This is a genomic window from Gemmiger formicilis, assembly GCF_024462815.1.
Lineage (GTDB): Bacteria > Bacillota > Clostridia > Oscillospirales > Ruminococcaceae > Gemmiger.
The window spans coordinates 1-56,098 of sequence record NZ_JANGCG010000014.1; the positions used below are offsets into that span (position 1 = coordinate 1).

Annotated in this window: 59 protein-coding genes, 1 tRNA gene and 1 pseudogene; 31 read left to right on the forward strand and 30 right to left on the reverse strand. The window is 54.6% G+C overall.

Annotation, left to right across the window (positions count from 1 at the left end; translation table 11 throughout):
• Both NE623_RS11135 and NE623_RS11140 read left to right on the forward strand, forming a co-directional pair.
• Positions 1 to 238: pseudogene (locus NE623_RS11135) on the forward strand (class B sortase); the annotation flags it as partial.
• Positions 239 to 242: 4 nt separating this feature from the next.
• Entirely contained in the window at positions 243 to 1,931 is a 1,689-nt protein-coding gene (locus NE623_RS11140) for a M23 family metallopeptidase (RefSeq protein WP_256272597.1), read from the forward strand.
• Positions 1,932 to 1,937: 6 nt separating this feature from the next.
• Here NE623_RS11140 and NE623_RS11145 read toward each other — a convergent pair whose 3' ends face one another.
• The 14 genes from NE623_RS11145 to NE623_RS11210 all read right to left on the reverse strand — a co-directional run bounded on the left by NE623_RS11145 (position 1,938) and on the right by NE623_RS11210 (position 13,739).
• Positions 1,938 to 2,255 carry a winged helix-turn-helix domain-containing protein gene (locus NE623_RS11145; protein WP_256272598.1) on the reverse strand — a complete coding sequence of 106 codons (318 nt, stop codon included), beginning with the start codon at positions 2,253 to 2,255 and terminating at the stop codon, positions 1,938 to 1,940.
• Positions 2,242 to 4,644, reverse strand: a complete 2,403-nt coding sequence (locus tag NE623_RS11150) for a hypothetical protein (protein WP_256272599.1) — start codon at positions 4,642 to 4,644, stop codon at positions 2,242 to 2,244. Before NE623_RS11150 ends, NE623_RS11145 begins: the two co-directional genes overlap by 14 nt.
• On the reverse strand, positions 4,641 to 5,414 hold the full coding sequence (locus NE623_RS11155) for an ATP-binding cassette domain-containing protein (RefSeq protein WP_256272600.1): 774 nt from the start codon (positions 5,412 to 5,414) through the stop codon (positions 4,641 to 4,643). Before NE623_RS11155 ends, NE623_RS11150 begins: the two co-directional genes overlap by 4 nt.
• 66 nt (positions 5,415 to 5,480) lie before the next feature.
• A complete protein-coding gene (locus tag NE623_RS11160; protein ID WP_256272601.1) occupies positions 5,481 to 6,866 on the reverse strand; it encodes a hypothetical protein in 1,386 nt (461 codons plus the stop codon).
• 132 nt (positions 6,867 to 6,998) lie between these two features.
• Complete coding sequence (locus tag NE623_RS11165; RefSeq protein WP_256272602.1) at positions 6,999 to 7,604, reverse strand: RICIN domain-containing protein; 606 nt, start codon at positions 7,602 to 7,604, stop codon at positions 6,999 to 7,001.
• A 204-nt stretch (positions 7,605 to 7,808) separates the two neighbouring features.
• A complete protein-coding gene (locus NE623_RS11170) occupies positions 7,809 to 7,940 on the reverse strand; it encodes a hypothetical protein (protein WP_256272603.1) in 132 nt (43 codons plus the stop codon).
• Positions 7,941 to 8,067: 127 nt separating this feature from the next.
• The gene (locus NE623_RS11175; RefSeq protein ID WP_256272605.1) at positions 8,068 to 8,631 is read right to left on the reverse strand and encodes an accessory gene regulator B family protein; all 564 of its coding nucleotides are present in this window, start codon (positions 8,629 to 8,631) and stop codon (positions 8,068 to 8,070) included.
• Positions 8,628 to 9,971: a sensor histidine kinase gene (locus tag NE623_RS11180; protein WP_256272607.1), complete on the reverse strand. Its 1,344-nt coding sequence runs from the start codon at positions 9,969 to 9,971 to the stop codon at positions 8,628 to 8,630. Before NE623_RS11180 ends, NE623_RS11175 begins: the two co-directional genes overlap by 4 nt.
• Entirely contained in the window at positions 9,971 to 10,681 is a 711-nt protein-coding gene (locus tag NE623_RS11185) for a LytR/AlgR family response regulator transcription factor (RefSeq protein ID WP_256272609.1), read from the reverse strand. Before NE623_RS11185 ends, NE623_RS11180 begins: the two co-directional genes overlap by 1 nt.
• Before the next feature lie 292 nt (positions 10,682 to 10,973).
• Positions 10,974 to 11,513, reverse strand: coding sequence for an RNA polymerase sigma factor (locus NE623_RS11190; RefSeq protein ID WP_256272611.1), 540 nt, complete (start codon positions 11,511 to 11,513; stop codon positions 10,974 to 10,976).
• 148 nt (positions 11,514 to 11,661) lie between these two features.
• The gene (locus tag NE623_RS11195; protein WP_256272613.1) at positions 11,662 to 12,048 is read right to left on the reverse strand and encodes a hypothetical protein; all 387 of its coding nucleotides are present in this window, start codon (positions 12,046 to 12,048) and stop codon (positions 11,662 to 11,664) included.
• Between the two features lie 79 nt (positions 12,049 to 12,127).
• Positions 12,128 to 12,829 (reverse strand): DUF4367 domain-containing protein, encoded by a 702-nt coding sequence (locus NE623_RS11200; protein ID WP_256272615.1) that lies wholly within the window; start codon positions 12,827 to 12,829, stop codon positions 12,128 to 12,130.
• On the reverse strand, positions 12,822 to 13,370 hold the full coding sequence (locus NE623_RS11205) for an RNA polymerase sigma factor (protein ID WP_256272617.1): 549 nt from the start codon (positions 13,368 to 13,370) through the stop codon (positions 12,822 to 12,824). The genes NE623_RS11200 and NE623_RS11205 overlap by 8 nt, the downstream gene beginning before the upstream one ends.
• Positions 13,371 to 13,394: 24 nt before the next feature.
• Positions 13,395 to 13,739, reverse strand: coding sequence for a helix-turn-helix domain-containing protein (locus tag NE623_RS11210; RefSeq protein WP_256272618.1), 345 nt, complete (start codon positions 13,737 to 13,739; stop codon positions 13,395 to 13,397).
• 348 nt (positions 13,740 to 14,087) lie between these two features.
• Between NE623_RS11210 and NE623_RS11215 the strand changes: the two genes are divergently transcribed.
• From NE623_RS11215 to NE623_RS11240, 6 genes are all read left to right on the forward strand, one after another.
• Entirely contained in the window at positions 14,088 to 14,417 is a 330-nt protein-coding gene (locus NE623_RS11215; protein WP_177606714.1) for an HTH domain-containing protein, read from the forward strand.
• Between the two features lie 369 nt (positions 14,418 to 14,786).
• Positions 14,787 to 16,706: an ATP-dependent DNA helicase gene (locus tag NE623_RS11220; RefSeq protein WP_256272619.1), complete on the forward strand. Its 1,920-nt coding sequence runs from the start codon at positions 14,787 to 14,789 to the stop codon at positions 16,704 to 16,706.
• Between the two features lie 15 nt (positions 16,707 to 16,721).
• On the forward strand, positions 16,722 to 17,168 hold the full coding sequence (locus NE623_RS11225) for a recombinase family protein (RefSeq protein ID WP_256272620.1): 447 nt from the start codon (positions 16,722 to 16,724) through the stop codon (positions 17,166 to 17,168).
• A gap of 9 nt (positions 17,169 to 17,177) precedes the next feature.
• Positions 17,178 to 17,591, forward strand: a complete 414-nt coding sequence (locus tag NE623_RS11230) for a recombinase family protein (protein ID WP_256272621.1) — start codon at positions 17,178 to 17,180, stop codon at positions 17,589 to 17,591.
• Positions 17,588 to 17,824: a hypothetical protein gene (locus tag NE623_RS11235; protein ID WP_143402707.1), complete on the forward strand. Its 237-nt coding sequence runs from the start codon at positions 17,588 to 17,590 to the stop codon at positions 17,822 to 17,824. Before NE623_RS11230 ends, NE623_RS11235 begins: the two co-directional genes overlap by 4 nt.
• Positions 17,824 to 19,323 (forward strand): tyrosine-type recombinase/integrase, encoded by a 1,500-nt coding sequence (locus tag NE623_RS11240; protein ID WP_256272622.1) that lies wholly within the window; start codon positions 17,824 to 17,826, stop codon positions 19,321 to 19,323. The genes NE623_RS11235 and NE623_RS11240 overlap by 1 nt, the downstream gene beginning before the upstream one ends.
• Positions 19,324 to 19,361: 38 nt before the next feature.
• Here the strand turns inward: NE623_RS11240 and NE623_RS11245 are convergent.
• Positions 19,362 to 19,437 (reverse strand) — tRNA-Ile (locus NE623_RS11245).
• Between the two features lie 288 nt (positions 19,438 to 19,725).
• Complete coding sequence (locus tag NE623_RS11250) at positions 19,726 to 21,090, reverse strand: MATE family efflux transporter (RefSeq protein ID WP_256272623.1); 1,365 nt, start codon at positions 21,088 to 21,090, stop codon at positions 19,726 to 19,728.
• 342 nt (positions 21,091 to 21,432) lie between these two features.
• On the opposite strand from NE623_RS11250, the gene rhaB reads away from it, so the two are divergent.
• From rhaB to rhaD, 3 genes are all read left to right on the forward strand, one after another.
• The gene (rhaB, locus tag NE623_RS11255) at positions 21,433 to 22,857 is read left to right on the forward strand and encodes a rhamnulokinase (protein ID WP_256272624.1); all 1,425 of its coding nucleotides are present in this window, start codon (positions 21,433 to 21,435) and stop codon (positions 22,855 to 22,857) included.
• Positions 22,858 to 22,876: 19 nt separating this feature from the next.
• Entirely contained in the window at positions 22,877 to 24,298 is a 1,422-nt protein-coding gene (locus NE623_RS11260; RefSeq protein WP_256272625.1) for an arabinose isomerase, read from the forward strand.
• 144 nt (positions 24,299 to 24,442) lie between these two features.
• Positions 24,443 to 25,273, forward strand: a complete 831-nt coding sequence (gene rhaD / locus NE623_RS11265; RefSeq protein ID WP_256272626.1) for a rhamnulose-1-phosphate aldolase — start codon at positions 24,443 to 24,445, stop codon at positions 25,271 to 25,273.
• Positions 25,274 to 25,357: 84 nt separating this feature from the next.
• Here the strand turns inward: rhaD and NE623_RS11270 are convergent, their stop codons facing one another.
• The 3 genes from NE623_RS11270 to NE623_RS11280 all read right to left on the reverse strand — a co-directional run bounded on the left by NE623_RS11270 (position 25,358) and on the right by NE623_RS11280 (position 27,656).
• Positions 25,358 to 26,434: a M24 family metallopeptidase gene (locus NE623_RS11270; RefSeq protein ID WP_256272627.1), complete on the reverse strand. Its 1,077-nt coding sequence runs from the start codon at positions 26,432 to 26,434 to the stop codon at positions 25,358 to 25,360.
• A 21-nt stretch (positions 26,435 to 26,455) separates the two neighbouring features.
• Positions 26,456 to 27,328, reverse strand: coding sequence for an AraC family transcriptional regulator (locus NE623_RS11275; protein WP_256272628.1), 873 nt, complete (start codon positions 27,326 to 27,328; stop codon positions 26,456 to 26,458).
• Between the two features lie 103 nt (positions 27,329 to 27,431).
• The gene (locus tag NE623_RS11280) at positions 27,432 to 27,656 is read right to left on the reverse strand and encodes a hypothetical protein (protein WP_256272629.1); all 225 of its coding nucleotides are present in this window, start codon (positions 27,654 to 27,656) and stop codon (positions 27,432 to 27,434) included.
• Between the two features lie 386 nt (positions 27,657 to 28,042).
• On the opposite strand from NE623_RS11280, the gene NE623_RS11285 reads away from it, so the two are divergent.
• The 8 genes from NE623_RS11285 to NE623_RS11320 all read left to right on the forward strand — a co-directional run bounded on the left by NE623_RS11285 (position 28,043) and on the right by NE623_RS11320 (position 34,963).
• Positions 28,043 to 28,504 carry a MerR family transcriptional regulator gene (locus NE623_RS11285; RefSeq protein WP_256272630.1) on the forward strand — a complete coding sequence of 154 codons (462 nt, stop codon included), beginning with the start codon at positions 28,043 to 28,045 and terminating at the stop codon, positions 28,502 to 28,504.
• A 387-nt stretch (positions 28,505 to 28,891) separates the two neighbouring features.
• Positions 28,892 to 29,026: a hypothetical protein gene (locus NE623_RS11290; protein ID WP_256272631.1), complete on the forward strand. Its 135-nt coding sequence runs from the start codon at positions 28,892 to 28,894 to the stop codon at positions 29,024 to 29,026.
• 272 nt (positions 29,027 to 29,298) lie between these two features.
• On the forward strand, positions 29,299 to 30,201 hold the full coding sequence (locus NE623_RS11295; protein WP_256272632.1) for a sensor histidine kinase: 903 nt from the start codon (positions 29,299 to 29,301) through the stop codon (positions 30,199 to 30,201).
• Entirely contained in the window at positions 30,125 to 30,715 is a 591-nt protein-coding gene (locus NE623_RS11300) for a hypothetical protein (RefSeq protein ID WP_256272633.1), read from the forward strand. Before NE623_RS11295 ends, NE623_RS11300 begins: the two co-directional genes overlap by 77 nt.
• Before the next feature lie 208 nt (positions 30,716 to 30,923).
• Positions 30,924 to 31,598, forward strand: coding sequence for an amino acid ABC transporter permease (locus NE623_RS11305; protein WP_256272634.1), 675 nt, complete (start codon positions 30,924 to 30,926; stop codon positions 31,596 to 31,598).
• A gap of 3 nt (positions 31,599 to 31,601) precedes the next feature.
• On the forward strand, positions 31,602 to 32,348 hold the full coding sequence (locus tag NE623_RS11310) for an amino acid ABC transporter ATP-binding protein (RefSeq protein ID WP_256272635.1): 747 nt from the start codon (positions 31,602 to 31,604) through the stop codon (positions 32,346 to 32,348).
• Complete coding sequence (locus tag NE623_RS11315) at positions 32,348 to 33,196, forward strand: amino acid ABC transporter substrate-binding protein (RefSeq protein WP_256272636.1); 849 nt, start codon at positions 32,348 to 32,350, stop codon at positions 33,194 to 33,196. Before NE623_RS11310 ends, NE623_RS11315 begins: the two co-directional genes overlap by 1 nt.
• Before the next feature lie 159 nt (positions 33,197 to 33,355).
• The gene (locus tag NE623_RS11320) at positions 33,356 to 34,963 is read left to right on the forward strand and encodes an ATP-binding protein (RefSeq protein ID WP_256272637.1); all 1,608 of its coding nucleotides are present in this window, start codon (positions 33,356 to 33,358) and stop codon (positions 34,961 to 34,963) included.
• 100 nt (positions 34,964 to 35,063) lie between these two features.
• Here NE623_RS11320 and NE623_RS11325 read toward each other — a convergent pair whose 3' ends face one another.
• From NE623_RS11325 to NE623_RS11350, 6 genes are all read right to left on the reverse strand, one after another.
• Positions 35,064 to 35,288, reverse strand: coding sequence for a hypothetical protein (locus NE623_RS11325; RefSeq protein WP_256272638.1), 225 nt, complete (start codon positions 35,286 to 35,288; stop codon positions 35,064 to 35,066).
• Entirely contained in the window at positions 35,263 to 35,640 is a 378-nt protein-coding gene (locus NE623_RS11330; RefSeq protein ID WP_256272640.1) for a hydrogenase maturation nickel metallochaperone HypA, read from the reverse strand. Before NE623_RS11330 ends, NE623_RS11325 begins: the two co-directional genes overlap by 26 nt.
• Positions 35,641 to 38,412, reverse strand: a complete 2,772-nt coding sequence (locus tag NE623_RS11335) for an FAD-dependent oxidoreductase (protein ID WP_370866735.1) — start codon at positions 38,410 to 38,412, stop codon at positions 35,641 to 35,643.
• A gap of 55 nt (positions 38,413 to 38,467) precedes the next feature.
• Positions 38,468 to 39,136: a hydrogenase nickel incorporation protein HypB gene (gene hypB, locus NE623_RS11340; protein ID WP_256272677.1), complete on the reverse strand. Its 669-nt coding sequence runs from the start codon at positions 39,134 to 39,136 to the stop codon at positions 38,468 to 38,470.
• 103 nt (positions 39,137 to 39,239) lie between these two features.
• Positions 39,240 to 41,516 carry a DNA helicase RecQ gene (gene recQ, locus NE623_RS11345; RefSeq protein ID WP_256272641.1) on the reverse strand — a complete coding sequence of 759 codons (2,277 nt, stop codon included), beginning with the start codon at positions 41,514 to 41,516 and terminating at the stop codon, positions 39,240 to 39,242.
• A gap of 20 nt (positions 41,517 to 41,536) precedes the next feature.
• Positions 41,537 to 41,806, reverse strand: coding sequence for a LysR substrate-binding domain-containing protein (locus NE623_RS11350; protein WP_256272642.1), 270 nt, complete (start codon positions 41,804 to 41,806; stop codon positions 41,537 to 41,539).
• 6 nt (positions 41,807 to 41,812) lie between these two features.
• On the opposite strand from NE623_RS11350, the gene NE623_RS11355 reads away from it, so the two are divergent.
• Positions 41,813 to 41,947 (forward strand): hypothetical protein, encoded by a 135-nt coding sequence (locus NE623_RS11355; RefSeq protein WP_256272643.1) that lies wholly within the window; start codon positions 41,813 to 41,815, stop codon positions 41,945 to 41,947.
• Positions 41,948 to 42,236: 289 nt separating this feature from the next.
• Here the strand turns inward: NE623_RS11355 and NE623_RS11360 are convergent, their stop codons facing one another.
• Positions 42,237 to 42,554, reverse strand: a complete 318-nt coding sequence (locus NE623_RS11360; protein WP_256272644.1) for an L-rhamnose mutarotase — start codon at positions 42,552 to 42,554, stop codon at positions 42,237 to 42,239.
• Between the two features lie 185 nt (positions 42,555 to 42,739).
• Here NE623_RS11360 and NE623_RS11365 point away from each other — a divergent pair, with 185 nt between their 5' ends.
• The 3 genes from NE623_RS11365 (at position 42,740) to NE623_RS11375 (ending at position 45,472) form a co-directional block, all read left to right on the forward strand.
• Positions 42,740 to 43,054 (forward strand): hypothetical protein, encoded by a 315-nt coding sequence (locus tag NE623_RS11365; protein WP_256272645.1) that lies wholly within the window; start codon positions 42,740 to 42,742, stop codon positions 43,052 to 43,054.
• Between the two features lie 389 nt (positions 43,055 to 43,443).
• Entirely contained in the window at positions 43,444 to 44,571 is a 1,128-nt protein-coding gene (locus tag NE623_RS11370) for an SLC13 family permease (protein ID WP_256272646.1), read from the forward strand.
• A 151-nt stretch (positions 44,572 to 44,722) separates the two neighbouring features.
• Complete coding sequence (locus NE623_RS11375; protein WP_256272647.1) at positions 44,723 to 45,472, forward strand: hypothetical protein; 750 nt, start codon at positions 44,723 to 44,725, stop codon at positions 45,470 to 45,472.
• Between the two features lie 219 nt (positions 45,473 to 45,691).
• On the opposite strand, the gene NE623_RS15010 is transcribed toward NE623_RS11375, so the two are convergent.
• The gene (locus tag NE623_RS15010; RefSeq protein ID WP_442490240.1) at positions 45,692 to 45,934 is read right to left on the reverse strand and encodes a hypothetical protein; all 243 of its coding nucleotides are present in this window, start codon (positions 45,932 to 45,934) and stop codon (positions 45,692 to 45,694) included.
• Between the two features lie 290 nt (positions 45,935 to 46,224).
• Between NE623_RS15010 and NE623_RS11380 the strand changes: the two genes are divergently transcribed.
• Entirely contained in the window at positions 46,225 to 46,785 is a 561-nt protein-coding gene (locus NE623_RS11380; protein WP_256272649.1) for a prepilin-type N-terminal cleavage/methylation domain-containing protein, read from the forward strand.
• A 222-nt stretch (positions 46,786 to 47,007) separates the two neighbouring features.
• Here the strand turns inward: NE623_RS11380 and NE623_RS11385 are convergent, their stop codons facing one another.
• The 3 genes from NE623_RS11385 to NE623_RS11395 are packed head-to-tail and all read right to left on the reverse strand — an operon-like array spanning position 47,008 to position 47,631.
• Positions 47,008 to 47,325, reverse strand: a complete 318-nt coding sequence (locus NE623_RS11385; RefSeq protein WP_370866737.1) for a GNAT family N-acetyltransferase — start codon at positions 47,323 to 47,325, stop codon at positions 47,008 to 47,010.
• On the reverse strand, positions 47,303 to 47,497 hold the full coding sequence (locus NE623_RS11390) for a hypothetical protein (RefSeq protein ID WP_256272650.1): 195 nt from the start codon (positions 47,495 to 47,497) through the stop codon (positions 47,303 to 47,305). Before NE623_RS11390 ends, NE623_RS11385 begins: the two co-directional genes overlap by 23 nt.
• Entirely contained in the window at positions 47,494 to 47,631 is a 138-nt protein-coding gene (locus NE623_RS11395) for a DUF6462 family protein (protein ID WP_370866738.1), read from the reverse strand. Before NE623_RS11395 ends, NE623_RS11390 begins: the two co-directional genes overlap by 4 nt.
• A gap of 50 nt (positions 47,632 to 47,681) precedes the next feature.
• Between NE623_RS11395 and NE623_RS11400 the strand changes: the two genes are divergently transcribed.
• The 7 genes from NE623_RS11400 to NE623_RS11430 all read left to right on the forward strand — a co-directional run bounded on the left by NE623_RS11400 (position 47,682) and on the right by NE623_RS11430 (position 56,036).
• Positions 47,682 to 47,966 carry a hypothetical protein gene (locus NE623_RS11400; protein ID WP_256272651.1) on the forward strand — a complete coding sequence of 95 codons (285 nt, stop codon included), beginning with the start codon at positions 47,682 to 47,684 and terminating at the stop codon, positions 47,964 to 47,966.
• 202 nt (positions 47,967 to 48,168) lie between these two features.
• Positions 48,169 to 50,142, forward strand: coding sequence for a hypothetical protein (locus NE623_RS11405; RefSeq protein WP_256272652.1), 1,974 nt, complete (start codon positions 48,169 to 48,171; stop codon positions 50,140 to 50,142).
• Positions 50,143 to 50,330: 188 nt separating this feature from the next.
• Positions 50,331 to 50,990, forward strand: coding sequence for a response regulator transcription factor (locus tag NE623_RS11410; RefSeq protein ID WP_256272653.1), 660 nt, complete (start codon positions 50,331 to 50,333; stop codon positions 50,988 to 50,990).
• Positions 50,991 to 51,079: 89 nt separating this feature from the next.
• Complete coding sequence (locus tag NE623_RS11415) at positions 51,080 to 52,435, forward strand: hypothetical protein (protein ID WP_256272654.1); 1,356 nt, start codon at positions 51,080 to 51,082, stop codon at positions 52,433 to 52,435.
• Positions 52,436 to 52,445: 10 nt separating this feature from the next.
• A complete protein-coding gene (locus NE623_RS11420; protein ID WP_256272655.1) occupies positions 52,446 to 53,891 on the forward strand; it encodes a sensor histidine kinase in 1,446 nt (481 codons plus the stop codon).
• Complete coding sequence (locus NE623_RS11425; protein ID WP_256272656.1) at positions 53,875 to 54,660, forward strand: hypothetical protein; 786 nt, start codon at positions 53,875 to 53,877, stop codon at positions 54,658 to 54,660. The genes NE623_RS11420 and NE623_RS11425 overlap by 17 nt, the downstream gene beginning before the upstream one ends.
• Entirely contained in the window at positions 54,657 to 56,036 is a 1,380-nt protein-coding gene (locus NE623_RS11430; protein WP_256272657.1) for a hypothetical protein, read from the forward strand. The genes NE623_RS11425 and NE623_RS11430 overlap by 4 nt, the downstream gene beginning before the upstream one ends.
• Positions 56,037 to 56,098: the final 62 nt, after the last annotated feature.

The following is a 56,098-nucleotide window of genomic DNA, read 5'->3' on the forward strand; positions in this document are numbered from 1 at the left end:
CGTAATGGCGGTATTTCGGGGCGAAGCGGAGGATCTGTTTGCCTATTATCAATTTACCAACGCCGAAACACCGCAGGAGTTTGCCGCCTATGTGGACGCCTGTAAGGACGCCGCCCTGTACGAAACCGGGGTGACGGCTGCTTATGGGGACAAGCTGATTACGCTGTCCACCTGCGATGATTCCGGCAAAAACAGCAGAGTGGTCGTTGTGGCAAAGCGTATAACCGAACCGAGGTGAGAGTATGAGAACGCCAAAAGAGAATAAACGAAAGCCTCGCGACCGCACCCCCAAAAGTGCGGCGGGGACGATACCGAAAGCCGCCCTAAAAGCGGCGTGGATAAAAACGAAAGAACAAACCCGCACCGCCGCGCGGGAAAATGACACCGACCCCCGACAACAGGAACCGACAGACCTTGCAGGTTCGGCGGCGGAACAGGCGGCTGCTTTTGTGCGGCATCAGGGGCAGAAATTGGCAGAAACCCAAGCCCGACAGCACCACCAAAAGGAAGCTGCCGCCCGCGCCCACGCCGCCGGTGAGCGCGGTGTCAGCCCGAAACAAGCCGAGTACGGCACGCTGCCCGATGCGGCGCAACGCCCGCGCCGTGGGGCAGATTTGCCCCGACAGCGGGCAAAAGAAAAAGCCATCACCGCCAAGACCGCGCCGCGTGATATTCGCGGCGTGACCCAGGGTCAGCGCCAACTGCGCACCGCCGCAACCGAAACTGTGCGCAGCGTAGCCCCCCAAGCACAGATGCAGAACCGTGCGCAAAAAATACGGTTTGCCGCACAAAAGGCTGCGGACGGCGCAGGCAGAACGGCTGTGGCGGTGCGCTCGGCAATTCGGAACTTTCTTGCCGATTTGCACAGCCTAACAGCGGTTCTTGCGGCGGGCGCAAGCTTTGCCCTAAGCATAGTCATTATAATCAGCCTTGTGGCGTTTGTGTCCGGCTCGGCTTACGGCATTTTCTTTGCCGCCGATGCCCACAACGCAGCGTCCGTCACCGTGCGTGAAGCCGTAGAAACCCTGACGGCAGAATACCGCGATAAGCTGGAAGAAATCTCCGATACGGTACAGCACGACCGCCAAGATATTGTTGCCAACGATGATGTGTACTACATTCGCTGGCAGGATGTCTTGGCGGTCTTTTCTTCGTATGTGGCGGGCAGCGAACAAGGCGCACCCGTTGCGGCGCTGACGGAAAATCAAGTGGACAAGCTGCGGGAAATTATGTGGGCGATGAACGCAGTGGACTACGCCACCCATGCGGAAACCGCTGTTATAGAAACAACGGACAAGAACGGAAAGTCTACCACCGCAACCATAACCGAAACGGTTCTTGTAATACGTCTTACCCACAAAACGCCGGGCGAAATGGCGGCAGATTATCACTTTACCGATCGCCAGAACAACTATTTGCAACTTTTGCAGAACCCGCAGTACGAGGAGCTGTGGGCAGAATTGCTCGGCAGTTTTGCACAGGGTGGTGGAAAACTTATGTCCCCGGACAGCACCCGCACACCGACAGGCACCCTGCAATGGCCGCTGCCGGTTGCGGGTGCAATCACCTCACAGTTCGGCCACCGCGTGGACCCCATCACCGGCGAAGTCAGCTCCCACACCGGCACAGACATTGCCTGTGCCGAGGGTACGCCGATCCTCGCCGCCGCAGATGGAACCGTCACCGTTGCCAACGGTCTTGACAGCTGGGGCGGCAGCTACGGCTATTACATCCAAATCGACCACGGCGGCGGGCTGGAAACGCTGTATGCCCACTGTTCGTCCATCTGCGTCACCACAGGTCAGCAGGTGCAGGCCGGGCAAGTCATTTGCTATGTTGGGCATACAGGCAGGGCAACAGGGAGCCATTTGCATTGGGAAGTGAGAGTTGACGGCAATCGTGCGGATGTATTGCGCTACTTCACATTATAAAGAATCTCAGGCTGAATGATTTGCTCTATAGCTTTCTTGCGTAGAAAGCGCATACCCATGCCTCGTCACGGTTTTCAATTCATTTTGCCCCAAGTCCAGCTTCTTCCGCAATTTCGCGATATGTACATCGACCGTCCGTGTCTGAATCGGCGCTGTGATATGCCAAGCGGATGACAGCAGAAGATTCCGGGAGCAGACACACCCGGAATAGTCGAGCAATGTGACAAACAGCTGATACTCCATGGCAGTCAGGTGAATCGGCTGGCCCTCTTTTTTAACGGTACAGTTAGATTCATCTATGGACAGATTTTTATAGTACTTCATCTGGAACACCTATCATGTCATAATCGTCAATAAGGGCCTGACCAATAGCCCATGCGAGGAAGAATGCTGCGCATACCAGAAAAATCGGAATCCACATTGCATTGTAGCTTTCTCCGTTGGCGTTATAGCCTTGATTTTGCCAGAGCGCTGCAGCATGGAATAAGGGATAGAATCCCAGCCACTCGATACCGTTTTTCATGCCGGAAAGGCTCAACAGCGTGGGCAGGCAATAGGCAACTGCACTGATAAAGAGCGCAGTCAGCAAATTTCCCAATTTCTGCCCGAGCCATAAGGTGATCCGGCTCATGCAGAGGCAGGCGGCAAAACGGCAGATCAACCAGAAAATCAGCAAATCCGACAGGGTTATAAACTTGGGTACGGCCTGCAAGTCGGAAATACTCATCGCCGGTCCCAGCAAAGAGGGAAGGCCATAGTCACGCAGCACCTGCCACAGGTGAGGCAAAACCGTTCCGAAAGCTATTACTGCCGCAAGCGCTGTGCTTTGCCGCAGCTTTGCTTTCACGGTGTATTTCCGACCTAAAGGAGTAGATGCCAGAATTTCATCCATGCCGCCCTTGCGCTCCATCGCAAATAGACCGCTGAAGCATAGGGCGCACAACAACCCTGCCAAAAGCGTATCCTGCACATCACTTGTGCCGGTAAAACCGAACAACTTCTTGTAGCCGGTCTCATAAACAAGCCACGCACCGGGATTTTCCTTGAGATAGTAGCTAATGTTGGATTGAAGAACACGCTGATAAGCAGAATATTTCTGCTGCAGTGAATTGTAGGCCAGCAGCGCATCACTGTTCAATTCACCGCTGTTGACGCGCTTCTGTGTCTCCATCATGGGAATAAACTCGTTGCGCTGATTCCGTATCCAGTCGCGGCTTTCTTCGCTCCACGGGCCGGAAATGTGCTTCATATAATAGGCATAGTAAATTTCGTCTGCGTCTATGTAGCTCTCCGCCGTCACGCCCTGATAGATGCCAAACGCCAGAAACGCTGCCAAGAATACTGCGGCTCCATTCATCAACAATAACTTCCTACCCTCTTCATGGGTAACAGAGGTCGCACGCGTTTTGCGGGAAAACGGAAGTGCAAAGCTGTGCTTGGCAGCCGGCAGCAGCTGCGCCTTGGCAAATACTGCGCAGAATACCGCAAACAAGCCCCCGCCCAAAACGACTGCCGTCAACCATTCGACCAGCGGCAGGCTGACAGGATTACCAAACCAGAAAAGATTCCGATAGTTCCCCAACAGTTCATTGGTCTGCAGCAGGCTCACCATATTCGCATATTTTATAACGTTCCAATGACTTGTGGCAGGGATTGCAGCACGGATACCGTACATTGCCAAGGGCTGCGCCAACGCGCCAATCCACCCGGCCGCAGCGCGTTTGGCGATAAGGGCAGCAAGCATGACCCACAGGCCCATCACAAACGCACCGGCCCATTTTGCAAGCAAAAACCGAAGCAGGTATTGCCCAACTGTAATCTGCATTGTGCAGCGCATCAATGCGGGAACACTTTGAATCGTGCGATTCATAGGCCCCAAGCTGAACGATGCCGAGCAATATGCGAGGTTGACCCCATACAGCACCGTAAGAACGACCAATAAGCTGGCAGCAAATGCCGCCAGCTTTGCAATGGCCGTCTTTAACCGTCCACCGGGCAAGCTGCGAATCAGGCTCAACAAACCGCTGTCGCGCTCTTGGCGTACAAGAATCAGCGCAAGCAGCAGCATAGCCGCCAACAGGATAAGATCCGTGAATGCATAGCTGATGGCCGTGTACAAACCCTTTTGCGGGTAATACTCTATAGGCGTATCTGTCAGCCCGGCATAAACTTGTGCGGTCAGTTCGATATTTTTCAAATCGTACCCAGTACGGTCATTTTGAAAAATCGAGATGCCAGACAGTTGAGATGCCTTGGTCTGAACGCCATCCAAAAAGTCGCTGTAGGCCGCCACGGTGTCATATTCGCTTTGCAGCTGGCTGAATAGACGGTATTCTGTGTTCAAGTTATCCGTGAACAGAGTATAGGTCTTATCTGTGTACTCTTGTTCATAGGCATCGAACATAGCGGCGTTGTCCTGCCGATACTGCATAAGGCCGTGGCTTCCGTAAGCCAGTTCCCGGTAATACTGCCCGATTTTTACAAGGCTTTCTATCTCAGTGTATTTGTCGTGAAGATAGGCTCCCTTTTCTTCCATGGTTTTATCGGAAAGCTCAGCACCTACTGCGCGATAAGCTGATGCAGGAGGCTGCTTGGCTGTGGGGCGAGTACCCATCCACAGCAGTAGGAGATTGGAGGCCGCTAGTATAGCCAACAGAGCCGGGAACACTCTTCCACCCCAGACTTTGCGGAGTTCAGCAAAAAACAGGCTCATTTACCGTCTCCCTCACCAAACACATTCAAGTACACATCTTCCAGACCTTGGCCGGGCGCGTATTTTTCAATCAACTCCGGCACGGGCGCGGCATCCACGATTTTGCCCGCGCGCAGCAGAATGACCTTGGTCGCCACCGTTTCCACATCCGAAACAACGTGCGTTGCCACAAGAATAATGCGGTCTTTTGCCATATCTGCCAGCAATTCACGCAGACGGACTCGCTCTTTCGGGTCAAGACCTGCCGTCGGTTCATCCAAAATCAGCAGCTTGGGGTCGCCCAGCAGGGCGGATGCCAGCAGCAGACGCTGCTTCATACCGCCGGAATAGGCAGAAAGGCGCTTGTCCAATTCGGCGGTCAAGTTTACGGCGGCCGCCACACGGGCCACCTCGGCGGCAACGGTCTTGCGTGGGATTTCCTTCAACGCGGTCATATAGGCCAGAAAGCGCCGCCCGGTATAGCTGTCGTACAGCCCCTGCTGCTGCGGCATATAGCCCAGAATGCGGCGGAAAGCGATGCCCGATGCGGGCTTGCCGCACCAAAGCACCTCGCCGGAATCGGGCGCCAGCGTGCCTGTGATAATGTGGATTAAAGTGGATTTGCCCGCACCGTTGGGACCCAGCAATCCGTAAAGACCCGGTGTAAGGGTGAGCGACACCCCCGCCAGCGCTCTTTTCTTTTGTGTCCGCGTATTTTTCCCGAACGGTAACATCGAGATACGCGAAATATAGGTCTTGCAGAGAGAGTCGATAACAAATGTAGTATTCATATAATAATTATAATTCTGCGGTTATTCGTATAGGAAACAAAGAACAATGAACAATTATTTTATTGCTTATCGGTTTTGAATGTAGCTGTAATTTGGATTGTTCGCAAAGAAATCGTCTGTGCCAATCATAGCTGTTTTCATTTGACGATATGTAGATGTATATGGTGTGCCTTCATTATTATATAGCGTTATGGGTACGTCCTCATAGTCATAGTAAACACAAAATTTATTCGGCGTTTCTGCTAGAATCGTAACAGGCAAAGCATGGGATTCACCACCCTTTAAGGTTATCTGTTGCCCGCCGCCATGTAAATCCACCGCCACATATTCGCTTTGGGATATATTTACACCTGCATTGTTTTCACGATTGACACGTATCAACTCATCATAAAGAAGGTCATCTGCCACTTCGTAGCCTAAAGCATCTTCTAATGTTGCTTTCCAACGTAGCTTTTCTTCGGGGGAAACTGCATTCCAGTCAGCCTCTTCTAACGGGGTGCTACTGCTGATTATCATAACAAGATGTTCATCAAATATGCCGCTTACAAGTAGCGAGGCGTAGGAATTAAGCAAGGAATCCTCATATAAAACGGTTTCCGTGCCTGAACGCAGATCGTGGCGAATTATTTGTGGCTGATTGGACTGCCAATAAACCAACGCCTCATCTGCTACCCGACATACAATATTGCCAGTGGCTTCAATAATCGGCGTAAAATGATTCGTCGTAATGTTGTAACTATAAATGCCCGTAGGTGTTTCCGGCGAAAAACTATTCGTTTTGATAATCAATTCATTGTTATAAGCACCTGTAAGGTAATATGCAATCTCATTGCTTTGCGGCAAAGTGTATAAAGTTTGAACACGCTTTGATATAGTATCTAAGCATTGAATACTTTCGACCACGTCACCTGTGCTATCTATGTCCTGATGGAGATAGTACCAGCTTGTAGAATTAGCTGCAATAGCCCCGTCTGGTGAGTCCGCCTGTGAAAAGTTAAAAAATGTTTTTCGGTCAGAACCATCTAAACCAGCTTGAAAAATGACAGGATATTCGTTCGATGCGTTTGTATAAATGAACAAATTGTCATTAAAAATAAATAGTCCATATAGCATACCGACATCTTTAATGTAGCTGCGACAGCTATCATTATTATGCGCACAGGCGGGTTCGTTACATAAGATTTGCCGGGAACAGCTATTGAAATCTGTATAATAAATATTAGCCCATGAACTGTCCGTCGCACGAACGACTTCATACATTCCATCGGAATTATAAGTGTGACTTTTGTTCATAAAGCCATCGACATCAGTAATTAAAAAGAGTTCGTCGCTATCATTGTGATGTTTAACGCTTGATGTATCTGGTGTTTCATTTGTTAGCGGGTTCGAATTGCACGAACAAAAGCACAGTGCGCATAAGAGCAACATATAAGACAAAAAAAGCTTTTTCATGGCTTCACCTAATTGTTAAAAATCCCCTGTGATTTTGTGTTGAGTCCATGCCATTGCATAGATAAAACAAATTACAGGGGATTTATTATTGTATGGCTTTGTAAATCTTATTGATAGATTATATTGGATACCTTACGCAAGAACGAATTTCCATTTGATACCAGCATTGCTAAGAACTGTATTGGCTCTTTGCCACATTACGTTATAATAATTGGAATCTTTACCAAGTTTGCTATCACCGTATTTAAGCCAGAAGGCATCATGAATCATACCGCTAGCGAGAGTAGTTTTCAGCTTAATCTTGCCAGAATTTGTTGACAAGTTACCCATGTTAATCTCGAGAACATCTAAGCTGTTTTTAGAAATTGAACCGAGTTTGCAATTCGCATTATCGGACTCACCTTCGCGAATAACTGCAAGATCCAAATGTCCAGCGGGACGAATAGTAGTAATATTATCGGTTCCGCGGTAAACATACCACTTTTGAGTGATATCTCCTGTGCGGCTATATGTCGAAACATTACAACCATCACTGCTAGAGTTTCCAACTACGTTTAAATACTTAGACGTCCCATCAGCATAGATTTCAAGTGGCTTCAGGTTCGAACTGCTGGTGGAAATGTAGGTGTCACCCAGTGCCAGTGGAGAGACCTCGGCAGCAAGTGCGGGTGCTGCCATGGCCACCATCATTGCGATGGCAAGCAGGAACATGGGGATGCGTTTCTTCATGGTTGACATTTGATAAGCCTCCTATCTAATAGATTTAATAGGGTTGATGTTCGGACAATATTTAAGCATCTGCGCGCCGATGCCTAATACAACGAATGATATAAAGCGGTAGACTTCCATGTGAATCAGCATGATACAATCTTTCCGTTTTCGCGGTTTCTGATACCATTCTATCGGCTGATTCAAAAGGATAACCGTATATGAATATGCTTGTTATTCTTCGGTTTCTTTGGGACGTGCAGGTTCATAAAATCCGCCCGGCGTAATTAAAGCCCATTCATGGCGTTCACGGTCGGTTAAGTATTGAATTACATTGGCAGCCATAGTCATGATTTTCGATTTCATAATGTTTCCTCCTGTGCTTTGTTTTTTCTGTCTAACTTGAAAATAACAGCATTCTGTCGGAAAGTCAAATTTATAGCGTGAAATGTCGTATACGAGCGTGAAATGCAAAGAACGTAGAGATGGAGGACTATTTTCGGGGGATTGCCGCCATTGCAGCGATGAAGATTCCACTGCACATAGATACTCCAAAAATGACTGTCAAGGGGAAAATTGCAAGTTCCGTACTAAGCACGGAGCAAAGAAAAGTAGTCCTTTCGGCAATCTTTTTGTTTGCCTTTCGCTCATATTCGGTGTAATCGGACGACCCTCCGACGCAGAATTTTCTTATCAAAAAAAATGAAGCGATGTTAATTGAAACAATTAAAAATATGGGAAACCGTTCTGCGACGTGTACGGAAAGTCCAATCCCCACAAAAGAAACAACAAACGAAAGCAGCATACACTTAGTAGGCGTGGACGCATGAAATCCACCTGCTCGACTGCGAATAGCGAGGAATGAAAAATAAAATGCAGCGGTAGGAAGTATGCCCCAAATCAGACTATTAACAGTAAAAAACAGGCACACGGTAACAACGCGAAGAAACCATCTTTGGAGGGTGTAGATATACCATTCGCGGGATTTTTTCTGAAGATATCCGTTTTGAAGAAATACGTCAATAATATAGGTGCAATAATCCTCTAGTGATTTCATGACAATTCGCTTTCTCCTGCGTTGCAGGGAAGTTCCGCAGCAAAGATAAACCATCCGTCCCTATATTCAAACGTGTAGGGACAGTGATTTTGTTCTAATATGCTGCCTATATTTTGCAGCCCGTATCCATGCAGCAACGGATTTTCCTTGCTTGTGGGAATTTGCCCGTTTGTGATTTGTACCGGCATTGCAGTGTTCCTGACGCAAAGAATCGCTTTGCAGGAGGAAACAGGCAGCAGCTTAAAGACAATGCTTTTATCGTTTTCAGCTTGCCGGGCAGCCTCAATAGCATTGTCCAAAAGGTTAGCCAATACCGTCACAAAATCCTTTTGCGACACAGAAAGCCCCGGAATGTCCGCAATCTGAAAACGAATACAAACCCCCGCAGCTTTTGCCTGCGCGTACTTTTGATTCAGTACGGCATCCAGCACTGCTGTGCCGGTATAAACCACCGGTGCAGCAGATGGTGCTTGGGTAAGTTCGTTTAGATAATGCTGTGCCTCTGCCGCTTTTCCGTCATGCAAAAGCTCCTGCAATACAGCAAGATGATTTGTGTAATCGTGTGTAGCCTTTCGTTGCGCTTCGTATGCAGCTGAAAGCTGTGCCGCACTTTCTAAACGCAGTTCGGTTTCCTTTTGCAAAGCCAGAATTTCAGCTTGCTTTTGTTTTTCAGTTTGGATACGTATGGTTTGCCAAAGTAAAAGCATCTGAACAAAAACCAGGCTGCTGCCTATCCAGCCAACGAAGGCATTCGAGAGAGGATTTTCTGCATCGACACGCAAAAAGAAACGGTAAAATGCAAAAACAAGAGTCGGCACAGACAGCATACTTAACCAATAAAGCCATGGAAGGTTGACTGTCTTATTGCCGTTTCCTTTGTGCAATTTGGCCATCATATAAGTAGAAACTATCTCTATGCTTCTGGCCGACAAGCCCGTGAACACATATCCGATCGTTTCCGTTCTCAGTGCTGCAAGAGAGTCTCCGCTTACGGCAGAAAAAGCAAGCTGGGTTGCATAATCCATCATGCACAGAAAAGCATAGCTTGCCGCATCGTAAAATACGGCTTGCCAAATGGTACAGGAATATCCCCCGAAAATCAGCGGCAGTGCCGTTGCAAGAGGAATTAGGATGTTTTCCATTGTACCCATATGGGCGTTCAGCAGGTTGAGCAAAACTGCATTTCCAAGGGTGGTCAAACCAAACAGAAGATAAAATGATTTTCCCGAGACTCTCCTTGCCAGAAAGATATCGCAAAAGGATACAATAACAGTCGTAGATAGAATTTGAAATGCGCTGTCAATCAACAAATTTTCTAAATGTAAAAGTGCAGCTGCCATTATTCCATTGCCTCCCACAGAAGATAGGATTGTAAGATTTTTGCAAAGTTTATTCTGCTGCATGGCAAAAGATTTCCATCGGTCAGCAACGCTCCCGTGGTTTCCAGCTGCACGATATGACGCATATTTGCCAAGTAGCTTTTATGAACGCGTAAAAAACCCGCACTGCTCAACTGCGTTTCCAACTCCAAAATTTTGCCGCTGAAGGGCCATGTTTCTCTATCTTGATTGCGTGTATGCGCGATAATGGTATGGTTCTGCACCTCAAAAAACAAAATATCCTCATACGGGACTTTTCGTCCCCCGGCATCCGTAGGGATCAAAAAGCTGCCCCGCGACCAAAAATGCTGCATGACATCGTCCATGCACGGAGAGAACGTTTGTTCTAGATCCTGTTTCAATAGATATTGAAACGCATGGACGGAGTAACCATCAATTGCATATTGAATCAAGGCCGAAATATAAATGATAACAGCTTTCCGGTTCTTTTTGCGCAGTTCCCGTCCTAAATGGATGCCATCCAGGTCGGGCATATCTACATCCAAAAAGAGAATGTCGTACCCTTTTTCGGCATTTTGCAGCAGCCCGGTCGCGTTCGTATAGGTGTCTGCCAGAAATCCGATTTTTCGACCGACGAAGTAATTTTCAACATACCGCCGTACTTTTTCTGCACAGATGGGTTCGTCATCACATATAGCAACTTTCAGCATAGATACTCCTTCTTTGCCTTTGGATTGCCTACTCTCTGTAAAGTAAGCATTGTATGTATTGTGTCAAACAGATTCAGCATACCTAAGGAAACACCGCACATTTCCTGCCTTACTGCTTAAGCATCGTTACGCCGGATTTTCGCGCCAAGTGTCGCCACTATGCGGCGGTCGCGTTCCGAGAACACCCTCGCTTATTGTATCGGCACCTGGAATTGTGCGGTATTGCCCTAAAATTATACCATATAAGTCTATCGTTATCCAAGATAGATAGAGAAAAAAGGATCCCCAATAGTTAAGTATCGAACGACCTAAGTAAAATGGCGCGTGCTCGATGTATGCGGGTTTTAACATTTGCTGCATTCGAATTTGTGATTTGCGCGATCTCACGGATAGAGTAACCCTTTACGCGCAGGACTAAGGTTCGGCGGTAAATTGAAGGCATATCGGAAAGAATGCTGACTGCTTTGTTTAACTGCAGATTTGTCAATGCGATTTCCTCCGGGTCCTTAAAATTGTCAAGATTTTCAGATAACTTTTCATAGTCAGGCAGAACGCCTCGTCGGCGCTCCCATTTTCGAAGAAAATCAATGGTTCTCTCACGAGTCAGGATATACAAATAGGATTGGAGCGATTTTTCGTTGTCGATTCTTAGTGAATCGATTTCTTTCAGAAGCTGGACAAAGGTTTCGTGTACTGCATCCTCCGCAAGAGAGGAGTCCCGAATGATTGATGATGCGGTTCGCAGCATAAACCGATAATATTTGCGATATATGTATTCGAATTTGTTTTTGTTCTCATCGCTGTCGATTGCGGCAAGATAGAAAACCAGCACGAATTTTCCTCCTGTGAATAATCATTTTTCTTGAAGTATACTGTAATCCGTTTGCAATCGACATTTGGTTACAGAATAAACAAAAAATCCTCGGCTGCAGGAGCCGAGGATTCCAAGAGGTTCTTATTTTATGGTTATGATGGGAGAATTAGCACTTCTTTTCAAAAGTAGTGTTGACAGTTTCGCTAGACCCATTACGCGTAACGGTTGCGATAGTTTCTAACTTGTAGGTCGTGCCAGATTTAATGTTGGCTGTACCAGAAAATTTTCCTTTTTGTCCATAATAGGTGGAAGAACAGCGGGAAATTTCAGAATATGCTCCAAGCCAATTCTTTTCATAAAGAACAAGCGTACATTCGATTTTGGTTGTTCCTTCAAGACAACTAACCACACTTGCATAGCTGCCATCTCTGGCGGAAATGGCAGGTGTTATGGTTGCGACATTACGCCAACGTGCATCAGCAGCAAATGCGGCGGGGGCGAAAAGCATGAATGCTAGAATTGTAATGAAAATGGCACAAAGTTTTTTCTTCATTTCTTGCTCCTTTATTTTAGTGAACCTCTTGTAGATGTATTCGTATGCGAGCACAAAAGGTTACAAGAGCAGAAAAAAGTTATTCAACTTTTATCCCTTCGGAAATTTTAATAATCTCTGTCAAATCGAGATTTCCTCGGACCTGAAAAGATAGTGCTCTGCTTTCCCAGAGCAGGGTGTTGGATTTGTCATTCATGATACCCCAAATGGCTTGAATACCGTTAAAACTTATGGAGTAATACGTTGAAAACTCATTATCTAGAAATGTCTCTTGCTTATTCTCGATGGGCAGAACTATTATATCAAACCAGCTATTAGATGAATCACTAAACTGACCATAATAAAGGTCACTGCCTTCGTCAGGTACTTCAATTTGAGAAAATCCTTCGGGAATATATGATGGCGTAATATGAAATGCGGTGACAGGAGATTCTTCATTTACATATATAATCGATACAAACTTATCGTGCCACTCAATAAGCGTTGTGATAACAGCCTCGCGCACGGCTTTGACGGGGAGCATGGTACATGAAAAAATGGAAATGGCAGCAGTAAGTGTGATGAAGAAACGTTTGACATTCAAAAGTCGCTTCTCCCGCTCGGCCTTACGCTTTGTGTCACGAACAAGGGCTTCCATTTTTCGCTGGAATTTTTCTGAGGGCTGGAAGTCTTCGTTCATCTCTTCCAAACTCGGCATCCGCGCAAGTTCTCGATCCTGTGCCTCGGTTACGATCATTGCGATAAGAGCGTCTGGGGAAATACGGATTTTGTCATCATTCATTACCATTTTCCTCCAATCCGGTCAGAATGATTTTACGCGCTCTGTGCAGACGAACTTTTACATTTCCGGGAGAAATGTTGAGAAAATCGGCAATCTCGCTGACCTTGTAGCCCTGAACTTTTAGAAGAAGCGGTGTCTTGTATTTCTCGTCCATGGACTGAACAAGCAAAAGCATATTTTCATAGTCGATTTTATCGAGTACAATGGTTTCCACATTTACATCTGACTTTGAAAGATCGAGATCTTCGATTTCGGTATCAGATTTCTTTTGGCGGGTACACTTGCGAACCATATCAACAGCTTTGTGATGGGTCAGAACTCTTAGAAATTGCGATAGTTCCTTTTCATTGTTGGCGCGTATACTATCTATAATCCGTATTATATCCAAAAAGGTTTCATGGACAGCATCTTCTGCCAAATAAGAATCTTGCAGGACACCTTTGGCAGTATAGAACATGAGCCCACGATATTTTGTGTAGATATGTTCAAATTTACTTATCTGATCTTCGGTATCCAGCAGAGAAATATATAGTGCAAGCATCAATATTCCTTCTATAAAATGGGTTTATTCACTAAACGGAGTTGACTGTTGGAGAAACCAAGAAATAAAGCTCATCAAAAACTGTTGCTGTTGCGGAGTACAACTGTTGAGTTGACTGGCAAGCTCCTGAGAGAAGAAACTGGTAGAAGCGCTGGGTGCAGTGGATGGCAGTAAAGAATAAATAGGGCATTCCAGTGCGGCAGATAGTCTATATAAAAATTCGAGAGATGGACAAACTTGCCCGCGCTCAATACGGCTGATATATAGTGCAGATGTTTCGACATTTGCGGCTAGGGACTCCTGAGTCAAGTGCTTTTCTTTACGCCGACGGCGGATGTTTTGGCCGATGGAAATATAAATATCTTGCATAATAATCACCTCAAAATAAGGGTATCAGTTTCGAACGCAATATTTGAGGGCTAAATAGTGCTATAAATAGACCCGTGAGTGTTTATTATGGGCTTTTTTTATACAAAATAGGTCGTGAAAGAAACTTCATAGGGATAGAAATACAAGAAAAGAACTTGTAACCATTTCAAAACAGAAACCGTACATCTAGTAAAGAAAACAGGTCATGCGTTTATAGCAAACGCATGACCTGTTTTCTTTGGATATGAGCAGAGCAGAAAAATTTCAGAAAATTTTAGGATTGTGCGGGGGTTTTTAGCACAATCGGTAGTAGGCTGAATATAGAGCCAGCAGGAAGGAGGTGACTGAGTGATAGATACTCCGGCACGCCGCCGTGAAATCATTGAAATTTTATATTTCGCAGATGATTATGTCAAAATACGACCCTTGGCAGTGCGGTTTGGAGTATCTTACGCGACAATCCGAAATGATGTCGATGTATTATCACTGAGTTACCGCATATCGTCACAAACTGGGCCGAATGGTGGAATTAAGTTGGAAACTAAAAGAAAAAACCTTAGATTCCTTGACCCGGATGAAACGGCGGCGTTATTGAGAATTATGTATATAGTTCCAGAAGAAGAACGCGTTTACATACGGTCAATCCTTCGAGACTTGGCTCTGATCGATGATAAATAGTCATCGTCTTGCACCTTGACAACCGAATACCCAGCATAACAGGTACGTTCCTTTCCCGGCAAGCCTCAGTGGGCGGTCTGGCAAACCAGAATTGCGGCGGGAAAGACCATAATGATACGCCAGCAGCCTCCCGCGTCAGAGGGGGTGACCGAGCCAGAGTTGTAAGCAGTAAGACTCCGGCGGAGTCAGTGAACGGGTGTGCCAACACCCTGCCTGTTATGTTCCCGGTGTCAGGGGTGCGAGCGGCAAATGTGGCACACTTACTTAACTATCTACTTTTGCCGTTTAGGGCAAATCGTGGGCAGCAGGACCCCAAGCGCCTGCTGCCCATCATTTTGCTTTAAACGGGATGGAAAACAGGGGTGTAAAATGCAAACCTATCCAACGGGCTATGCGGAATCCCACCGCATAGCCGAACAGATTTTCCGGGAGATTTTACCCCGGCACGGTATGGCGGTGCGCGAGGAACAAATCGCGCTTTGCCATGAAGTTTTAGATACTTTATATAATAAGGAAATTTCCCTGTGCGAAGCAGGCGTAGGAACTGGCAAAACGCTGGCCTACCTCGTGGCCTGTATCCTTTGGCAGATGCATCGCCCCGAACGGATGAAACTGCCCGTCGTTATCTCCACCTCCAGCGTCGCCTTGCAGGACGCTATCCTTACAGAGTATCTGCCCGACCTGTCCGCTATTTTGCTGGACGAGGGTATCATCACCGCACCCATCACAGCCGTTGTCCGTAAGGGCAAAGAGCGTTTTGTCTGCGATGCCCGCCTTGCCGAAAGAGCATCGCTGGTGCAGCCAAGCAGAAAACGGCAGAAGAACAGCCTGCACATTGCGGAAAATATTTTGGACATGGATCATATCCCAGAACTTTCTCGGTATGACCGTTGCCGGATCTGTGTGCCGCAGTCCTGCCCGCGCGATTGCTTTATGCGCTTAGATTGCCGCTACCAGCAATATCTGCGGGATTCCATGAAACCCGACATCCAAATTTGCAATCACAATTATTTGCTGGCAGATGCATCGCACCGACTTGAAGATAGACCTCTGCTCCTGCGCAGCTATCAGGCACTGGTAGTGGACGAGGCGCACAAGCTGCCCGATGCCGCCCGCCAGATGTACACGGAAACACTATCCCAGCACAACATGGATGAATTGTGCCTTTTATTACAACAGGCGCACTACAAGGATTTTGCCAGACAGATGCGGACGGCGTTCCTTACGCTGTCGTTCTCCTGCACGCAGGGACTTTCCAAGCTGCGAGGAAAAGCGAGCGAACCGTTCGTGCTTACGCCGTTCCGCCGCGCTGCGCTCATCGACTGTATAGCACTATTGCAAAATGCTGGCGGGTTGCCGGATGTGCCGCGATACCTGCTGAACAGGCTGGGAGAAGCAGAAAGCCTCCTGCGCCTTTTTCTTTTGGAGGTGCCGACGCGCATCCTTTACATCGACTACGATGCCGATGGTCAGCCCACATTCTGCGCAGCCAGCAGCCGCGTACCGCAGTTGCTTCGCAGTGCACTGTGGAACATCCGCGAACCAGCAATTCTGACCTCTGGCACACTGGCAGCAGCCGGAGATTTCAGCCACACGGAACAGCTTTTGGGGCTGGCGGCTTACCGACCTCTGCGTCATTTCCGCGCAGATTCTCCGTTTAACTACAAGAAAAAATGTCTGTTATACTTTCCGCCGCGCGTAAAAACGAGAATGGACAACCGCAAAATGGCAGAAGAAATCGTCCGATTGGTGGATGCCTGCCACGGCCATGCTCTGGTGCTGTTCACGTCTTACCGCCAAATGGCCGAAGTCCGCGCGCTGACGGACGGTCAGTGGCAATACCCGACCTATCAGGCGTGGCGCAACGGCGGCAGGGTGATTCAACAATTCAAAGAATCCGGCAACGGCGTACTGTTCGCGGCTGGCTCCTGCTGGGAGGGCATTGACTTTCCGGGCAATATGGTGTCACTGCTGATTATCGCAAAGCTGCCGTTCCCGATTCCCGACCCGGTCAGCGACTATGAGCGCCAGCAGTACCCGAACCTGCGCGACTACATAAATGCCGAAATCATCCCTGAAATGCAAAAGAAACTCCGTCAGGGCTTTGGCCGTGCCATCCGTACCGAGCAGGATTCCTGCGTGGTGGCGATTCTGGACGAGCGCGCGGGCATCGGCGGCAGGTATCATGACGCCGCGCTGGCAGCGCTGCCGACCTGTCCGAACACCGAGAAAATTGAAGATGTGCAGCAATTCATCCGGGAGCAGAAGCGCCCGGATTACTTTTTGTGAAAAGAGGAACCTGAGATGTACCTTATGCGAAACCACGATGTCTGGATTTATGTGCGCTGCGCCAACAGCGATCCGCGCATTGCCTTTGACCGGCTGTATGACCTTATCGACGAAGCAGCAGGGCATGGATTTCTTGTACGCGGCACATCTTTTGACCATTGCAGCGGCAACACCTTGAAAGACCGCATTGGTCTGCGCTCTATGTTGGACGCAGTAGAGAACAGTCGGATTGAAGCCGTGATGGTCCGCGATTTGGAACAAATCAGCCGCAACAGCTACTTGCTGGTGGGCGTTATTGAAATCTTCCGCAGGCGCGATGTCTACCTGATTACCACCGAATGTGATTTGAACACCGAACTCATCAACTGCGGACTGGAACGCTTTGTCGGCGACCGCTTCACGCGGGCATCCTTTGGAAAGCCGCGATTTGATGTTCGTCTCCCTCTGATGGATCAATTCTGAGGTGTAGCCATGACAGAGTATAAAGTTTGGGCGTTCGCCCGCAGTGCCGCACCGAACCTGCCCGCATTGGAAGAACAGCTTGCAGAAGTCATGCGTGAAGCCGACAGGCGCGGTTACATCATCGTCAACTCCTGCATGGAGCAGAAATACGGCACCGAATTTTGGAGGCCTGCCCTGTTCGCCATGCTTACCGCTGTGCAGCAGGGTCGCGTCAACGCCGTCATGGTGCAGAGCCTTGACCGTTTGAGTCACGACATTACAACCTTATACCGCATTCTGCGCTTTCTGCAGAATTACGGTGCAGTGCTGATTACGACCGAGACCAATCTACAATATGAATTGTATCTGACCGGGTTGGATGCACGCTTGCTGCGCCGCCACAACCGAAAACCAATTTACTATGTGGAGTGTGAAGAACGATGAAAGAACCTGTGCAAATGCCGCTGCAGGCATCCGCCTGCGAAATTGAGAAAATCACCCTGCCGCAGATTGTCAGCATCAAACAGGCCAGCGAGATCATGAACCTGCCGCCGTATTATCTTCGGCGTGTCTGCCGCGAGAATCCGGACCTTGCATTTCAGTCCGGTGTTAAGTGGTACATTAACCTTGGCAAGCTGGCGGCCTACTACAACAATAAAACGGAGCAATCTGAATAATGGCATCGGCAAAACTTATGATTCCCAAACGCAGCGCCCCCTATTATGTACTGACCGCTAATGTGACCGTACATGGAAAAAGGGTGCGGCGATATGGGCGCTTTGACTTTGACCCCACTGTATTGAAAACCCACCGCCAGCGTGAAAACGCTGCCATTGAAGCCGCACTCGTTTTTGAACGCGCAGAGCAACAGAAAGCCGACGATGAAAAAGATGGCAAAAACACGCCCTTTCGAGATGCAGCAAGAGCATACATTGATTCCAAAAAATCGATGCTCGATCCCTCCGTTCGTCTGGAGGGCGACTACGAACAGCATAAGAATAAAGCCAACACCACAGCAGGTAAGGAAACCATGCTGCGCCGAATCTGCGAAATCAGCCCGGCATTTGCAGAAATGCCGATTTCAAAGGTAAATAAGCGCGAATGCGAGAAGTTTCTAGATCTGCTGGGTGAGGCCGATGTGCGCAGCGTGAAAGGGTATGCGGTGCTGAAACCCAACGCAAAGCAATATAAGAAACTGTCCTGTCCCCAAATTGCAGCACAATGCTCCATACAGACAAAATCTGTAGAGCGAGTGTTCCGCGGAGAGCGTACCACACTAAAAACAGCACAGGAAATTGCAGCAGCTCTCAAATGTAAGCCCGAAAAGCTGTTTCATATTGAACTGGATCACCGCCCTATTGCACGAAAAACCATCAAGGAGTATGCCATCTTTCTGCGGCTCGTAATGCAATATGCCGAACGCGAGTACGGCATAGAGAACGATACCCAAACACTCGCGGTTAAAGGTACGCGCAGCCGCCCGGTAGACTGCCTGCACCCGGAAGAAGTAGAGGCTCTTTTTAAGGTGTTGCCGCGCTGTTCCACACTGGAGCAGGTCATCGTTATGGGGCTGCTGAATACCGGAATGCGGCGCGGTGAGTTAGCCGGGCTGACATGGGAAGATATTGACTTCGACCACTGCACCGTCCATGTGGATAAGTCACTGCTCATAGTGAACAAAGGCTATCACCTAACGACCACGAAAGAGGACAACGTCCGTGACATAGATGTAGCACCCGAATTTATGGAATATCTGAAAACCTACCGTGACCAATGGCTTGCACAAAAGCACCGTATGGGCAGTGCTTGGCAGACCTGCATGGACGGAAAGTGGGAATCGTACCGGGAATCCCTGCAAAAGCTGCGCGGGAAAAATTTTATCGTTATCAATGATTTCGGCTGGCCCATCAGCCCCGACCACTATGGCAAAATTGTTGACCGCGTGGCCGAGAAAGCGGGCATCCGCAAAATCCACCCGCATATGTTTCGCCACACCTTTGTCAGTATCCTGCTCTCCAACCCGGATATCGGTGTCGCTACGGTGGCGGCCGAAGCGGGTCACGCCCAGCCCAGCACGACACTGGCAATTTATACGCAGGTCTACCACAAGCGGCAGGATTCCATCCGCAGCCAGATGAGCGAGACGCTCTACAAGAGAAAAACCCCTGAAAGATGAAAAGAGACGTGCAAACTTTACGCTTGCACGTCTCTTTTTGGTGGGCCATGCAGGATTCGAACCTGCGATAACTCGGTTATGAGCCGAGAGTTCTAACCGCTGAACTAATGGCCCTTATGAAACAACCCAAACAAGCAGTTGCGAACCGCCCGTAGATGGGTTGTAGATGAAAGCAGAAAAATCAACTATGAAAATCGCAAATCTTACGATTTATCGAATTCTTTCAAGGATGCAAATCCTAACATCCAATGTTTATGAGCCGCCAGCTCTGACCAACTGAGCTACTGGCCCGCAAAACAACTATATTATTATACCAGAAAAAATCCGGCTTGCCAAGGTGTGCGGGCTAAAAAATCCGGGGAAAGTCTGTAAAATTAACAAAAGCGAATGAAATGTACAGGGTTATGCGGCGGTGCGGTCGGCCAAATCGGCGCGGCAGTGCCAGACGGCGATGAGGATGAAGAAAAAGCAGATGACCCACGTGGTCGGCTCGCAGAAGCAGACTGCGCGGTAGCCGTAGACCGGCACAAGCCAGACGGCAAAAATCACCTTGCCGATAAGCTCCAGCGCACTGGCCAGCAGCGGCTCCACCGTGTGCTGGATGCCCTGCAGCATATTGCGCAGAATGACCAGCACGCCCATCGGAGGGATGAACGGCAAGCTGATTTTCAGGTAGAGCATGGCGTTGGAGACAATGACCTCGTCCGCACTGCCGGTGATGGCACAAATTGTCGTGCGGCCGAGAAAAACTGTATACACCACCGCAAAGAGCCACCATACCAGATAAATCGCGAAGGCGGCCTTGACGCTCTGCAGTATGCGGCTGCGCTTGCCTGCGCCAAGGTTCTGGCTGCTGAAGGTTGCCACGCTGATGCCCAGCGCGCCGCCGGGGATAAAGTACAGCTCTGCCATGCGGCGGGCGGCGGTCTGGGCGGTGATGTAGACGCTGCCCAGTGCGTTGATGCTGCTTTGCAGGGCCACACTGCCCAGATTGTAGATGGCGCTCATCAGCCCCATGCTGAGCCCGGCCCACAGCATATTGCCCACGGAGTGGGGTGTGGCGGTTTTGAGTTGCCCGGCGCTGAAATGCAGCTCCGGGTAGCAGCGCACAAGGTAGACAATGCCCAGCACCGCACTGATGCCCTGCGCCAGCACGGTGGCGGCCGCTGCGCCGCGCACGCCCATGCCAAGCGGCCCCATAAAGGCGACATCCAGCCCGATGTTGAGCACGCTGCTGAACAGCAAAAACAGCAGCGGCGTGACGCTGTTGCCCACAGCACGCAGCAGGGCGGCTTCCATATTATAAAGCATCGTCAGGGGAATGCCCAACAGAATCAGGGTCAGGTAGGCGGAGGCACCGTCCCACACCTCGGCGGGGACCTGCAGAGCGGTCAGCAGGGCATTGCGGCCCAGCAGGGAAGCGAAGGTCAGCACAAGGGACACCGCCACGGAGAGGGTGACCATCCAGCCGACAGCGCGGCGCATCCCGTGCTCATCACCCGCGCCGAAGTGGCGGCTGATGGTCAGCGCCAGACCGTTGTTCATACCGAAGGCAAAGTTCATAATCAGGCCGTACAGCGCGGCGGTGGCACCGATTTCGGCCAATGCACCCGCACCCAGCAGGTGCCCGGCCAGCGCGGTGTCGGTCAGGTTATAGACCTGCTGCAGCAGGTTGGAGCAGAACAGCGGCAACGAAAATTGAAGCACCAGGCGGAATGGGTCACCGTGGGTCATATCAAGCAAGCGGCTCTTGTGAGCGCGGGGCATGGCAAACATCTCCTTTTTACGCACGGTCTATTATACGTAGGTAGATAAAATATGTCAACCGGATATTTTGCGGCGGGGGATACGGTAGGGCCAGGCACACCAGGCCCGGTGGTTTCCCATAAACAGTATTTGCCGGGAAGCACCCCTTCCGGCCCTGCGGGGCCACCTTCCCCGGAGGGGCAGGCTTTTGGGGCTGTATAGCTCCTTTGCTCCACGCCTATCCTGTAGAATTTTCACAAAGAATCAAATTCTTTTAAGGATGGAACGCCGACGGTGCGGGGCGTATAATGCAGACAAACGCATATACAAAACACTGGCATTTTGCAAAGAAGGAGTTACACTATGCAGACCTGTACACTGGCAGTTGACATTGGTGCGTCCAGCGGGCGGCACATTGTCGGCACGGTACAAGACGGCAAAATCATCCTGCAGGAGGTCTACCGCTTTGAAAACGGCGTCAGCCGCAAGAACGGCCACCTCTGCTGGGACATTGACACGCTGGCCAAGGAGGTCATCAACGGCCTGAAGGCCGCTCATGACGCAGGCTTTGCCCCCTCTACCATCGGCATTGACACCTGGGCGGTGGATTTCGTCCTGCTGGATGAGCAGGGCAAACGCCTCGGCGATGCCGTGGCCTACCGCGATGAGCGCACCGAGGGCATCCGCGAGGCACTGGAAAAGGACTACGGCCTGACCTTTGCCGAGCATTATGCCCGCACTGGCATCCAGTACCAGCCGTTCAACACCGTTTACCAGCTCATGGCGCTGAAAAAGGAGCACCCGGAGCAGCTGGACGCGGCAAAAATCTTCCTGATGGTGCCCGATTACTTGAACTATCTGCTCTGCGGTGTGGCCGCGAACGAGTACACCAACGCCAGCACCACGGCGCTGGTGGGAGCAGACAGCAAGGACTGGGACGAGGAACTGATTGCCAAGCTGGGCCTGCCCCGCGGCATCTTCCAGCCCATCCGTATGCCGGGCACGGTGCTGGGGCACCTGACCCCGGCTGTGCAGGCCGAGGTTGGCTTTGACGCTGAGGTTATCCTGCCCGCCACCCATGATACCGGCTCGGCCTTTCTGGCTGTGCCCGCCCGCGATGACTGCGCCGCGTACCTGTCCAGCGGTACATGGAGTCTGCTGGGCGTCGAGAACCAGAAGGCCATCACCAGCGCCGAGAGCTGTGCCGCCAACTTCACGAACGAGGGCGGCTATGACTACCGCTACCGCTATCTGAAAAACATCATGGGCCTGTGGATGATTCAGTCCATCCGCCGCGAGCTGGGCGAGCAGACCGGCACGCGCCCGAGCTTCCCCGAGCTGATTGCCGCCGCCAAGGGCGCCGCGGATTTTGCCAGCTGTGTGGACCCGGACGAGAATCGCTTCCTCGCCCCGGCCTCGATGATTGACGAGGTCAAGGCCGCCTGCGCCGATACAAATCAGCCTGTGCCCGCCACCACCGGCGAGGTCATGCAGTGCGTCTACAATTCGCTGACGCAGGACTATCGCCGCGCCGTGCAGACCCTGCAGGGCCTGACCGGCAAGACTTACACGAGCCTGAACATTGTGGGCGGCGGCAGTCAGGACGGCTACCTGAACCAGCAGACCGCCAACGCCACCGGCCTGACGGTCTTTGCCGGCCCGACCGAGGGCACGGCCCTTGGCAACCTGATGGTGCAGTTCATCCATAACGGCGACTTTGCCGACCTGGCCGAGGCGAGAGCCGCTATCAAAAAGAGCTTTACAATCGCGGAATATCAACCGCAATAAACAGAAGGAGGAAATCTCTATGTTAGTCGAAACCAAAGCCCGCGTTGGCGTGTTTGCCATTGCGCTGGGCGCGTATCTGCCGCAGTTCCCCACGCTGGTGCCGGAGTTTGAGGGCCAGTATGCCGCCTTCAAAAAGACCCTGCCGGACACCGTGGAAATCATCGATGGCGGCATCGTCACCACCAAGGAGCAGTCCATGGCCGCGGGCGATAAGTTCCGCGCCGCGGATGTTGACCTTGTTATTCTGCAGCTGCTGACCTACGCTACCTCTTATAATATGCTGCCCGCCGTGCGCGATCTGGATGTGCCCGTTGTGCTGGTCAACGTCCAGAAGAAGAAGGCACCCGACTACGCCAACACCGACATTCCCACCTGGTTGGGCGAACTCTACGCCTGCGGCGCTGTGGGCGAGATGGTCGCTGACCTCGAGCGTGCAGGCAAGCGCCATGCGGTCATCACCGGTGTGGTCGAGGGCGGTGACCCCACCGTACAGGCCGAGATTGAGGACTGGTGCCGCGCCGCGCAGGTGCGCCGCCGCTTCCGCGATACGAACCTGGCCCAGATTGGCCGCCCGTATCCCGGCATGATGGACCTCTACATCGACGAGACGAACCTCTACAACCGTATGTGGCTGTACACCAAGCAGTTCGACTGGGAGAAGATGTGGGCCATCGCTGACAACATCACCGATGAGGATGCCATCCGCGCCAAGGCGCAGGACATTCTGGACACCTTCGACATTGAGGGCGGCGGCACGATTGAAAAGGTCTGGGATATGGCCAAGTACGTGGTTGCCTTTGAGAAGTGGGTCAAGGACGAGAAGATTGCCTTCGTGGCCTCCCACTATGACGGCTTTGCACAGGGCAAGGCGGGCGTGCTGGATTCCATGCTGATCCCCGCCTTCTCGATGCTGATCAAGCAGGGCGTTGCCTGCGCGGTCGAGGGCGACATCAAGGTCTCCATGGCTATGTCCATCCTCAAGACCATTTCCGGCTGCGGCCAGCTGAGCGAGATGTACTCCATCGACTTCAACGAGGATATCTGCATCATCGGCCACTCCGGCTCCGGCGACGCCGACATCTCGCAGGCCAAGAAGCCCACCATGAAGATTGTGCCGGTGTTCCACGGCAAGACCGGCGGCGGCTACCTGACCCAGTTCTACCCGCCGGTGGGCGATGTGACCTATCTGGGCATTACGCAGGACAAGGACGGCCACTTCAAGTTTGTGGTGGCCGAGGGCGTCAACGAGCCCGGCCCCATCTTCACCTTCGGCGATACGAATATGCGCACCCGCTTCAGCTGCGGTGCCCGCGAGTTCTGCAACCGCTGGAGCGAGGCCGGCCCCACCCACCATATGGCTGCCGCACCCGGCCGCCACATCGACACGATTCTGAAGGTTGCCAAGATTTTCAACGTGCCGGTGGATATTGTCACCCGGTAATGCAGCCTATGGGTTGGCTTGTAGGGAGTGGCCTTGGCCACTCCGCATAGGAAACGCACATCTGGCGTTTTGCTGTACTGTTGGCAAGAGGGCACGGAGGGGTCAAGACCCCTCCCTACAGATTCAAATAAAGGAGCAGAAATTATGTCTACAATCTATGAAATTCCCTGCGTGAAGGGCTTTATCCGTATGTGCAACGATGGCTGGCTGCAGGGCTGGCACGAGCGCAACGGCGGCAACCTGACCTACCGTATGACCGAGGAGGACGTCGCTGCCTGCCGCCCCTACTTTGACGCTGAGCCCCGCGAGTGGGTCAATATGGGCGTTCAGGCCGACAATCTGGCCGGTGAGTATTTCATCACCACCGGCTCCGGCAAGTTCTTCCGCAACGTGGAGCCCGACCCGATTCACAGCATCGGCATTGTCGAAATCAATGACAAGGGCGACAGCTGGCGCATCGTCTGGGGTCTGGCCGAGGGTGCCAAGCCGACCAGCGAGTTCCCCAGCCACTTTATGAACCACAGCGTCCGCAAGGCCGCTACCAACGGCGCAAACCGCGTGATTTATCACTGCCATGCCACCAACGTCATCGCGCTGACCTACATCCTGCCGCTGACTGACCGCGATTTCACCCGCGCCCTGTGGCAGAGCGCTACCGAGTGCCCGGTGGTTTTCCCCGAGGGCGTCGGCGTCTGCCCCTGGATGGTTCCCGGCGGCGCAGACATTGCTATGGCAACCTCCGAGAAGATGAAAACCTATCAGGCAGCCGTCTGGGCACAGCACGGCCTGTTTGCCTCCGGCCCGGACTTTGACATCACCTTCGGCCTGGCACACACCATCGAGAAGAGCGCCGAGATTTACGTCAAGGTGCTGTCCATGGGCGGCGGTCTGATTCGCCAGACCATCACCGATGATGACCTGCGCGCCATTGCCCATGACTTCGGCGTCACCCTGAACGAGAACTTCCTCGACTAAGCAATTCCGCAACAGACAAGCAGCTCCCCCGTCCGCAGCAATGCGGGCGGGGGAGCTGCTTGTCTATGCGGGGCGTACCGGGCGTTATTGGCCTACAACCGCCCAGCGCTTGTCGTTGTGGTTCAGCACCTCGCAGCCGGTCTCGGTCACAAGGACGAGGTCCTCAATGCGGACGCCGAACTCGCCGGGCAGATAGACGCCCGGCTCAATGGAAAAAATCATACCGGGCTTGGCCACGGCGGTGTTGGCACTGCTCACATCGCCCTTTTCGTGGTCGGTCTGGCCGATGAAATGGCCCAGCCGGTGGTTGAAGTATTCGCCGTAGCCGGCGGCGGTAATCAGATCGCGCGCTGCAGCGTCCAGCGTGCAGAGGGACACACCGGGCTTGATCAGCGCCTCGGCGGCCTCGTTGGCGCGACGCACAAGGTCATGCACGGCGGCCTGCTTTTCGGTGGGCTGGCCGCAGAACCAGGTGCGGGTCATATCGCTGCAATAGCGATTCTTCACACAGCCCATATCAAACAAGACGCAGTCGCCCTCTTTCAGCACGGTGTCATCCGGCTCATGGTGCGGGTCGGCGGCATTCGCGCCGAAGGAGACAATCGTGGTAAAGCTCGGTCCCTCACAGCCGTGGGCGCGGTACTGCGCGTCGATGAACTCGGCTACCTCGCGCTCGGTCATACCGATTTTTACATAGTGCTTCGCGGCCTCGTTGACCTCGTCATTGATGCGGGAAGCCTCGCGCATAAGGGCCTGCTCCTCGGCGTCCTTGCAGGCGCGGCAGTCATCCACACAGTCGCTGGCGAGCACCACCTTCATGGCAGGGTGAGCTTCCATCAGCGGAATCAGGAACTTGGCGGGCCACTCCTTGTCAATGCCCAGCGGTTTTTCTGCGTCCACGGTCGCGGCAATCTGCGCCACGGGGGCGTCGGTGTCGGTATGCCAGACGGCCTTGCACGGCGGGTTGGGAACGTTGAACAGACTGTTCAAAAACAGCACCGGCTCACCCTCGATGGGCAGATACAGCGCCAGCAGGCGTTCATAGGGCTCCACGGCGACGCCGGTCAGGTACCAGACGCTTTTGGGGTCGCAGACAATCATCTGGGTCAGGCCCTGCGCACGCAGGGCGGCGCGGACACGTTCAATACGCTCGGTTTTCATGAAAAATATGCCTTCTTTCGATTATTCGGTCTCGGCGGGCTTCATCGCGCTGCGGCGGTACTGCTGGGGGCTCTGGCCCACCATCGCGGCAAACCGGGTCGAGAAGTTGCTCTCATCCCCGAAGCCGACCTGATGGGCAATCTCGCTGACGGAAAAATCGGTCAGCACCAGCAGCTCCTTGGCGCGTGTGATGCGGGTGGACAGTAAAAAGTTGTAGGGGGTTGTGCCCATATACTGGCGGAACAGCCGCAAAAACCAGCTCTTGCTCACCGGCGTCTGGGCCAGCAGCCCATCCAGAGACAGCGGCTCGGCGTAGTGCTGGCGGATGTACTCGGCGGCCTGCTCAATCAGGGTGCGGTTGGAACGGCTCTCGTCCCCGGCCAGCAGCTGGCGGGCCATCAGGGCCAGCATACGGTGCAGCGTCAGGCCGCGCTCAATCTGGGCGGCGGTGGTGCTTTGCTCCCAATCGTTGGTCAGGGCCTCAAACAGCGGCTGCATTTCCAGGCGGCTCACCGCCACCGGGCACAGCCGCCCCTGCGGCAGCAGAACCTCGGCCAGATTGGCCACGCCCATGCCGTCCAGATGCACCCAGTAGTGGTGCCAGTGGCTTTGGCCGGGGGCGGTGCAGTAGCTCTGCGGGGCGCGGCAGTTCAGCAGCAGGGCGCTGCCTGCGGGCAGTTCAATGCGCTGGTCATTCTGCTCAATCAGGCCCGAGCCGGACAGGGTGTAGAACAAGATATAGCTCTCCTTATCGGTGCGGGCCGTGGCAAAATGGGCGCGGCCGTAAAACTGCCCGGCCTCGGTGCAGTAAAACGGCCGCGCCAGCACCGCGGTGCCCGGCGTGGCCCGCAGCCAGACACTGCGTTCCTCTACGTCCATATTATAGCTAAGCATCGGCTCACTCCCTTTCCCTATACTAATGATAAAAAGGGAAGGAAGATTTGTCAATAAAGTTCGCAAAAAAGAAAGCGCCCTTCCCGGGGGAGGGGCGTTCCGGTCATAGCTTTTCCTTCAAGAAGGCGGTCAGTACCTCGGCGGCGGCGCGGTGGGCGGCGGTGCCGGGATGGCAGCGTGCGCCGTAGGTACCGGCAGTTGTGGCGGGCAGAGAGAGCAGGCAGACGCGGCTCTGGCCCGGGCTTACGGCAAAGCGCGCATACCACGCGCCGTTCAGCTCCACGCTGACCCACGGCTCATACAGGGCGTAGTCACAGGCAAAGTCCACCCACAGCTCGGCACCGTCAAACAGCAGCTCTATGCCGGAGGCGGTCTAGTAGAGGGTCAGCAGGTCGCGCCCAGCGTGGCGGCCCAGCGCCCGCACGGCGGGCAGGGCAGATAATGCGGCTTTTTGCATACACAACGGCTCCTGCGTTTTTTGTGCATAGTGTACATCTGTATGACAAAAATTGCAACAGGATGCCGAACAAATCTCCCACTTGCACAAAGCGTGCAAGCCAAAATTGTGGGATGTGCTAATTGTGAGATGTACAGCCCAAAATTTGGAGAAACGCTGCCGTACGCCCTCCCCACCTTGACATTCCGGGCAAATTGCCCTATACTGGTAGCACAAGTTAAACCCGGGTTTAAGATGAAGGGGCGGGAGGAAAACCAATGGCCTATACAGTGGGTGAAATGGCAAAGCGGCTGGGCGTACCGGCCTCCACGCTGCGCTATTATGATAAAGAAGGGCTGCTGCCGTTTGTGGGGCGCTCGTCCGGCGGCATCCGTATGTTTGAAGAAAAGGATTATGAGTGGCTGCGCATTATTGAGTGCCTGAAAAAGACCGGTATGTCGCTGAAAGATATCCGTGAATACATCGAGCTGGCTATGCAGGGCGATGAGACCATCGACCGTAGGCTGGAGATGTTCCGTAAGCAGCGCACTGTGCTGCAGGCCCGTATGGCGGAGCTGCAGCAGACGATGGACACGCTGGAGTACAAATGCTGGTTCTATGAGACCGCCAAAGAGCGCGGCACCACCGAGGGCATCGGCGACCTGCCGCCCGAGGCCCTGCCGGAAAACATCCGCGCCGTGCGTGCCCGCCTGCACTGCGGTGACAAGAAGCCGGAGTAAATACTGGCTGAATATTGCTTATGAGCGCCAGCCCCTGTGAAGGGGGCTGGCGCTTTTGGATGTACAGAGGAACCCGCCGGAAATCCCTACGGCGCAACGTTTTATAGGCTGCACGTAGGGCGGGGTGACCCCACCCCGCCGGAAGCCTGCGGACAACTGCCGTTCCCGGTATATTTGTAGGGGGCGGTGTCCCAGACGCCCCGCGGGTGGCTGCCCGGTGACGGCAGCTTGCCGGTAACCACCCTTCACCGCCTGCGGGCGGAGCTCCCCTGAGAGGGGAGCCTTTGGGGGGACAACGGCGCGTTTGCCTATGGGGAAGCGTGGTACGGCTTCTCGGTCAACAAGGACGCCGATGAAAAGGAACTGGCCGTTGAATTTCTGCGCTTTATGGCCTGCAGCGACCAGATTGAAAAGCTGGCTTCCATCAAGGGTATGCCTGCCGTCAACAACGGCGCCGGTGTCTACACCTCTGCCGCCGATGCCGCCAAGGCCTTTGTAGCAAACTGTAAAGCAGGGGAGTAAGCCCTCTGTGTGAACCCCTCCGCCCCGGCGAAGGGGTTTTTCTATTGTGCTGTTTATTACAACACACCGGCAAAAATTCTTGGCGAACCCCCATATCTGGTGCCGCGAGGCGGCGGGGTGCGCAACGCGGCGGGAAAATTCTGCCCCAACGTGCCTTTTTGGTGTTAGAGACAGCACAATTCCCCCAAAATTGTTGGCACCACCCACCCCTGACCGGCACCGGGCTTGAAAAATACAGGGGTGCCCGGTGCGTAAAGCTGGCGGCCTGGGCCATGCGTGCGCCCCGCTGGGAACGCTGCAGCCTGCTGGTGCCTGGCGGCGCGGTCGGGCAGATGGTAAAGGAGCTGAACCGCAACCCGGACGAGGTGCGCCTGCTGATACGCCGCAAGGATATGCTGCCGGTTTACGCGGTCGGCGATATGGAGGCCCTGCTGGGCATCCGGCTGGAGGATTTGCAGGGGGACGTGGCGACGCTGCTGCCCCAACTGGCAGACCCCGCCGCGGGCCGCGCCCTCTGGAAAAGCTATGCGGCGTGGGACGGCGCACAGGAGCTGACCGATGAGCTGCATATGAAAAACGGCGAGTGGGTCTATGTGGATGTCCGCCGCGGCGAAAGCGATACGGTGGATGTGGCCACCCTGCGCCGCAGCACCACCCTGCACCAGCAGATTGAAAAATTCGAAAAGAGCCTGCAGAAGGCCGAGGAGGCCAGCCAGTCCAAGACGACCTTCCTCTCGCGTATGTCGCACGAAATCCGCACCCCGATGAATGGCATCATTGGTATGCTGACGCTGGCCGAGGGCAAGCTGACGCCGGACAGCCCCGCCATGCAGTACCTGCACAAGGCGGACGAGCTGAGCGACCATCTTCTCTCGCTGATTAACGATATTCTGGATATGTCCCGCATCGAGGCCGGCAAGGTCGAACTGGAGGAAAAAACCTTCAGTCTGCGCGCCTTGGGCCAGAAGCTGTATGATATGTTCGCCAAGAACCTCGAGGCACGTGCCCATCACGCTGCACACCATGACCGTCTCCGCACTACTGACGGCGGCGCTGGCGCTCTGCGCGGTGCTGCTGCCCGCGGGGGAGATGGCCTCCGTGCACGAGCTGCGCGAGAATCTGACCGAGGACGTCGAAACCCTGCGCTACGGCGAGAAAAACCTGCCGGAGGGTGACCTCTATCAGGCGTCCACCCTGCAAAGCGCCGAGGGTGAGCTGCTGACGGTGGAAACCCAGCAGGTAAAGGCGTTCTATCTGCGCGGCTTTGTGGGCAGCGTCTACCGGGACGGCTGCTGGGAGCCCCTGCCGGATTCCGCCCTGGGCGGGGACAATGCCGGTATGCTGCAATGGCTGGCGGCGCAGGGCTTTGACCCGCTGACCCAGAGCGCCCTCTACTGGCAGCTGGATGGCGATGCGCCGGAGGCCAACACGATGCACATTCGGGTGCAGGACGCCAGCCTTGGCTGGAACACCGCCGCGCTGGATGAGAAAATCGCCGCGTGCTTCATTGATGTGGAGCCGGGCGAGTACACCCGCGTGTGCAGGCTGATTGAGCGCACCATCTACGGCGGAGATGCTCCCGACCTGCGCGAGGAGCGCGCCATGCAGAGCTTTCTGTTCAAGCTGGCCGCCAGCGCCCGCGAGGAGCCGCTGCACACGCGGCTGCGGCTGCGCTATACCTGCCCCTGAGCGATTGGAGTTATAAGCAAAACACCGTGATTTGCCATTCTGGATAATCACGGCGCTTCTTTACTGCTTGTATAAAACTGAAATTCTTAAACTTTACTTTAAATTTCACTCTTGCAAAAAGAGAGATAATGTGCTACAATCTCATAGCATACTGTTTTAGTGGGAAATATTCCTGCGCCTGCTGCTATAAAAGGAGAGAGCTACCCCTATGTCTGAACGCCTTGCAGGCATCCTTCTGGATTCCTTTGGTAAAATATTGCTGCCCGGTCTGACGGTGACGATACCGCTGACCGCCATTTCCTTCACGCTGGCATTGGTAATTGCCGTGGCGGTGGCATTGGTGCAGTTTGCCCATGTGCCGGTGCTGCAGCGCATTGCCCGGTTTTACATATGGGTCATCCGCGGCACGCCGGTGCTGGTACAGCTGTTTGTTGTGTTCTACGGCCTGCCCGGTGTGGGCATCCTGATTGAGCCGTTCCCCGCCGCCGTTCTGGTCTTTTCCATCAACGAGGGTGCCTACTGCGCGGAGACCATCCGCGCCGCGCTGGAATCGGTGCCCAAGGGCCAGATGGAGGCCGGGCAGTGTGTCGGCATGAGCTACTTGCAGATTATCCGCCGCATCATCCTGCCGCAGGCGCTGCGCACGGCGTTCCCCACGCTGGCCAGCACCCTGATTGCTATGGTCAAGGATACGTCCCTGGCCGCCAACATTACCGTGACGGAAATGTTTATGACCACCCAGCGCATTGTGGCGCGTACCTATGAGCCGTTGGCGCTGTACATTGAGGTTGGCCTGGTCTATCTGCTGTTCTGCACGGTGCTGACCCGCCTGCAGGCCGTGGGCGAGCGCTACCTGAACAGCAAGGGCGCACAAAGGAGTTAAGCTATGCTGCAAATCAGAAACTTGCGCAAGTCCTTCGGGGATTTGCAGGTGCTCAAGGGCGTTGATTTGGATGTGAACAAGGGCGACGTGGTGGCCATTCTTGGCTCTAGCGGAAGCGGAAAAACCACAATGCTGCGTTGTCTCAACTTTCTGGAAAAGGCGGACGCAGGCACGATGCTGTTTGACAACCAGAAGGTTGAGCTGAACCGTGTCACCCATGCCGAGGCAAATGCGCTGCGCCGCCGCACCGGCTTTGTCTTTCAGAGCTACAACCTGTTTGCCAACAAAACGGCGCTGCAGAACGTGACCGAGGGGCTGATTGTGGCCCGCAAAATGCCGCGCCATCAGGCCGAGGAGATTGCCCATGCCATGCTGTGCAAGGTGGGCATGGATGACCGCGCCGACTACTACCCCAGCCAGCTTTCCGGCGGGCAGCAGCAGCGTGTGGCCATTGCCCGCGCCATGGCCGTTGACCCGGAAATTATCTATTTTGACGAGCCGACCTCCGCGCTGGATCCTGAGCTGACCGGCGAGGTGCTGGCCGTTATGCGCAGCCTGGCCGAGGAAGGCCGCACCATGCTGGTGGTGACCCACGAGATGGATTTTGCCCGCCATGCGGCCAACCGCGTGGTTTTTATGGAGCAGGGGGTTATTGTGGAGCAGAACACCGCCGAGGCGTTCTTCAATGACCCGCAGCACCCCCGCACAAAGGAATTTTTACAGACCTACAAGCAAAGGAGCCTATTGTAATGAAGAAGCTGAAACTGACCGCCCTGACCCTGACCGCCGCGCTGGCCTTGACTGCTTGCGGCAGCACCGCCGCCAGCACCCCCGCTGCGGACAGCACCGCAGTTGATGCTGCCACCAGCGAGGCTGCCGGTGGTGACCTGCTGAGCGAGATTCAGTCCAAGGGCACCATCACGATTGCCATGGAGGGCACCTGGGCCCCCTGGACCTACCACGATGAGAATGACAATCTGGTCGGCTATGACGTGGAGGTTGGCACCAAGATTGCCGAGAAGCTGGGCGTGGAGCCGCAGTTCATCGAGGGCGAGTGGGATGGCCTGCTGGCCGGTCTGGACGCGGGCCGCTATGACATTATGGTCAACGGCGTGGACATCACCCCCGAGCGCAGCGAGAAATACGATTTCTCCATCCCCTACGCTTATAACCGCACCGCTGTTATCACCACCAAGGACAATGACAGCATCAACACGATGGAGGATCTGAACGGCAAGACCACCGCAAACACTATCTCCAGCACCTATGCCGAGCTGGCCGAGCAGTACGGTGCAACCGTGACCGGCGTGGACGATTTGAACCAGACCTTTGAGCTGCTGCTCAGCGGCCGCATTGACGCCACCTTGAACGCCGAGGTGACCTTCTATGATTACACGAAGGAGCACCCCGACGCGAACGTCAAGATTGCCGTGCTGACCGATGACGCCAATCAGGTGGCCATCCCGCTGCGCAAGGGCGAGGAGACCGCCACCCTGCGCGCCGCGATTGACCAGGCCATTGAGGAACTGCGCGCTGACGGCACCCTCAAGGAGCTGAGTGAAAAATATTTTGGCACGAACATCTCCACCAACGAGTAAACCGCCAGAAATAAACAGCATATTGTTTAAAAAAGATTCTCCCGCGTGGAGAATCTTTTTCTTTTGGAAGGAAATTTCACATATTTATTGCATTTCACCCACGAGAATATTATAATGTAACTAAATGAGTATCCGCAGGGTATAGGACAGGAGCAGAAAATGATAAAGAGTTTCTACGAAGAACCCATTTTCAGCGGTGATTTCAAGCGTGAGGATTTGCAGGAGATTGATACCCTGATTCAAAAGCTGTTGCGGTTGAACAACGGCGTCGGCGTGGTGGGTGGCTTCTATGCGCCGGGGTTGCCCGTCTGCATCATCAGTGAGCTGGCCCTGAAATCGCTGGGCTATAACAGCGATGAGGTGTTCGGCACCGGGTACACGATGCAGTTCGCCGACCGCTTTGCGAAGGACAGCCCGCTGCGCGAGGTGGAGAGCTTCCGCCATTTCCGCAGCAAGCAAACCCAGAGCCTGCGCACCCTGCGCGGCCACACGCGGTGGTTCCAGCTCTGCAAGGAGGATAAAACCCTCCGCAACGGCCATACCATCTGGATTATGACCCTCTGCGACTGCAACGAGCTGCACAAGCGGGAGCAGTGGCTGATTGAGGCGCGTGACAGCGCCGAGGCTGCGAACAAGGCCAAGACAGACTTCCTCTCCCGCATGAGCCATGACATCCGCACTCCACTGAACGGAATTCTGGGTATGGCCCAGATTGCGCAGGACCACGCCGATGACCCCGAGATGGTCCGCAGTACGCTGACCAAGCTGACCGCCGCGGGCCTGCAGCTGGAAACGCTGATTAACGATGTGTTGGATATGAGCCGGCTGGAAAGCGGCCGCGTGATGATTCTGCACGAGCCGTTCAACCTGTATGAGCTGCTGGCCCGCAACGGGGACGCCCTGTACACCCAGAGCAACCGTATGCAGCTGACCCGCAACGTGAAGTTCAACAACGTGCACAACCACGTCTACGGCAGCCCGCTGCACGTCCAGCGCGTGATTGCCAATATTTCCAGCAACGCGGTCAAGTACAACCGCGTGGGCGGCACCATCAACTATACGCTGGATGAGCTGCCGCAGGACGCGACCCACGCCATCTACCGCTTCACGATTCAGGATACCGGCATCGGTATGAGCGAGGAGTTCCAGCGGCACATCTATGAACCGTTTGCGCAGGAGAGCGAAAACGCCCGCACCGAGTTTAAGGGCACGGGTCTGGGTATGGCCATCACCAAGGAGCTGGTAGACCTGATGGGCGGCACCGTCACGGTGCACAGCAAACTGGGCGAGGGCACGACCTTTGTGGTGGAGCTGCCCTTTGAGCTGGATCTGAGCGCGCCCGAAAAGCAGGAGACCGGCAAGGAACTGCCCAGCCTAAAGGGAATGCACCTGCTGCTGGCTGAGGACAACGCCCTGAATGCCGAGGTGGCCAGCTATATGCTGGAAAAGGCTGGGGCCGCGGTGACGCTGGCAGAAAACGGCAAACAGGCTGTGGAGCAGTTTGAGGCCGGCGGCCGTAACGGTGCCCCGGCGTTTGACGCGATTCTGATGGATGTGATGATGCCGGTGATGGACGGCATTGCCGCGACAAGGGCCATCCGCGCAAGCAGCCACCCGCAGGCAAAGACCATCCCCATCATTGCGCAGACCGCCAACGCCTTTGCCGAGGACGTCAAGCGTGCGCTGGACGCCGGTATGAACAACCACGTCTCCAAACCCTTGAACGAAGGCCAGCTCGTTCGCGTGCTGACGCAGTATAAAAAATAAGATAGGGAGGTGGCTTTGTGCTGCCGACTATTAGTACCCCAAACACATAAACAAAATCCCCCTGCTGCAAAACAAAACATTGCAGCAGGGGGAAAACTTTTTATTCGGCCTTATAAAGCTGGCCGTCCCGGATGGTTACGCCATCACCCTCGTTGAGGTTGGCGGCGCGCAGGGCTTCATCGGGGTAGGGGAGCACCCGCCGGGTGCCGTCCGCGCCCAGAAGCGTCACATCACACAGGATGGGCTGGTCGGGGGCGGGCTCCTCACAGCCGTACATCTGCTCGTCAATGCGCAGAATTTTATAGCGCGGTATCGTTTGGGGCATCGTCACCCTCCACCACCTCCACTTCCTTAATCAGCATCTCATTGCCCTGTACAAGGTGGGTGTGCGGGCTCTGGCAGTGCGGACACGTGCGCCCATACTGCACGGTGGGGTACTGCTGGCCGCAGTCCTCGCACAGGGTCACGGCGGGGATGATCTCCACCGTCAGCACGGCATCGGGCAGAATTTCTGACTTTGCGGCGGCCCACTTCCAGCAGTCCTGCAGATAGCTTTCCACCACGCCGGAAACCTCGCCCAGCTGCAGTGTCACCCGCCGGATGCGGGCTACCTTGTTTTGCTGTGCCACGTCCTCCACCGTGCGGATGATGTGGAACACAATTCCCAGCTCGTGCATTTACTTCTCCTTCTTGGAGAACCGAATCTTAATCTCCCGCTTGGCCATATAGGGCAGAATGGCCTTGAACTTGTCCTCGCTCTTGACCATCTTGCTGCACTCGGGCAGCTCGCGGTGCAGATGGATGGCGTCAAACTCGCACTTGGTGGTGCAGACGCCGCAGCCAATGCACTTGTTGGGGTCTACTACGCTGGCACCGCAGCCAAGGCAGCGGGCGGTTTCCAGCTTGACCTGCTCCTCGGTCAGGGTCAGGTGCGCATCCCGGAAGGAGTGGTGTGTGTCAATGCTCTCGTCCATTGCGGCGGTCTGGCGCGGAGTGTGGTCATAGTCGCCCAGCGACAGATTCGTCTTGTCCAGCTCATGGAAAACACGGCGGTTGCGGCCAATCGTCATGCTGGTGTTGGGCTGCACAAAGCGATGGATGGAGATTGCGCCCTGCTTGCCTGCGGCAATGGCGTCAATCGCAAAGCGCGGGCCGGTGTAGACGTCGCCGCCCACAAAGACATCGGGCTGGGCGGTCTGGTAGGTCAGCGGGTCAGCCACAGCGCCATTCCCGCGGCCCAGCTCCACGGCCTCGCCGTTCAGCAGGCCGCCCCATTCAATGCACTGGCCAATGCTGAGCACCACATTGTTACAGGACAGGGTGATGGTATCGTTTTCATCGTAGGTGGGCGCAAAACGGCCCTCGGCGTTGTACAGGCCGGTGCAGCGCTTAAAGACAACCGCCGTCACGTGGCCGTTCTCGGAAAGGAACTCCTTGGGGCCGTAGCCGCAGGTAATCTTGGTGCCCTCATTCTCGGCCTCGGCAATCTCCTCGGGCGAGGCGGGCATCTTCTCCCGCGGCTCTAAGCAGACCATCGTCACCTCGTCAGAGCCGCAGCGCATCGAGACACGGGCGGCGTCAATGGCCACGTTGCCGCCGCCGATGACAACGGTCTTGCCGGTCATCTTGTGGGCTTCGTCACCGCCAACGGTGCGCAGCAGGCTGACAGCGGTCTGGATGCCCTCGGCATCCTCGCCGGGGACACCGGCCTTGCGGCCGCCCTGACAGCCGATGGCAACATAGAACGCCTTGTAACCCTGCTCACGCAGCTGGGCCAGCGTGATGTCCTTGCCGACCTCGACCCCGCAGCGGATCTCCACACCCAGCTCACGCAGCACATCGATTTCCGCGTCAATGACGTCCTTCTCGAGCTTGAAGGAGGGGATGCCGTAGCGCAGCATACCGCCGGGGCGCTCGTTCTTTTCAAATACAGTGGGCTTGTAGCCCTGGGTGGCCAGGAAGTACGCGCAGGACAGGCCCGCCGGGCCGCCGCCGATAATCGCAATCTTCTGCGTCCAGCTGCCCTGCAGGGACGGCTGCACGATGTCGGGCACATAGCGGTGCTCGGCGTTCAGATCCTGCTGGGCAATGAACTTTTTGACGGCGTCAATCGCAACGGCCTGGTCCACGGTGCCGCGGGTGCAGGCGTCCTCACAGCGGCGGTTGCAGATGCGGCCGCAGACGGCGGGGAAGGGGTTCTCCTTTTTAATCAGCGCCAGCGCGTCGCGGTAGCGGCCCTGCGCGGCCATTTTCAGGTAGCCCTGCACTGCAATGTGGGCGGGGCAGGCCGTCTTGCAGGGGGCTGTGCCGGTGTCATAGCAGTTGATGCGGTTCTTGTCGCGGTAGTCAATGCTCCACTTTTCGGGGCTCCACTTGGTGGCATCGGGCAGCTCCTGCCGCGGGTAGACCACGCGGCCCTCCTTGGTGCAGAGCTTCTGGCCCAGCTTGACCGCGCCCGCGGGACAGTACTCCACGCAGCGGCCGCAGGCCACGCAGTTTTCCGGCTCCACCTTGGCCACATAGGCCGAACGGCTCATATTGGGGGTGTTGAAGAGCTGGCTGGTGCGCAGCGCGTTGCAGACGTTGACGTTGCAGTTGCAGATGGCAAAAATCTTGTTCTCACCGTCAATGTTGGTAATCTGGTGCACAAAGCCGTTGTCCTCGGCTTTTTTCAGAATCTCCATCACGCGCTCATAGGTTACGTAATGGCCCTTGTTCGTCTCGACCAGATAGTCGGCCATATCGCCGACGCCGATGCACCAATCGTCGGGGTCATCGCCGCAGCCCTCGCCCATGGCGGCGCGGGACATACGGCAGGAGCACGGCCCGGCCGCGTACTTACCCTCATACTTTTTCAGCCAGTGGGAGATATGCTCCACGTCCACGGACTGGTTTTCGGTCTCGATGGCCTTTTCCACCGGGATAACGTGCATACCAATGCCCGCGCCGCCCGGCGGCACCATGGCGGTGATGTTTTCCAGCGGCAGGAAGGTCATACGCTCAAAGAAGGCGGTCACCTCGGGGTGGTCGGCAATCTGCTGCTTGTTCATATTGAAGAACTCGGCGCTGCCGGGCACGAACATCGGCAGCACATACTGCTTTTCGTGGCGGGGGTTCTCCCAGTTGTATTCCAGCAGACCCACAACCGACATCTGCTGCAGCAGGGGCTCCAGCTCCTCGGCGGGCTTGCCGGTGACCTTGACCAGCTCGGGCAGGGTCATGGGCTTGCGCACCTTCATTTTCAGGGCAACCTCGGCCATCTCGTCGGTCACGATGGAGGCAAGGCCCCAGTATTCGGGGTCATCCTTGGTCAGCGGGCGCTTTTTGGCGGGAATGCGGTCGGTAATCATCTGGCCCAGCTTGGCAATGTTCTCGCGGAACGGCTCATCCCTCGGAATAGAAAAGGGGAGCTTGCTCTCGTCCAGCGGAAATGCGGTGGATTTGCTCATAGTTTGCTCCTTTTTATATGGAATGCCTCTTTATATATTGCGTATAGGGCAGGGCTTACGCCTGCCATGCTTTGACCTGCTCCTTCAGCCATTGAGCCCACTCGTCGATGCCCTCGCCGGTTTTGGCGCAGATGGGAATGACCCTTGCCTTGGGGTTGCGCAGGGCCACATACTCCCTGCATTTGTCCATATCAAAATCAAAATACGGCAGCACGTCAATTTTGTTGACAAGCACCACATCGCAGACTTGGAACATCAGCGGGTACTTCAGCGGCTTGTCATGCCCCTCCGGCACCGAGAGAATCATGGCGTTTTTCACAGCGCCGGTGTCAAACTCGGCCGGGCAGACAAGGTTGCCGACGTTTTCCAGCACAACCAAATCCACGTCGCCGGTGCCCAGACCTTCCAGACCCTGCCGGGTCATCTCGGCGTCAAGGTGGCACATACCGCCGGTGTGCAGTTGAATGGCCTTGGCACCGGTTTCGGCGATGGCCTTGGCGTCCACGTCAGAGTCGATGTCCGCCTCCATCACGCCGATGCGCAGCTCGTCCTTGAGGGCGGCAATCGTTTTGCGCAGCGTGGTGGTCTTACCGGAGCCCGGCGCACTCATCAGGTTCAGCAGGAAAATCTTCTTCTCCTTCAGGTCGGCCCGCAACGCGGCGGCCTGCTCATCGTTGGAGGCAAAGATGCTCTGCTTGACCTCCAGAATTTTTACGTTCTCCATTCCATACTCCTTATCCATACTCATACAGTCTCTTATAACATTTTAACATTGTGTCAAAAACTTTACAATCGACGAATATACCAAAAGAATCCAGGCGGAACGGTCAGGTTGACGAATTTTCTTCTGGTTTCATTTTTATAAAGTGCTCCACAACTAGTCGCTGCGCGTCCGGTGTGTAGTCCAGTACCGAGTACGGCATACCGCTGGCGGTCACGCGGTCCACACTGCGCAGACCCGCGTCAACGCCTGCCGGGGTGGGCACGTAGTAGAAGCCCTTTTTGGGGAAGCGCTCCATCGAAATCAGCCGTTCATGGTAGAGCCATTCCTCAATGGCCTTTATCGTGGGTGCCTTCACGTTGGGGGTGCTGGCGGCTTCGACCAGCGCGGCCTTCAGCTCTGCGCCGGAATAGCTGTCCTGATAGTTGAACTCCTTCGCGTCCTCCGCCGTCAGGTAGAAGTCCATCTTCGGGGCCTTGCCGCTCTTGGTCGGCTTTTCGGCGGGGGCGGCGGGCTGCTCCTGCGCAGGGGGCAGACTCAGCGCAACACCGGGGTGTTCGGCGCAGTAGGCGGAAATGGCGGCAAAGAACGGCGCAGCGTACTTTTCGTACTTGCGTTCGCCCATGCCGTAGATGCTGAGCATATCCTCCTGCGTCTGGGGCGCACGCAGGCACATATCGGCCAGGGACTTGTCGCCAAAGATGATGTAGGGCGGCAGACCCTCGCGCTGGGCAATGTCGAACCGCAGCTGGCGCAGCTGGGCAAACAGCTCCAGCCCGGCGCCGGTCAGGGCGTCCATCATGCTGCTGCGCTTTGGCTTCGGTGCGGGGGTATGCTCGGGCTCGTGGCGGGGCGGCAGCTTGACCAGCACCTGTGCCCCCTGCTGCAGCGGTGTGATGTCCCCAAGGTGCAGCACGGCGTACTGGTCCTCGGTCTGCAACAAATATCCATCGTTCAGCAGCTGGGCAAGCAGCCGGTCCAGCGTCTCCCGCGGGGTGCCCTTCAGCTTGCCGTAGCTCTTCATACGATCAGCGCCGAGTTCCCGCAGGCGCGCCCGGTTGGCACCCTGCAGCGTGCCAAGCACCACCGCCTTGCCGTACCGCCCGCGCAGCTCGGCCACACAGTTGATTATCCATTTGGCCTCGGCGGTCAGATCAGCCTCCTCATAGTCGCCGCTGCAGTTTCCGCAGCTGCCGCAGGGGGCGGTGGGGTGCTCGCCAAAATAAGTAAGGATGGTGTTCCGCAGGCAGTCGGTGGTCTGGCAGTAGCGCTCCATCGTCTGCAGCCGCTGCAAATCGCGCTGGTGCAAAAGCTCGGCATCCTCCGGCTCACACTCGGCAAAGTCCTTGCGGTCAAGCAGGAATTTGTTGATGACCACATCCTGCGCGGAGTAGAGCAGCACGCACTGGGACGGCAGTCCGTCACGCCCGGCGCGGCCCGCCTCCTGATAGTAGTTCTCCATACTCTGGGGCATATTGTAGTGCAGCACAAACCGCACGTTGGACTTGTCAATGCCCATGCCGAAGGCGTTTGTGGCCACAATGACCGGCGCGGCATCGTAGATGAAATCGTTCTGGTTCTTGCGGCGCGTCTCGGCAGGCAGACCCGCGTGGTAGCTGGTTACGGCAAAGCCGTACTGCGCCAACAGCTGCTGCAGCTTGTCCACGTTTTTGCGCGTTGCACAGTAGATTATGCCGCTTTCGCCGGGGTGCTCACGCAGATACTGGATGACGTAGTCATCCTTGTGGCGGGTGTGCTCCACCGCAAAAAACAGGTTGGGGCGGTCAAAGCCAGTTACCAGCAGCTTGGGGTTTTGCAGGCGCAGTGTGCAGCGGATGTCCTCCTGCACCTCCCGCGTGGCGGTGGCCGTGAAGGCCGACAGGATGGGTCGCCGGGGCAGACCGGCCACGAAATCCAAAATTTTTACATAGCTAGGGCGGAAATCCTGCCCCCACTGGCTGATACAGTGCGCCTCATCGACCGTGACCATCGAAATTTCCGCACCGGCGGCAAAATCGCGGAACACCGCGGTTTCAAGGCGCTCTGGCGCCACATAGATGATTTTATAGCTGCCCTCGGCGGCGCGCTGCAGCGCAAGGGCAATCTGGCGCTCGGTCAGGGTGGAGTTGATGAACGCCGCGGGCACGCCCGCCGTGCTCAGCGCCTTGACCTGGTCCTGCATCAGGGAAATCAGCGGCGAGACCACCAGTGTGACCCCCGGCAACAGCAGGGCGGGTATCTGGTAGCAGAGCGATTTGCCCGCACCGGTGGGCATAACGGCCAGTACGTCCTGCCCGGCCAGAAGGGCGTCCACAATGTCGGCCTGCCCGGGGCGGAACGAGTCATAGCCAAAATAGCGTTTGAGTGCCTCCAAAGGCGTCATAGGTGCAGTCTCCTTTGCTTTCATAGGGTGGTCTGCGGGGCGGCGGGCAGCTGCGGGCGGATGAACTTCAAAAAGCTCTTTACCGCGGGCGCGGCGTCGCGGCAGTGGGCCAGCCCGATTTCAATGATTTCGGGCGGCTCGATCGGAAGGTGCCGCACAGCGGTGTCCTGTGGGCTGCTGTTGATGGCGTTCGTCACGGTATAGCCCAGCCCCGCGCCCACCATCGCATAGGTGACCTGAATGTCCGCGGTGGTAAACCGGGTGTCGGGCTCGGCACCGCGGTGGGGCATATCAGCGTGCGGGTCGTGCTTTCATGGTTTTTGTTTGCCCGCTTTGGCCTGAACGCTGTGGCCGCCGCCACCGACATCGGCTGGCTGCTGGCCAATGCTTTCTGGGCCGTGTGGCGGCGGGCACCGACAGTGCGGCGGTAAACCTCCCTCTGCGAGAGAGGGGGCCAGAGAGTGCGCAACACTTCTTTGACAGGCAAACACCCTCGGCACCGCAGGGGGCCGGGGGTGTTCCACAGCAATAATAAATCTTAAGGCAATACCGCACAATTCTAAGTGCCGATGCAGCGAGCGAGAAGTGCAAGCTGCTAAGCAAAAAGCGCAGATAATACTGGTATGTATTATCGAGCATTTTTGCAACGCAGATTGTGCTTCGCAGCCGCGGCAACGGCGCTTAAGCCGTCAGGCGCGAATTGTGCGGTGTTGCCTTAACTCAATCCAGACGGAAAACCTGCTCCAGCTTGGGCTGGGCACCGGTAACGGGGTCCATCTCCAGCTCCAGAATGTCCTTCATATATTCGTTCCAGCGGTCCACCACCGGGCTTTCGGCCTGCACCTTCTCGGCGTAGGCCACGCCCTTTTCGCACTCATAATAGCCGAAAAGCTCGTCATTGCAGTAGAAAATGCTGTAGTTGCAGACGCCTGCCGCCTTGAGCACCTCCACCATCTCGGGCCAGATTTCCGCGTGGCGTCGCTGATATTCGGCCTTGCAGCCGGGCTTGATGCGGCCCTTCCATGCCATATGCTCCATTGTACAAAACCTCACTTTGTAATCTGTTACTGTTAGTATAGGTCCTGCCGCGCCGGGCTTGCCATACGCAGAATGGTACTTTTTATTGGTAAAATTTCACTGGTGTTGTACAATAAAAGTTGACATAGGAAACTCAAAGAGCCAATATCAATATATAGAAAAGGAGAAACAGGAGGCAAGAAAAGATGGCTCGGAATCAACGGAAATACAACACGGAATGTATTATAGGACCCGCAGACATCACCACAACCATGAATATTTACGCCGAGGCCGCCAAAGAGAAAAAGCAGGAGGCAATCGCAAACTGGAATGGAAAAAATCATGCAAAAAATTGTCAGCACATCTCGCCAGACGAATTTCGAAAAGCTGTTGACTTTTCTCTACATTTCGCATATACTGATGGCAGTAATTGTGCTATGGATACTTGCGAGACCCACAGCCAGCGGGAGGTTCCTATTTGTAGGGATCTCTTTTTTTGTTATTCTATAAAGCAGAAATAGTAACTTCTGGCAGAATGATTCGTTTTCTGTAGTTATTGCAGTTCGATGCCTCTTTACAAACGATACATTTCTGAAATAGTATATTTTAGCTGCGTAAGCATTATCATTGCAGCCATTTTGGCGATTCTTCGCATAAAAAGCACCCGATTTGCCATTGTGGTTCATATTTTAAAAGCAGAAAGCATGATACTCTTTTATATATTTTAACAATTTCAATATCACGACGTATAGTCATTATATAGCAATCTTGCATTTAGAAGGTGAACATGTATGGCACAAAAATCCATATTCTCACCCGAAAGCGCATTTCAAATCTTGTCATTTCCCATCACCTTGTATCATCCAGCATACTAAAACCACCCCCACCTATTTGAAAGAAAGCGGATATTATGAAGATCAAGCAATTTGTTAAGCAGGAGATCGTTCTCTGTGTTGCTGCGGTTCTGGCGGTGCTCTCGATGTTTTTTGTACCGCCAGATGCGGCTTATATCGGCTACATTGACCTGCGCACCCTTGCCATTCTGTTCTCGCTTATGACCGTTATGGCAGGGCTGCGGCGGCAGGGCGTTTTTGACCGGCTGGGCCGCACGCTGCTGGCACAGACCGGCGGCACCCTGCAGCTGGTACTGGTGCTGGTCGGGCTGTGCTTTTTCGGGAGCATGGTCATCACCAATGACGTTTCCCTGCTGACCTTTGTGCCCTTCACCTTCGTGGTGCTCAGCGGCCTTGCGCCGGACGCCCGCCGGGCGCTTACGGTTCCTGTGGTATGTATGCAAACCATCGCCGCGAACCTTGGCAGTATGCTCACGCCCATCGGTAACCCGCAGAATCTTTACCTGTACGGCAAGAGTGGAATGAACATAGCTGCGTTCATCTCACTCATGCTTCCCTACACGGTGGTTTCGCTGCTGCTTTTGGTTCTCTGGGCGGGCGCGCTCTGCCGCGGGCGGGCGTCCGCCTGCAGCTGTGCGCATCTGCAGCAGCCGGACGCCGCCGCAGACCGCAAAATCGTCCTTCTGGACGCGGCACTGTTTGTAGTCTGCCTGCTGGCGGTCATCCGGGTACTCCCCTACGGCGTTGCCTTTGCCGCTGTGCTGCTCTGCACCCTTTTTGCAGACCGTTCCACGCTCCGATGTGTGGATTACTCCCTGTTGCTGACTTTTGTGGCCTTTTTCATCTTCATTGGCAATCTGGGGCGCGTCCAGGCCTTTTCAGATTGGCTGCAGGCCATCCTCACCGGGCGGGAGGTTCCGGTGGCTGTTCTGGCCTCACAGGTCACGAGCAACGTTCCCGCCGCGCTGCTGCTGTCTGGGTTCACAGATAAAACCAGCGCCCTCATCATCGGCACGAACCTCGGCGGCCTGGGCACGTTGATTGCGTCCATGGCCAGCCTGATTTCCTACCGCCAGATTGCACGTGAGCTGCCGGAGGAAAAAGGCCGCTATTTCAAGCTGTTCACCCTGTCCAACCTAGTTTTTCTCGCCATTCTGCTGGTTGAATGGTGGGGGCTGCAGTAGCTTGGATAGTCCAATGCAAACAAATTACAGCATTTCACCTACTTTTCCATGGTAAATATGTAAAATTTCATCCGTCCGCGTAAAAAAATCTTTAATCTTCGGCCAAAATATGATATAATGGGATATTATTATGAGAAAAGGAGTTTCAAATATGTCGCAGGAACAGCATTCCTCTCTCTCCCTTACGGAGGATACAAATAAACGCGATTACGTCTACGTCCGTTATGAGGATGACGACGATGACGAGATGGACATCTATGATATGATCAGCCTCTGCCTGAAGGGCCTTTCTATTCTCAAGCGCTATATTGCACTTCTGTTGGTTTTTCTGGTTGTCGGTTGCATTGTGGGCTTCTGCAAACACAAATCTGTAAAAGAAGAATATTCCTCCTCCGCACTGCTTTTTGTCGATTTGAATCATGATGAGGTATCTATCGGTGACAATGTCGATGAATCGCCTCGCATCAATATGCTTGCCAACTCGCTTTCCCAGATTATGTTGAGCGATGCTGTAATTGCCCCAGTTGCCGAGCAGTATGCAGACGAGAGCGAAACCGTCGCTGACAAAATGAAGTCTCTGCAGGAAAGCCTGAGCGTTGATGCTCCGGACGGTACTCAGACGGTTCGCGTCACGGTGACGGATGAGGATTCTCTGGTAGCGCAGGAAATTTGTAATGACATTGTCGATGCAGGCATCAGCGCACTGAACGCTTCCACAAGCTATGCCACCATCAGTGTTATTTTCCCCGCCAGCGATGGCATTGCGGTCGCTAACGATGAATCTGCCGTCAGTTCCATCGGCCAGATGGCTGCCATTTTCCTTGTGCTTGCGCTGATGGTGATTGTTATCCGCGAGCTGGCTATAGCCTATAAGGCTCGCAACGCCGCCAAGGAGCAGTAAACCAGTCCCCTTTTTACAGTAAAAATACCGCCGACAGCAATCAGCTATGCTGTCGGCGGTTTATTTTGTAAAAAGGGATATTCCCGCAGAAATCAGCGGCAAATTTGCAACTGGGCTGGGGGGGAGTGGATGACGCCACCAATGCCTTCAACTCGGGTATAGAATTACAGCGTGGCTGGGCTTATGCCTCGCCCTTGGATTTCACGGCAAGCAGTACCGTCAGCACAAGCATAACGAGGGAGAGCAGGATTGGGATTCTATATAGTTGAGGAAATTTTTCTGTTCGGATTCGGACAGATAGGAAAGGTCAACGGCGGAGTTGAATTTGAGGTCATTGGAATCGACCTTTTTCTGAAGTTCGGGAATGAGTGCGTTCAAACGAATAAATCTGCGAACCGTATCCCCGCTAACCCCAACTTCTGCTGCGACCCTATGGAATAGTTTGCTATTTGAAGAATTCAGAGGTCATCTGCGCAATAGTTGTCCCGATTGTGATAAGAGATTGTCCTGTATGGGCGGATGCCCTTTGATGCCGGATGTGGTTTTATGCGAATCAAAAAGCCGTAATCAAGCGTAGTCCTTTAATTTCGAGCGATTAAAAGGCGAAACAGCCTCTATAGGAGTATGATGTTTACTAATGTCGGCTACTCCCCGCAGAGGCTGTTTTGTATTTACAACCTCAAAAAGAAGAATAGACTTTTTTGCAAAGATATGTTATAATACATCAAATGCGCCGAAAGGATATCGATTCTATGGCAAAGAAAAATTCGAAACGCGGGTTTACGCTGGTTGAACTTATTGTTGTATTGGTAATTCTGGCTATTCTTGCAGCACTGCTGATTCCGGCACTTACCGGGTACATTGACAAGGCCAGAAAGCGTCAGGTTGTGGCAGAGACGCGAGCGTTGACGCAGGCTGTGCAGACGGAGATGTCTACAATATACGGTCTCAATAATTCGTTTCAAGAGCAAAAGGATATTGGAAAAAACCTGACGATTGCGTCAAAAGACGGTAATTGTGGAAGTGGCCTTGGACAATTAGATAACTCACTAAAAGAACGCTATGCTGAAATAGTTCGCCTTTCGGAAGTGCCGATTTTGGAAGAGGAACTTGAGTCTGCTACCGGTAAATCTTCCTTCTTTGCAATCATAAATAAGAAGGGTGCTGTTCAATGGACAGTTTACAATAATGGAAAGGGATACATCGGAATATATTGTGGCGACGATGGTGAAACCGATGTGTTTAAAGAAGACGAAGCAAAAGGGTATGCGAATAGCTATAGACTTTTTTTGGAAAAATCGTTTACCTTATAAATGAAAACGACCCTCATTGGACGAAAAATATGGTGTATGCTTGTATGGGAATAGAAGGATATGATTTTTCCTGACCGCTCACAAATTGAACGCAAAGCAGTTCACAAACGAAACTAATACATACAAAAAGCAAGAGCCCTCGGAGAAATCCGGGGGCTCATTTCTGTTATAGCAGTAAAAAGACAATCGAAAATGTAAATTGCGAAAAGCATGCTTTTCGCATCAAAATGTCAACCGCATCTGATGCCACGAAACATTGCCGTGCGTGGACTTGTCGGTCACGCCCTCATCCTCGAATCCGAATTTGGCATAGTAGTGGACAAGTCGGTTCTTGCAGGTCAGGACAAGACCTTTGCGACCCTGTTCCTTCGCGTCGGCTATGGCCTTTTGAAGCAGCTTGCCTGCATACCCATGCTGGCGGTATGCGGGCAGTGTATTCACGCCGAAAATCATCTGCCACGCACCGCTTTCGTTGTGCATGGCGGCGTTCTCGTACATCTCATCGGTTAAGTCCGCGTCATCGGTCACAAACCCGTCCACGAAAGAAATGAGTCTGTCGCCATCGTACAGCAGCCAAAAATGGTTCCCGTACAGGCTTAATGCTAAGTTCGTAGTAATCCGTTGCCATATTGTGGGTGACAAACTCATGCTTAATAAATTCATTGTCCTCGTCATCAAGCTCATCCGAGAACATCCATACATTGCCACTCATTCCTCGTCGGCCTCCTTGTGTATCTTTTTGGCTGGTTCGTGAAAACGCTCAAAGTATCCATCGAAGATTTCACGGTCAATGAGAACGGTACCGTCAAATCGGTAAATCGCTCCAGCCTCGCTGACAAGTTGAATATAGGGAACAGCGGGACGGTTTCTTCAGCGAGCGAGCCAACCAGTATTCTATGTGGGATACTGCTTCTGAGTGTGAAACCTACAAATGGCTTTCGCCGCTGCCGAAAGAAGCAAAAATCAAGCTGGAAACAGTAGAACTCATCATGCCTTATGCCAAGATTGACCGGCGGGGAAATGTACACCGCTATGTTCCTAAATTGAAAGCTGCTGTCCTGACAGAAAACGCCATAGCAGTGATGCCGGATGGTAAGAAAGCAAGATACGATTCCCAAAAGGCCAAATGCCAAAAAGTGATGCCCTTATCAAGGGCGTTGGAAATACTGGGATGTAAGTAAACAAAAGGTCCTCTTCGCTGTGAAAGAGGACCTTTTGTGAAGTGGTGCAAATATATAACTTGGTTAGAGTTCGGTGCAGTATCTTGCCAATCATGCAAAGCGGATGTAAAATTTATGGCGACCCGTTGTGCAAATGCAGAAAGCTATGGTATGCTAATTATATAAAGTGTACAGGAAATAATCAGAACGCGAGAGGGTCATAATGATGGAGAACAAATCGGATAAAGGCGGCTTCTGGAAACGACAATCTTTTCTTTTACCGCCATTGACTGCGGCGGTGGTTTTGCTGTGCCAGCAGATGGCTTCTTCCAATCCATCCGGCGTGGTCACGGTGAACATTTTGCTGTTGGTACTGAATTTCTTCAGCTATGTGGGGCTTTTGCGTGGGGAAAAAAGCACAGAAAAATCCGTGGCGATCGCCGCGGCAGGTTTTATTACACTGATGGCATTTGTGTTCAATACCTGCGTAGCTGGAATTCCCACTCCTTTGAGCGATACGGGAATCTTTATGAACAGTCTCTGCGGTATGTGGGTACTGGTAGCAGTTGTTCAAGGAATTTCGCTGTTGATACAGGCAGTGTTGCAGCCAACGGTTGAGCAAGAAACAGGAGCAAGCGAAAACAATGTTTGGAATCGCCTACAAAAAGTAGGGGGACAGCTAAAACCAAAAGCCACAAACTCGCAGGAAATAATTTTGATGCTGCTGCGCCTTGCCACAGTATTGTTGGCAATCGTTTCCTGGTGGAGTACCGCACAGGGTATGCGGGACTATGTGTTTTCACAGGCGTGGCAGGCAAATCTTGCCTCGTTTGCCATACAAAGCATCCTGCTGGGACTGAACTTTTACCTGCCGACCTTCTGGCGCTGGATACATAGTCTGCGCGGGAAAATCTGCGTGCTGGCGCTCAGCGGCGTGGTCTTGTTCTGCTCCTCGTGGTTCAGCTATGTTTTTATCGTTGGCACGGTCTATGAAAAAAGCTGGCAGACCGAAAGCCGCCTGTTGGTTCAGTCGGTGTACCGAAATGAACTGTACAAAGCGGATGAATTTGTACAAATCAGCAGCGACGCCCTGCGGGAAACGCTGGGCGACGAGGTGGCGGCTCTGTACACTGCCAGCAAGACCGCCGATACCGAAACAACACAGAATCCTTCCGGCTTGGATCTGACAGCGGACAAGGCAAGCTACGCCGATAATGCGGACTTTGCGGCAAAAAATGAAATTGCTTCGGCAATCCAAGCGATGCAGACCGCCACGCAGGAGGGAACATCCTCCGGCGTGCGCGAACAGGCTGCCGCAGCCCTGACACAACTTACCAAACAGGTGGAAACTCGCATCGGACAGCTGACGCAGCAGATAAGCCAGACGCAGGACGCCTTGACGGCAGCAGCAGATGCGCAAACCAGCGCAGCAAGTGCGTTGCGAAATGCGCCGTATGGAAGTAATACTAACGCTTTGCAGAGTGCCTATAACAGTGCGGCATCCCGATTGAGTAACTTGCAGGATACGGTAAATCAGCAACAACAGGACTTACAGGATTATCAGCAGGCGCAGGGAATCTTGCAACGATACGCAGGTGTGCTGGGAATTGCCGGAAATGCAGCCTCCGTGCAGACAGGTCAGGCGCTGCGTAGTATCCAAAGTGCGCTGCTCCAGACGGATGTGGATACGGAAGCTATTGAACAGCAGGCACGCACTGTGTTTGAACAGCTGCAAGCCGCACAGGACAGTGGATCGGATGCAGATTTTCAGACATTATTGAATGATATGGACAGTTTTATCCGCAAGGTGCAGGATTACGCAGTCCTGAAATCATCAGATGACGCGCTGCAAAACCAGATTGACAGCATGACGGCAGACACTGCACAGGATACGGAAAACTGGGAGCCTCTATGGACAGAGAAAATTGAGCGTCTGAAGGCAACAATCAGTGGTCTGCCTGTCAGTGACAGCGGGCAGGAGTATGACCGTGCAGATGCCCTTGATAAGTTGGACGATGCACAGCGCCTCTATATTTCAGAGCATAACCCTGTTGATCAGGCACTGATTTATCTGGGAAGCCCATATTGGCAGCTGGCAGCATTTTCTCTTGTATTGGCGTTCTTCTTGGATATTGCCGCCTTTATTACCGGGCTTGTCATTGATGTGGCAGATCGGCGTAAAATGTTGGAAAAATGAAGAAAACCACATAGGTTAAAAGGACAGCCCCTTCCGCTGATGTGATTTCAGCAGAAGGGGCTATTACTTTGTGCTCACGTGTGACGTGACAAAGTAGCTTGCAAAAATGGGTTTGTAAATTTTGGCTAAAAGTTCACCGAAATGTAACATTCTGTTGTACAATAGAGATTATAAAGGGGGATTGTTGAATGAATCCGATTTTGATTGTGGACGATGAAGCCGCCATTGCTATGCTGGTGCGGCGCATCCTGACGGAGGCTGGCTACCGCTGCCAGGCCGTGACCGACAGCCGCGCGGCGGCGGATCTGCTGGAAAAGAACCGCTATGATCTCGTGTTGCTCGATGTGATGATGCCCCATCTGGACGGGTACGATTTGTTGGCGTACCTGCGGCCCACGGGCACGCCCTGCATCTTCATCACAGCAAAGGACGCTGTGGCCGAGCGGGTGCGCGGGCTGAACAGCGGCGCGGATGATTACATCGTCAAGCCGTTTGCCCCTACCGAGCTTGTGGCCCGGGTGGAAAGCGTGCTGCGGCGCGCCGGGCGCAGCACCGCCGTCTACACGATGTGGGAGTATACGGTGGATGCTGCGGCCTGCCGTGTGCTGCGCGGTGAGGAGGAAATACACCTGACCCGCAAGGAATATGACCTGCTGCTTTTGTTTTTGCGCAACCGCGGCCGGGCGCTGTACCGGGATTATCTGTACGAAACCGTCTGGGGCGATGACGGCACGGACTGTGACACCCGCACGCTTGACACCCACATTGCCCGCCTGCGCCGCAAGCTGAACCTTGGCGACCGCCTGCACAGCGTGCGGCAGATCGGGTATATGCTGGAAAAGGAATAAAATGTAACCCGCCCGTGACGAAGCTGCAACCAGCCGGAAACAATCCTGCGCTATGCTGGGGGTACAACAAACAAAGGGGGATAACTACGATGAAACACACCGCAAGGCTGACCGCCTGTCTGCTGGCGCTGGCACTGGCGGCCTGCACGGCCGCGCCGCAGGATGTGCCTGCAGGCGCGACCACCGAGACAGCCGCCGCGCCCGTGCAGACTGTAGAGCCCACCACAGAAACACCCGCCATGCAGGGCACGCTTACGCCCGTTTACACGACATGGGGCACGGCGGTGGGCCAAGATGCCGTCTATAGCGCGATGAACATTGACGATGCCGGACAATACTATGCAACAACGATTGATTTTTCCACGGGTGAGCAGCGTATTCTCTGCAAAAAGCCCGGCTGCAGCCATGCGGATGAAAGCTGCCCGGCCTACATGACGGCCATCCGTAACGGCTGCGTGCCGCAAGCCATGCTGCTGCCCGTGGGCGACCGGCTCTATTGGCTTGTGGATGGCCGCTACAATGAAAGTGACAGCGCCTATCTGGATGTGAGCAATCTGGATGGCAGTGACCGCCGCCGTGTGGCCGAGGGTGATGACCTGCCCGATTTGACCAGTGCCTATATCTGGTACACGGATGGCACAGCACTGTATACATTTGTACGCGGATATGACAAATATTCCGTATTGCGTCTGGATGAGGGCGGTGCGGCGTGCCTCTTTACCCGCAGCATACCGGACGGCGAGGACTATTTCGCCGTAGGCTGCTGGCAGGACAAAATCGTTTTGCAGCACAGTGGAGGCTATCTGCAGCAGCCCTTGAACCCGGCCGGAGCGGCCGCCACGGATGAGGAGCTGCGCGCATGGCTGGCCGCCGACGAAGAGGCGCAGAAAGAGCAGACGAAAAACCTTTGTCTGCTGGATACGGCGGGCAGCATGACCGACACCGACATGACATGGGGCGGTGATGCGGGCAATGTCCAGCTTGTCCACAACGGTGCAGCCTATGTGCTGAACGAATCCGGGCTGGTGACAAAATTCGACCTGACTGCGGGCACAGCCCAGACTCGACAGCTTGACCTGCAGGGAACACAGATATTATACGGTGTCGTAGAAGGCGCAAGGCTGGGCGGCTGGATACCTGTAACGGTGCGCAATGACAGCGAGGGGCTGCTGAACCCTGAGACCGGCGTCTACACCCCGCTGCCGACCACATGGCTCAAGGATCAGGCGGTGGAGCGCAGCCCGTTTATTGTGGCGGCCAGCGATACGATGCTGCTTGTGAAATACGGCGAGATCTACTACACGACAAATGACATCGGCACGGACGGCGCACCCTACAGCTTTACCACCTGCCGCGGGGAGTATGGAATCATTTCGGCAGCAGACTATCTGGCGGGCAGCCAGGATTGGGTGCAGGTGACGCTGCAGGGCCGCGATCTGGTATGAGGAAACAGCAATGAAATTTGCAACCAAGCTATCTCTGGGCTGCATTGCGCTGCTGTCCTGCGCGCTGGGCGCGGCAGGGCTGCTGCTGACCGGACAGAGCTTTTCCGGCAGTCTGGCCAGCACCCGCACGGCCCTGCAGGCCCAGCAGAAAAAGGAAAAGTACGCGCTGGAACGCATCATCTTTCAAGCCACGGACAGCGCGCAGTTTGAAAATTACATTTTGGCGTCCGCTGCCCAGCAGTATGCCGAGCAGACAGCCGATGCGGGCAGCAGCATGGCACTCTGGCTGGACGGTGCATATGCGCTTTACTCCGGCCTGCCTGCGGCTCTGCCGCGCACCGCGCTGAAGCAGGCCCTGACGGACGGCGAAAACGCCTGGCAGCTGACCCGGGCGGCCGGGCGGTGGTATCTGCTGCTGACCCAGCCGCTGGATCTGCCCGGCGTGCGGGCCGATATGCTCTGCGCCTACGATGTGAGCGCGGTGTTCGCCACCCGTGACGCCCAACTGCGGGTGTGGCTGGCGGCCTCGGCGGCGCTGCTGGTATTGGGCGGCGGTGCGGCAGTGCTGTTCAGCCGCCGCGTGACCCGCCCGCTGACTGCGCTGCAGACGGCCAGTGAGAAAATTGCCGATGGGGAGTACACCCAGCGCACGCAAGTTAAGACCGATGATGAAATCGGCGCGCTGAGCCGCAGCTTTGATGCGATGGCGGCAGCGGTGGAAGAAAAAATCAGCGAATTATCAAGGACTACGCAGAGCCAGCAGGACTTTATTGCGGCGTTTACGCATGAGGTCAAGACCCCGATGACCGCGATGCTCGGCTATGCCGACCTGATGCGTGCCCGGCCCGATGACGCCGAGACCCAGCGGGAGGCAGCGGGCTACATTTACCACGAGACCCAGCGGCTGGAAAACCTGAGCCGCAGTCTGCTGGCTCTGATGGGGCTGGATCAGGCCGGGGCGCTGGAGCTGGTGCTCTGTCAGGATGCCGGGCTTTTGCTGCAGACCGTGCGCAGCCTGCCGCAGGGCAGCACGCCTGTGCCGCGGGTCATCAGCGCGGGGTGCGTGGTGCGGGTAGACCGCAGCCTGTGGGTGGATATGCTGCGCAACCTGACCCTCAACGCCCAGCGCGCCTGTCAGGGCATCGAGGGCGCGGCCATCACCCTGCGGTGTGAGCGCCGCGACGGGCAGGCGGTTTTCACTGTTACCGACACGGGCTGCGGCATACCCGCCGCCGACCTGCCCCGCGTGACCGAGGCATTTTACATGGTGGACAAGTCCCGCAGCCGGGCTGCAGGCGGCAGCGGCATCGGGCTGGCGCTCTGTGCCCGTATTGCCGGGGCGCACGGGGCAAAGCTGGAAATCACCAGTACCGAGCATGTCGGTACGACCGTGACTATCGCCGTGCCGGAGGTACTGCTGAGCGAAAGGGAGGCTGACAATGACACGCAAAGCTGATACGCTGCGCCCCTTCCTGCGTTGCGCCGCTGTGGTGCTGTGCAGTCTGGCGCTGCCGCTGGTGGTGTTCGCCCTGTGGGACCGCACACTGCTGGCCGCGCCCCACACCCGAACGGACGGGGAGCGCTTTTCGGCAGCTGGGCGGGCCAACGCCACAGCCTGCACCCTCTACGCCGCCGAGCATGTGACGAAGGTGCCGCTCGGCAGCAACAGCGTGTGGGACGGCGGCTGGACGGCAGGCACGATGGACGGCAGTGCGCTGGCCCGTGCCCGCCGGACGCTGGGCACCCTGCATGAGGCCGGACTGCTGCGCGATGACAGCTATGCCGCCGCGCTCTCGGTCTGCCGCTTGGACTACGGCAGCTGGGAGCTGTACACCGCGCCCTGCGGGCTGGCGCAGCTGGTGCGCCGCCCGGAAGAAATGTACACAGACACCGATACCGAGCATGTGTATATCCAGCTGATTCTTTCCAGTGACAATGCACCGCTGTATTTTAACTACCAGAATGATTTGGGGCAGGGCGATACGCTGGCCGATGACGCTGTGGCGCAATATTGCGCCCTGCTTGGGTTGGACGAGTTTACCGACTGGCAGTACCCGGACTGGGGCACAGCCGTGCGGGACTTCGGCGCGGCAGGCTACAGTGAGACCGCGCAGGTCTACGCCGTGGCGAACGCCAGCGGGTACAGCGTGACGCTTTCCGCCGCCAGCATGACGCCGCAGACCTTTGCAGCACTGAACACACAATACGGGGAGGAAACATCATGAAAAAGTACCTTGCCATCACTGCCGCGCTGGCGCTGACCCTGACAGCCTGCGGACAGGCCGCAGCGGACAGCACGCCGACACCGACTGCGGCCACGGAAGCCGCAGCAGCCCCCGCCGAGCAGCCGCAGAGCATCGGCAGCGATGCCCTGCGGCTGCTGACTGCTGCTGCCGATGGCGTGTATTATCAGGCGTTCAACGACTGGGAAATCAACTACACCGACACGATGGGCCGTGCGCTGATCTATGCCATCGACGAACAGACCGGCGATGCGCGCCCTGTCTGCAGCCTGCCCGGCTGTGCCCATGACAGCGCAGCCTGCCCCGCGTGGAGCGACGGCAACGTGACGCTCTGCTACGGCGACGGGGACGAAGTCTACCTGCTTTTGTTCTATTATAACGACGAGACCAGCTATTACCGCTGGGAGCGCATCAGCGCCGACCACACCCAGCGCACCGTGCTGGCAACCATTGAGCCGGGCCAGTCCGTCGTGGGCCGCGGCGTGGCTGTGGACGATGTGAACCTCTATTACAGCCTGCTGGACGAGGATAACCGCCATCAGACGCTGTGGGCTGTGGATACAGCAGGCGGCCAGATGCAAAGAATCTACACATGGGACGACCTGGCAGACGGAACAGGGGAGTACTGCCCCGAAATGTACATGCTATTGGAAGTCAGTGGCCGGCAGATGACCTTTGCCAAGATGGTACAGACGAACGACGCACTGACGAAGGCCATGCAGGTTTGCGCCGTGAACCTAACTGACGGCAGCATCACGCCGCGCCAGCGCTATGAGCGCGATACGGGCAATGTGCTGGTGCAGGGCGACGGCATGGAAAAGCGCAATCTAATCAGCTACCGCAATGACTACCACATTCTGACCGAGGGCAGCCGTGGCGGCCTGGCAAACTGCAACTACCAGAGCGGGGAAGTCGGCTTTGTGGACGCGGCGGTGGATACCCTGACCCCTGTGGCCGACGGCTTTCCCACCACCCGCGACGGGTGGGAGTGCTACTACTCCCTGTCCGGCTTTGCCGACGGCTGGCTGGTGTGGGTGGACGAGTGCGGCCGCGATGAAGACGGCAACGGCACGGGCGAAAACACGACCCGCCAGTATTTCTGCCGCGACGGCGTGAAAACCGAGCTGACCCAGCAGCGCTATGTGCCTGGCAAGGACGTGCGGAATATCCGCATCCTGGACGCTCAGCAGGGCCGCGTGCTGGCCGCCTACGACACCAAAACCGGCACGGTACACGATGTGGACAAGGACGGCACGACCTACACCCAGCCGATGAACTGGGACGTCTACGGCGTCATAGCGCTGGACAACCTGCTGGCAGGCAGTACAGACTTTACGCCGCTGAACTTTGCAGAATGACAAAAAAATATGATCAGGTACAATTTGTTGCTTACTAGGACGGGGACTCACTGCACCTGTCA

Bases quoted from the DNA above. Each gene is read 5' to 3' on its own strand.
- NE623_RS11140 (WP_256272597.1), top strand. From the start codon at position 243: ATGAGAACGCCAAAAGAGAATAAACGAAAGCCTCGCGACCGCACCCCC.
- NE623_RS11145 (WP_256272598.1), bottom strand. From the start codon at position 2,255: ATGAAGTACTATAAAAATCTGTCCATAGATGAATCTAACTGTACCGTT.
- NE623_RS11150 (WP_256272599.1), bottom strand. From the start codon at position 4,644: ATGAGCCTGTTTTTTGCTGAACTCCGCAAAGTCTGGGGTGGAAGAGTG.
- NE623_RS11155 (WP_256272600.1), bottom strand. From the start codon at position 5,414: ATGAATACTACATTTGTTATCGACTCTCTCTGCAAGACCTATATTTCG.
- NE623_RS11160 (WP_256272601.1), bottom strand. From the start codon at position 6,866: ATGAAAAAGCTTTTTTTGTCTTATATGTTGCTCTTATGCGCACTGTGC.
- NE623_RS11165 (WP_256272602.1), bottom strand. From the start codon at position 7,604: ATGTCAACCATGAAGAAACGCATCCCCATGTTCCTGCTTGCCATCGCA.
- NE623_RS11170 (WP_256272603.1), bottom strand. From the start codon at position 7,940: ATGAAATCGAAAATCATGACTATGGCTGCCAATGTAATTCAATACTTA.
- NE623_RS11175 (WP_256272605.1), bottom strand. From the start codon at position 8,631: ATGAAATCACTAGAGGATTATTGCACCTATATTATTGACGTATTTCTT.
- NE623_RS11180 (WP_256272607.1), bottom strand. From the start codon at position 9,971: ATGGCAGCTGCACTTTTACATTTAGAAAATTTGTTGATTGACAGCGCA.
- NE623_RS11185 (WP_256272609.1), bottom strand. From the start codon at position 10,681: ATGCTGAAAGTTGCTATATGTGATGACGAACCCATCTGTGCAGAAAAA.
- NE623_RS11195 (WP_256272613.1), bottom strand. From the start codon at position 12,048: ATGAAGAAAAAACTTTGTGCCATTTTCATTACAATTCTAGCATTCATG.
- NE623_RS11200 (WP_256272615.1), bottom strand. From the start codon at position 12,829: ATGAATGATGACAAAATCCGTATTTCCCCAGACGCTCTTATCGCAATG.
- NE623_RS11205 (WP_256272617.1), bottom strand. From the start codon at position 13,370: ATGCTTGCACTATATATTTCTCTGCTGGATACCGAAGATCAGATAAGT.
- NE623_RS11210 (WP_256272618.1), bottom strand. From the start codon at position 13,739: ATGCAAGATATTTATATTTCCATCGGCCAAAACATCCGCCGTCGGCGT.
- NE623_RS11220 (WP_256272619.1), top strand. From the start codon at position 14,787: ATGCAAACCTATCCAACGGGCTATGCGGAATCCCACCGCATAGCCGAA.
- NE623_RS11225 (WP_256272620.1), top strand. From the start codon at position 16,722: ATGTACCTTATGCGAAACCACGATGTCTGGATTTATGTGCGCTGCGCC.
- NE623_RS11230 (WP_256272621.1), top strand. From the start codon at position 17,178: ATGACAGAGTATAAAGTTTGGGCGTTCGCCCGCAGTGCCGCACCGAAC.
- NE623_RS11235 (WP_143402707.1), top strand. From the start codon at position 17,588: ATGAAAGAACCTGTGCAAATGCCGCTGCAGGCATCCGCCTGCGAAATT.
- NE623_RS11240 (WP_256272622.1), top strand. From the start codon at position 17,824: ATGGCATCGGCAAAACTTATGATTCCCAAACGCAGCGCCCCCTATTAT.
- NE623_RS11250 (WP_256272623.1), bottom strand. From the start codon at position 21,090: ATGCCCCGCGCTCACAAGAGCCGCTTGCTTGATATGACCCACGGTGAC.
- rhaB (WP_256272624.1), top strand. From the start codon at position 21,433: ATGCAGACCTGTACACTGGCAGTTGACATTGGTGCGTCCAGCGGGCGG.
- NE623_RS11260 (WP_256272625.1), top strand. From the start codon at position 22,877: ATGTTAGTCGAAACCAAAGCCCGCGTTGGCGTGTTTGCCATTGCGCTG.
- rhaD (WP_256272626.1), top strand. From the start codon at position 24,443: ATGTCTACAATCTATGAAATTCCCTGCGTGAAGGGCTTTATCCGTATG.
- NE623_RS11270 (WP_256272627.1), bottom strand. From the start codon at position 26,434: ATGAAAACCGAGCGTATTGAACGTGTCCGCGCCGCCCTGCGTGCGCAG.
- NE623_RS11275 (WP_256272628.1), bottom strand. From the start codon at position 27,328: ATGCTTAGCTATAATATGGACGTAGAGGAACGCAGTGTCTGGCTGCGG.
- NE623_RS11285 (WP_256272630.1), top strand. From the start codon at position 28,043: ATGGCCTATACAGTGGGTGAAATGGCAAAGCGGCTGGGCGTACCGGCC.
- NE623_RS11290 (WP_256272631.1), top strand. From the start codon at position 28,892: ATGGCCTGCAGCGACCAGATTGAAAAGCTGGCTTCCATCAAGGGTATG.
- NE623_RS11295 (WP_256272632.1), top strand. From the start codon at position 29,299: ATGCGTGCGCCCCGCTGGGAACGCTGCAGCCTGCTGGTGCCTGGCGGC.
- NE623_RS11305 (WP_256272634.1), top strand. From the start codon at position 30,924: ATGTCTGAACGCCTTGCAGGCATCCTTCTGGATTCCTTTGGTAAAATA.
- NE623_RS11310 (WP_256272635.1), top strand. From the start codon at position 31,602: ATGCTGCAAATCAGAAACTTGCGCAAGTCCTTCGGGGATTTGCAGGTG.
- NE623_RS11315 (WP_256272636.1), top strand. From the start codon at position 32,348: ATGAAGAAGCTGAAACTGACCGCCCTGACCCTGACCGCCGCGCTGGCC.
- NE623_RS11320 (WP_256272637.1), top strand. From the start codon at position 33,356: ATGATAAAGAGTTTCTACGAAGAACCCATTTTCAGCGGTGATTTCAAG.
- NE623_RS11325 (WP_256272638.1), bottom strand. From the start codon at position 35,288: ATGCCCCAAACGATACCGCGCTATAAAATTCTGCGCATTGACGAGCAG.
- NE623_RS11330 (WP_256272640.1), bottom strand. From the start codon at position 35,640: ATGCACGAGCTGGGAATTGTGTTCCACATCATCCGCACGGTGGAGGAC.
- NE623_RS11335 (WP_370866735.1), bottom strand. From the start codon at position 38,412: ATGAGCAAATCCACCGCATTTCCGCTGGACGAGAGCAAGCTCCCCTTT.
- hypB (WP_256272677.1), bottom strand. From the start codon at position 39,136: ATGGAGAACGTAAAAATTCTGGAGGTCAAGCAGAGCATCTTTGCCTCC.
- recQ (WP_256272641.1), bottom strand. From the start codon at position 41,516: ATGACGCCTTTGGAGGCACTCAAACGCTATTTTGGCTATGACTCGTTC.
- NE623_RS11350 (WP_256272642.1), bottom strand. From the start codon at position 41,806: ATGCCCCACCGCGGTGCCGAGCCCGACACCCGGTTTACCACCGCGGAC.
- NE623_RS11360 (WP_256272644.1), bottom strand. From the start codon at position 42,554: ATGGAGCATATGGCATGGAAGGGCCGCATCAAGCCCGGCTGCAAGGCC.
- NE623_RS11365 (WP_256272645.1), top strand. From the start codon at position 42,740: ATGGCTCGGAATCAACGGAAATACAACACGGAATGTATTATAGGACCC.
- NE623_RS11370 (WP_256272646.1), top strand. From the start codon at position 43,444: ATGAAGATCAAGCAATTTGTTAAGCAGGAGATCGTTCTCTGTGTTGCT.
- NE623_RS11375 (WP_256272647.1), top strand. From the start codon at position 44,723: ATGTCGCAGGAACAGCATTCCTCTCTCTCCCTTACGGAGGATACAAAT.
- NE623_RS11380 (WP_256272649.1), top strand. From the start codon at position 46,225: ATGGCAAAGAAAAATTCGAAACGCGGGTTTACGCTGGTTGAACTTATT.
- NE623_RS11390 (WP_256272650.1), bottom strand. From the start codon at position 47,497: ATGAGTGGCAATGTATGGATGTTCTCGGATGAGCTTGATGACGAGGAC.
- NE623_RS11400 (WP_256272651.1), top strand. From the start codon at position 47,682: ATGTGGGATACTGCTTCTGAGTGTGAAACCTACAAATGGCTTTCGCCG.
- NE623_RS11405 (WP_256272652.1), top strand. From the start codon at position 48,169: ATGATGGAGAACAAATCGGATAAAGGCGGCTTCTGGAAACGACAATCT.
- NE623_RS11410 (WP_256272653.1), top strand. From the start codon at position 50,331: ATGAATCCGATTTTGATTGTGGACGATGAAGCCGCCATTGCTATGCTG.
- NE623_RS11415 (WP_256272654.1), top strand. From the start codon at position 51,080: ATGAAACACACCGCAAGGCTGACCGCCTGTCTGCTGGCGCTGGCACTG.
- NE623_RS11420 (WP_256272655.1), top strand. From the start codon at position 52,446: ATGAAATTTGCAACCAAGCTATCTCTGGGCTGCATTGCGCTGCTGTCC.
- NE623_RS11425 (WP_256272656.1), top strand. From the start codon at position 53,875: ATGACACGCAAAGCTGATACGCTGCGCCCCTTCCTGCGTTGCGCCGCT.
- NE623_RS11430 (WP_256272657.1), top strand. From the start codon at position 54,657: ATGAAAAAGTACCTTGCCATCACTGCCGCGCTGGCGCTGACCCTGACA.